Annotated in this window: 52 protein-coding genes (2 of these 52 cut by a window edge); 27 read left to right on the forward strand and 25 right to left on the reverse strand. The window is 66.7% G+C overall.

Annotation, left to right across the window (positions count from 1 at the left end):
• From OSH07_RS11385 to OSH07_RS11405, 5 genes are all read left to right on the forward strand, one after another.
• Positions 1 to 895, forward strand: partial view of a Gfo/Idh/MocA family protein gene (locus OSH07_RS11385; RefSeq protein WP_266338769.1) — the 3' portion only. Its footprint begins 176 nt before the window's first position; the window shows 895 of its 1071 coding nt (coding positions 177-1071); its start codon lies off the left edge, out of view; the stop codon is at positions 893 to 895.
• A 549-nt stretch (positions 896 to 1444) separates the two neighbouring features.
• Complete coding sequence (locus tag OSH07_RS11390; RefSeq protein WP_266338770.1) at positions 1445 to 2755, forward strand: ABC transporter substrate-binding protein; 1311 nt, start codon at positions 1445 to 1447, stop codon at positions 2753 to 2755.
• Positions 2756 to 2841: 86 nt separating this feature from the next.
• Positions 2842 to 3771 carry a carbohydrate ABC transporter permease gene (locus OSH07_RS11395; RefSeq protein WP_266338771.1) on the forward strand — a complete coding sequence of 310 codons (930 nt, stop codon included), beginning with the start codon at positions 2842 to 2844 and terminating at the stop codon, positions 3769 to 3771.
• Positions 3768 to 4631 carry an ABC transporter permease subunit gene (locus OSH07_RS11400; RefSeq protein WP_266338772.1) on the forward strand — a complete coding sequence of 288 codons (864 nt, stop codon included), beginning with the start codon at positions 3768 to 3770 and terminating at the stop codon, positions 4629 to 4631. Before OSH07_RS11395 ends, OSH07_RS11400 begins: the two co-directional genes overlap by 4 nt.
• A complete protein-coding gene (locus OSH07_RS11405; protein WP_266338773.1) occupies positions 4628 to 4984 on the forward strand; it encodes an L-rhamnose mutarotase in 357 nt (118 codons plus the stop codon). The genes OSH07_RS11400 and OSH07_RS11405 overlap by 4 nt, the downstream gene beginning before the upstream one ends.
• Positions 4985 to 4997: 13 nt before the next feature.
• Here the strand turns inward: OSH07_RS11405 and OSH07_RS11410 are convergent, their stop codons facing one another.
• Positions 4998 to 6008 (reverse strand): IclR family transcriptional regulator, encoded by a 1011-nt coding sequence (locus OSH07_RS11410; RefSeq protein ID WP_266338774.1) that lies wholly within the window; start codon positions 6006 to 6008, stop codon positions 4998 to 5000.
• Between the two features lie 197 nt (positions 6009 to 6205).
• Here OSH07_RS11410 and OSH07_RS11415 point away from each other — a divergent pair, with 197 nt between their 5' ends.
• The 7 genes from OSH07_RS11415 (at position 6206) to OSH07_RS11445 (ending at position 13147) form a co-directional block, all read left to right on the forward strand.
• Positions 6206 to 7228 (forward strand): succinylglutamate desuccinylase/aspartoacylase family protein, encoded by a 1023-nt coding sequence (locus OSH07_RS11415; protein WP_266338775.1) that lies wholly within the window; start codon positions 6206 to 6208, stop codon positions 7226 to 7228.
• Positions 7225 to 8163, forward strand: a complete 939-nt coding sequence (locus OSH07_RS11420; protein ID WP_266338776.1) for a threonine ammonia-lyase — start codon at positions 7225 to 7227, stop codon at positions 8161 to 8163. Before OSH07_RS11415 ends, OSH07_RS11420 begins: the two co-directional genes overlap by 4 nt.
• Positions 8164 to 8335: 172 nt before the next feature.
• Positions 8336 to 9259 (forward strand): AraC family transcriptional regulator, encoded by a 924-nt coding sequence (locus OSH07_RS11425; protein ID WP_266338777.1) that lies wholly within the window; start codon positions 8336 to 8338, stop codon positions 9257 to 9259.
• Positions 9260 to 9581: 322 nt separating this feature from the next.
• Positions 9582 to 11015 carry an extracellular solute-binding protein gene (locus OSH07_RS11430; protein ID WP_266338778.1) on the forward strand — a complete coding sequence of 478 codons (1434 nt, stop codon included), beginning with the start codon at positions 9582 to 9584 and terminating at the stop codon, positions 11013 to 11015.
• A gap of 166 nt (positions 11016 to 11181) precedes the next feature.
• A complete protein-coding gene (locus OSH07_RS11435) occupies positions 11182 to 12063 on the forward strand; it encodes a carbohydrate ABC transporter permease (RefSeq protein WP_266338779.1) in 882 nt (293 codons plus the stop codon).
• A complete protein-coding gene (locus OSH07_RS11440) occupies positions 12060 to 12896 on the forward strand; it encodes a carbohydrate ABC transporter permease (protein ID WP_266338780.1) in 837 nt (278 codons plus the stop codon). Before OSH07_RS11435 ends, OSH07_RS11440 begins: the two co-directional genes overlap by 4 nt.
• A gap of 5 nt (positions 12897 to 12901) precedes the next feature.
• On the forward strand, positions 12902 to 13147 hold the full coding sequence (locus OSH07_RS11445) for a DUF2160 family membrane protein (protein WP_266338781.1): 246 nt from the start codon (positions 12902 to 12904) through the stop codon (positions 13145 to 13147).
• Between the two features lie 81 nt (positions 13148 to 13228).
• Here the strand turns inward: OSH07_RS11445 and OSH07_RS11450 are convergent, their stop codons facing one another.
• The 4 genes from OSH07_RS11450 to OSH07_RS11465 all read right to left on the reverse strand — a co-directional run bounded on the left by OSH07_RS11450 (position 13229) and on the right by OSH07_RS11465 (position 17604).
• Entirely contained in the window at positions 13229 to 14512 is a 1284-nt protein-coding gene (locus OSH07_RS11450; protein WP_266338782.1) for a TRAP transporter large permease, read from the reverse strand.
• Entirely contained in the window at positions 14509 to 15051 is a 543-nt protein-coding gene (locus tag OSH07_RS11455; RefSeq protein WP_266338783.1) for a TRAP transporter small permease, read from the reverse strand. Before OSH07_RS11455 ends, OSH07_RS11450 begins: the two co-directional genes overlap by 4 nt.
• A gap of 47 nt (positions 15052 to 15098) precedes the next feature.
• Complete coding sequence (locus tag OSH07_RS11460; RefSeq protein WP_266338784.1) at positions 15099 to 16055, reverse strand: TRAP transporter substrate-binding protein; 957 nt, start codon at positions 16053 to 16055, stop codon at positions 15099 to 15101.
• A gap of 229 nt (positions 16056 to 16284) precedes the next feature.
• Positions 16285 to 17604, reverse strand: a complete 1320-nt coding sequence (locus OSH07_RS11465; protein WP_266338785.1) for an aminotransferase family protein — start codon at positions 17602 to 17604, stop codon at positions 16285 to 16287.
• A gap of 445 nt (positions 17605 to 18049) precedes the next feature.
• On the opposite strand from OSH07_RS11465, the gene OSH07_RS11470 reads away from it, so the two are divergent.
• The 8 genes from OSH07_RS11470 to OSH07_RS11505 all read left to right on the forward strand — a co-directional run bounded on the left by OSH07_RS11470 (position 18050) and on the right by OSH07_RS11505 (position 26282).
• The gene (locus OSH07_RS11470) at positions 18050 to 18724 is read left to right on the forward strand and encodes a GntR family transcriptional regulator (protein WP_266338786.1); all 675 of its coding nucleotides are present in this window, start codon (positions 18050 to 18052) and stop codon (positions 18722 to 18724) included.
• 196 nt (positions 18725 to 18920) lie between these two features.
• Positions 18921 to 19934, forward strand: coding sequence for a substrate-binding domain-containing protein (locus OSH07_RS11475; protein WP_266338787.1), 1014 nt, complete (start codon positions 18921 to 18923; stop codon positions 19932 to 19934).
• Positions 19935 to 19978: 44 nt separating this feature from the next.
• Positions 19979 to 21469: a sugar ABC transporter ATP-binding protein gene (locus OSH07_RS11480; RefSeq protein WP_266338788.1), complete on the forward strand. Its 1491-nt coding sequence runs from the start codon at positions 19979 to 19981 to the stop codon at positions 21467 to 21469.
• Positions 21466 to 22452 carry an ABC transporter permease gene (locus tag OSH07_RS11485; protein ID WP_266338789.1) on the forward strand — a complete coding sequence of 329 codons (987 nt, stop codon included), beginning with the start codon at positions 21466 to 21468 and terminating at the stop codon, positions 22450 to 22452. Before OSH07_RS11480 ends, OSH07_RS11485 begins: the two co-directional genes overlap by 4 nt.
• On the forward strand, positions 22449 to 23396 hold the full coding sequence (locus tag OSH07_RS11490; RefSeq protein WP_266338790.1) for an ABC transporter permease: 948 nt from the start codon (positions 22449 to 22451) through the stop codon (positions 23394 to 23396). The genes OSH07_RS11485 and OSH07_RS11490 overlap by 4 nt, the downstream gene beginning before the upstream one ends.
• A 124-nt stretch (positions 23397 to 23520) precedes the next feature.
• Positions 23521 to 24474 carry an ABC transporter substrate-binding protein gene (locus OSH07_RS11495; protein WP_266338791.1) on the forward strand — a complete coding sequence of 318 codons (954 nt, stop codon included), beginning with the start codon at positions 23521 to 23523 and terminating at the stop codon, positions 24472 to 24474.
• A gap of 132 nt (positions 24475 to 24606) precedes the next feature.
• Entirely contained in the window at positions 24607 to 25488 is an 882-nt protein-coding gene (locus OSH07_RS11500; RefSeq protein WP_266338792.1) for an ABC transporter permease, read from the forward strand.
• On the forward strand, positions 25485 to 26282 hold the full coding sequence (locus OSH07_RS11505; protein ID WP_266338793.1) for an ABC transporter ATP-binding protein: 798 nt from the start codon (positions 25485 to 25487) through the stop codon (positions 26280 to 26282). The genes OSH07_RS11500 and OSH07_RS11505 overlap by 4 nt, the downstream gene beginning before the upstream one ends.
• A gap of 279 nt (positions 26283 to 26561) precedes the next feature.
• Here OSH07_RS11505 and OSH07_RS11510 read toward each other — a convergent pair whose 3' ends face one another.
• The 3 genes from OSH07_RS11510 to OSH07_RS11520 all read right to left on the reverse strand — a co-directional run bounded on the left by OSH07_RS11510 (position 26562) and on the right by OSH07_RS11520 (position 28863).
• Positions 26562 to 26708 (reverse strand): hypothetical protein, encoded by a 147-nt coding sequence (locus OSH07_RS11510; protein ID WP_266338794.1) that lies wholly within the window; start codon positions 26706 to 26708, stop codon positions 26562 to 26564.
• 124 nt (positions 26709 to 26832) lie between these two features.
• A complete protein-coding gene (locus OSH07_RS11515) occupies positions 26833 to 27879 on the reverse strand; it encodes a Gfo/Idh/MocA family protein (RefSeq protein WP_266338795.1) in 1047 nt (348 codons plus the stop codon).
• Between the two features lie 168 nt (positions 27880 to 28047).
• Positions 28048 to 28863: a MipA/OmpV family protein gene (locus OSH07_RS11520; RefSeq protein WP_266338796.1), complete on the reverse strand. Its 816-nt coding sequence runs from the start codon at positions 28861 to 28863 to the stop codon at positions 28048 to 28050.
• Between the two features lie 219 nt (positions 28864 to 29082).
• Here OSH07_RS11520 and OSH07_RS11525 point away from each other — a divergent pair, with 219 nt between their 5' ends.
• The 3 genes from OSH07_RS11525 (at position 29083) to OSH07_RS11535 (ending at position 33051) form a co-directional block, all read left to right on the forward strand.
• Positions 29083 to 30531, forward strand: a complete 1449-nt coding sequence (locus OSH07_RS11525; protein WP_266338797.1) for an aspartate ammonia-lyase — start codon at positions 29083 to 29085, stop codon at positions 30529 to 30531.
• 442 nt (positions 30532 to 30973) lie between these two features.
• Positions 30974 to 32128 carry a DUF3300 domain-containing protein gene (locus OSH07_RS11530; protein ID WP_266338798.1) on the forward strand — a complete coding sequence of 385 codons (1155 nt, stop codon included), beginning with the start codon at positions 30974 to 30976 and terminating at the stop codon, positions 32126 to 32128.
• An 11-nt stretch (positions 32129 to 32139) separates the two neighbouring features.
• Positions 32140 to 33051 carry a DUF2950 domain-containing protein gene (locus OSH07_RS11535; protein WP_266338799.1) on the forward strand — a complete coding sequence of 304 codons (912 nt, stop codon included), beginning with the start codon at positions 32140 to 32142 and terminating at the stop codon, positions 33049 to 33051.
• Positions 33052 to 33115: 64 nt separating this feature from the next.
• On the opposite strand, the gene OSH07_RS11540 is transcribed toward OSH07_RS11535, so the two are convergent.
• From OSH07_RS11540 to OSH07_RS11585, 10 genes are all read right to left on the reverse strand, one after another.
• On the reverse strand, positions 33116 to 36259 hold the full coding sequence (locus OSH07_RS11540) for an efflux RND transporter permease subunit (RefSeq protein ID WP_266338800.1): 3144 nt from the start codon (positions 36257 to 36259) through the stop codon (positions 33116 to 33118).
• Between the two features lie 4 nt (positions 36260 to 36263).
• Positions 36264 to 37487, reverse strand: coding sequence for an efflux RND transporter periplasmic adaptor subunit (locus tag OSH07_RS11545; protein WP_266338801.1), 1224 nt, complete (start codon positions 37485 to 37487; stop codon positions 36264 to 36266).
• A gap of 219 nt (positions 37488 to 37706) precedes the next feature.
• On the reverse strand, positions 37707 to 38138 hold the full coding sequence (locus OSH07_RS11550) for an RbsD/FucU family protein (RefSeq protein ID WP_266338802.1): 432 nt from the start codon (positions 38136 to 38138) through the stop codon (positions 37707 to 37709).
• Positions 38139 to 38257: 119 nt separating this feature from the next.
• Entirely contained in the window at positions 38258 to 39811 is a 1554-nt protein-coding gene (locus tag OSH07_RS11555) for a UxaA family hydrolase (RefSeq protein WP_266338803.1), read from the reverse strand.
• Positions 39812 to 39859: 48 nt separating this feature from the next.
• Positions 39860 to 40708, reverse strand: coding sequence for a sugar phosphate isomerase/epimerase family protein (locus OSH07_RS11560; protein WP_266338804.1), 849 nt, complete (start codon positions 40706 to 40708; stop codon positions 39860 to 39862).
• Between the two features lie 92 nt (positions 40709 to 40800).
• A complete protein-coding gene (locus OSH07_RS11565; protein ID WP_266338805.1) occupies positions 40801 to 41811 on the reverse strand; it encodes a sugar ABC transporter substrate-binding protein in 1011 nt (336 codons plus the stop codon).
• Positions 41812 to 41854: 43 nt separating this feature from the next.
• Entirely contained in the window at positions 41855 to 42826 is a 972-nt protein-coding gene (locus OSH07_RS11570; protein ID WP_266338806.1) for an ABC transporter permease, read from the reverse strand.
• Positions 42826 to 44346: a sugar ABC transporter ATP-binding protein gene (locus OSH07_RS11575; RefSeq protein ID WP_266338807.1), complete on the reverse strand. Its 1521-nt coding sequence runs from the start codon at positions 44344 to 44346 to the stop codon at positions 42826 to 42828. The genes OSH07_RS11570 and OSH07_RS11575 overlap by 1 nt, the downstream gene beginning before the upstream one ends.
• Positions 44347 to 44360: 14 nt before the next feature.
• A complete protein-coding gene (locus OSH07_RS11580; RefSeq protein WP_266338808.1) occupies positions 44361 to 45503 on the reverse strand; it encodes a Gfo/Idh/MocA family protein in 1143 nt (380 codons plus the stop codon).
• A gap of 19 nt (positions 45504 to 45522) precedes the next feature.
• The gene (locus tag OSH07_RS11585) at positions 45523 to 46575 is read right to left on the reverse strand and encodes a sugar phosphate isomerase/epimerase family protein (protein ID WP_266338809.1); all 1053 of its coding nucleotides are present in this window, start codon (positions 46573 to 46575) and stop codon (positions 45523 to 45525) included.
• Between the two features lie 528 nt (positions 46576 to 47103).
• Between OSH07_RS11585 and OSH07_RS11590 the strand changes: the two genes are divergently transcribed.
• Positions 47104 to 47790 carry a GntR family transcriptional regulator gene (locus tag OSH07_RS11590; protein WP_420909627.1) on the forward strand — a complete coding sequence of 229 codons (687 nt, stop codon included), beginning with the start codon at positions 47104 to 47106 and terminating at the stop codon, positions 47788 to 47790.
• Between the two features lie 43 nt (positions 47791 to 47833).
• Here the strand turns inward: OSH07_RS11590 and OSH07_RS11595 are convergent, their stop codons facing one another.
• From OSH07_RS11595 to dsbD, 3 genes are read right to left on the reverse strand one after another with little or no spacing between them, the layout of a single operon-like run.
• Entirely contained in the window at positions 47834 to 48499 is a 666-nt protein-coding gene (locus tag OSH07_RS11595) for a L,D-transpeptidase (protein WP_336800958.1), read from the reverse strand.
• 53 nt (positions 48500 to 48552) lie between these two features.
• Positions 48553 to 49182, reverse strand: a complete 630-nt coding sequence (locus tag OSH07_RS11600) for a DsbA family protein (protein ID WP_266338811.1) — start codon at positions 49180 to 49182, stop codon at positions 48553 to 48555.
• On the reverse strand, positions 49179 to 51065 hold the full coding sequence (dsbD, locus tag OSH07_RS11605; RefSeq protein WP_266338812.1) for a protein-disulfide reductase DsbD: 1887 nt from the start codon (positions 51063 to 51065) through the stop codon (positions 49179 to 49181). Before dsbD ends, OSH07_RS11600 begins: the two co-directional genes overlap by 4 nt.
• Before the next feature lie 128 nt (positions 51066 to 51193).
• On the opposite strand from dsbD, the gene OSH07_RS11610 reads away from it, so the two are divergent.
• The 3 genes from OSH07_RS11610 (at position 51194) to OSH07_RS11620 (ending at position 53861) form a co-directional block, all read left to right on the forward strand.
• Positions 51194 to 51856 (forward strand): response regulator, encoded by a 663-nt coding sequence (locus OSH07_RS11610; RefSeq protein WP_266338813.1) that lies wholly within the window; start codon positions 51194 to 51196, stop codon positions 51854 to 51856.
• Entirely contained in the window at positions 51853 to 53187 is a 1335-nt protein-coding gene (locus tag OSH07_RS11615) for an ATP-binding protein (RefSeq protein ID WP_266338814.1), read from the forward strand. Before OSH07_RS11610 ends, OSH07_RS11615 begins: the two co-directional genes overlap by 4 nt.
• Before the next feature lie 86 nt (positions 53188 to 53273).
• Positions 53274 to 53861 (forward strand): IMPACT family protein, encoded by a 588-nt coding sequence (locus tag OSH07_RS11620; RefSeq protein ID WP_266339078.1) that lies wholly within the window; start codon positions 53274 to 53276, stop codon positions 53859 to 53861.
• A gap of 60 nt (positions 53862 to 53921) precedes the next feature.
• Here OSH07_RS11620 and OSH07_RS11625 read toward each other — a convergent pair whose 3' ends face one another.
• The 4 genes in view from OSH07_RS11625 to OSH07_RS11640 are tightly spaced (at most 27 nt apart) and all read right to left on the reverse strand, a layout consistent with a single transcriptional unit that may run on beyond the window.
• Positions 53922 to 54764, reverse strand: a complete 843-nt coding sequence (locus OSH07_RS11625; RefSeq protein ID WP_266338815.1) for a carbohydrate ABC transporter permease — start codon at positions 54762 to 54764, stop codon at positions 53922 to 53924.
• Complete coding sequence (locus tag OSH07_RS11630; RefSeq protein ID WP_266338816.1) at positions 54764 to 55648, reverse strand: carbohydrate ABC transporter permease; 885 nt, start codon at positions 55646 to 55648, stop codon at positions 54764 to 54766. Before OSH07_RS11630 ends, OSH07_RS11625 begins: the two co-directional genes overlap by 1 nt.
• Before the next feature lie 10 nt (positions 55649 to 55658).
• The gene (locus OSH07_RS11635) at positions 55659 to 56654 is read right to left on the reverse strand and encodes a LacI family DNA-binding transcriptional regulator (RefSeq protein ID WP_266338817.1); all 996 of its coding nucleotides are present in this window, start codon (positions 56652 to 56654) and stop codon (positions 55659 to 55661) included.
• A gap of 27 nt (positions 56655 to 56681) precedes the next feature.
• Positions 56682 to 56729, reverse strand: partial view of a sugar ABC transporter substrate-binding protein gene (locus OSH07_RS11640; RefSeq protein WP_266338818.1) — the end only. Its footprint extends 1233 nt past the window's final position; the window shows 48 of its 1281 coding nt (coding positions 1234-1281); its start codon lies off the right edge, out of view — the gene reads right to left on this strand; its stop codon occupies positions 56682 to 56684.

Genomic DNA, 56729 nt, shown 5'->3' on the forward strand with positions numbered 1-56729 from the left:
GGCGCAGTTCGACATTCCGGTCGTCCATGAAAGCATGGCGGCGGCGATCGCCGCGCGGACAGACGACACGGTGTTCGACCTCGCCTTGCCGCCGGTCGCGATCCTCGGCGCCGTCGAGCAATTGACGGTCGGCAGCGTCGCGCTGATCCAGAAGCCGCTCGGCGCCAATCTCGCCGCCGCGCGCCAGATCCTCGCCGCGATCGACGCGCGAAAAATCACCGCCGCCACCAATTTCCAGCTCCGCTTCACGCCGTCGATGCTGGCGATCCGCGACGCGGTCCGGCGCGGCCTGCTCGGCGACATCGTCGAACTGGAAGTGCGGCTCGCCGTCTACATGCCGTGGGAGATGTGGTCGTTCATCCCGCATCTCGACGCCGTCGAGATCCCGCTGCATTCGATCCACTATCTCGACTGGATCCGCTCGATCCTCGGCGAGCCGGACAGCGTCTATGCCAAGGCGGTGCCGCATCCGCGCTATCCCGACCTGAAGGATGCGCGCTCCAGCATCATCCTCGACTACGGCCCGAAGGCGCGCTGCTGCCTGTCGCTCAACCACACCTACAATTACGGCCCCAAGCACATCGACGCGACCATCCGCGTCGAGGGCACCAAGGGCTGCGCCCATCTCGATCTCGGCTATCTGCACGACTATCTGAAGCCGGTGCCGGAGAAGCTGGAAGTGATCGTCGAGGGCGGCGAGTGGACCGGCATCCCGCTGGTCGGCGAGCGCGTGCCGGACGCTTTTGGCGCGGTGATGTCGAACCTGCAGCGCTATGCGGCCGGCGAGGACAGCGTGCTCGACACCGACGTGCACGACTCGATCCGCACCATGGCCCTGGTCGACGCCTGCCTCGCCTCCAGCCGCCTCGGCGGCATCGTCCCGCAGGCGGTGTAGCTGGCACCCCAAGTCATAGCGTCTTGCTTTCACCTCTCCCATGGGGAGAGGTCGACGGCCGCAGGCCGGCGGGTGAGGGGTTCAGGCCTCACCGGCGAAATCGCATCCCCTCACCCGGAGCTTCGCTCCGACCTCTCCCCATGGGAGAGGTGAGAGGCGTCGCCGGCGGATATTTCTTTATATTTTTAAATGCTTTACCCCGCCGCACCCCGCGCGGCGGGCCGCTTTTTGCTGTCCGGTCGCCGGCCACGGCAGAGTGATTTCTTATAAGAAATTACTATTTCAATAGAAAAACCGCTGTGCTAGCGTTGCCGCATGGCCGCGCAAAAATCCCGCTTGAAGGGAAGCGGCCATGGCGGGGTGACAGGGATGCTGACCGCTTCAATCGCGCCTTCTTCCGGCTGCCTCGCGCAAGCGACGGCGGCGGCGGGAGCGCGCCGTTCGGCGACCCGACTGAAGGCCGGACCGGACCGGCGGCAAAGCCGCCGGCGGGAACCGGGCTCGATTCCAGAACAGCAGCGCGACCAAACCTGACGGAAGGGACACACCATGCATTCGACCTCTTTGGCGGCCGGCAAGAAAAGCCGATCCGTCCGCACCATGCTCGCCGGCCTCGCCTTCGCCTCGATGACGGCGCTCGCCGGCCCGGCCTTCGCCGCCGACGCCACGACGATCCGCGTGCTGAACTGGGAGCCGGGCGGCGCCGACTACTGGAAGGCGCTGGTCGCCGAATTCGAGAAGCAGAACCCCGACATCAAGGTCGAGCTTGAGACGGTGCCGTTCGACCGCTATCCGGAAGTCCAGGGCCCCTACATCACGACCAAGAGCGGCCCGGACGTGATGGAGAACAATGCCGGCCTCGAATTGTTCGACCGTCGCCGCGCCTATGCCGAGCTGCCGCCGGAAGTGCTGGAAGCCGGCAAGGACCTGATCACCTATAGCGGCGGCTGCCTGAACTTCGACACCAGCAAGTCCTGCTACGGCCTGCCCTTCGGCTATCAGGGCAACGTCATGTACTACAACAAGAAGGTGCTGACCGAGGCGGGCCTCGACGCCGCCAACCCGCCCAGGACCTGGGACGAGATGGGCGCCGCCTGCGAGAAGGTGAAGGCGATCGGCAAGACCTGCATCGCCATCGGCCTCTCCGGCATCTTCCCAGCCTACTGGAACTTTCCGGAGATCGCGCGCAACTACCTGACCGAAGACGACATGCGCGCCATGCTCGCCGGCAAGATGCCCTGGACCGACCCGAAGATGGTCAACGTCCTGAAGGGCCTCGCCTCGATCACCGAGAAGGGCTGGACCAATTCCAGCGCCCCCTCGATCACCATGCTGCCCGACGGCGCCGATATCTTCCAGAGCGGCAACGCCGCCTTCGCCGGCACCATCATCTCCGACGCCGTCAACTGGGCCGCCTTCGGCAAGGTGCTGGGCGACGAGAACCTCGGCGCCATGCGCTGGCCGACCATCGTCGCCGACGCGCCGCTGGCGAACAGCTTCTCGGGCATCGAGAGCTCCGTCTTCGGCGTCACCGACTGGAGCGACAAGAAGGACGCCGCCTTCAAGTTCGTGAAGTTCATCGCCGGCAAGGAGAACGCCGAACTGCTGACCAAGATCGCCGGCGGCATCTCGCTCAACAAGAACGTCGATCCCTCGGTGCTGCCGAAGTCGCAGGCGCTCAGCCAGATCCTCGAGATCATCAAGACGCCGACGCTGCATGCCGGCGTGCTGCTCTCGGGCCAGGAAGCGGATGCCCTCGCTCGCGGCTGGCAGGAGGTCGCCCTCGGCCGCCTGTCGATCGAGGACTGGACGGCGCGGATGCAGAAGGCGCTCGAGCAGAGCCCGAGCAAGCGCCAGTAACAGGGCGCTGACAGGCGGTTAACAAAATGGGGGTGGCGGACCCGGTTCCGCCTCCCCGTCTCCCCCAGCAACAGGCAGGAATTTCGATGGCTGAAGCGGCCAATCTGGCGACCGCGCCAAACCGGGCGGCGCAGCGGGTGCTCGTCCGCAAGGAGACATTGATCGCGCTCCTGTTCGTGCTGCCGGGCCTGGCGCTGGCGATCCTGTTCAAGCTGGTGCCACTCTTGCGCGGCATCTGGCTGAGCTTCCTGGAAACGCGCGGCTTCGAGGATCCGACCTTCGCCGGCCTCGCCAACTACCGCACCATGCTGGCCGACCCCTCGGTGCACGATTCCTTCCGCAACGCGCTGATCGCCTTCGCGACGCTGCCGGTCTGGATCGTGCTGCCGCTGGTCATCGCCTTCCTCCTGTTCCAGAAGACGCCCGGCTGGAAGTTCTTCCGCGCCGCGTTCTTCCTGCCCTACATGATCGCGCCGATCGTCGTCGGCATCATGTTCCGCCAGATCCTGGCCCCGGACGGCCCGCTCAACGCGGTGCTACGCGCCATCGGCCTGGCGCCGCTCGCCATCGAATGGCTGAACGGGCCGACCAGCGCGCTGCTGTCGCTGACCGCCGTCGCGCTCTGGAGCTTCTTCGGCCTCGGCGTGCTGACCTATCTCTCCGGCCTTTCGACCGTCTCGGAAGAGGTCGTCGAGGCGGCCAAGCTCGACGGCGCCGGCTTCTGGCGGCTGCTCGCCTACATCATCATGCCGCTGATGAAGCCGGTGATCGGCTACTGGGCGGTGCTGTGCACCTCCGGCATCCTGATCTGGATGTTCCCGCTGATCTACGCGCTGACTAAGGGCGGCCCGGGCACAGCGACGGTGCTGCCGGAATTCCTCGTCTTCACCACGACGTTCCAGTTCCTCGACCGCGGTCTCGGCGCCGCCATCGGCATGGCGCTGTTCCTCTTCGTCGCCCTCGTCTCCGCCTTCGTGGTCCGCCGCATGTATGTCGAAGGAGCCCAGAAGAAGTGACCCAACCGGCCCCTTCCCCCGCCATGACGATCTCGTCGATGCGCCTTGTGCTGACCCGCTGGGTGGTGACCGCCCTCCTCGTCATCCTCGCCGTGGTGACGCTCTATCCGCTGCTCTTCACGGTGATCAACTCGCTGAAGACGCGCGCCGCCTATTCCTCGGATCCGCTCGGCCTGATCCCGGACATCACGCTCGAGAACTATCTCGAGACCTTCGAGCGCATGAAGGTCTGGCGGCTGCTGCTGAACAGCCTCGTCACCACTGTCGGCGGCCTGCTGCTATCGACCATCGCGGCGCTGTTCATCGCCTATGCCGTCACCAAGCTGAAGATCCGCGGCGGCAACTATCTGTTCCTGTTCATCATCGCCATGCTCGTCATTCCGAGCCAGGTGATCATCTACCCGCTCTACGAGACAATCCTCGATCTCGGCTTCGGCGGCACCTATCAGGGCCTGATCTTCGCCTATGCCGCCTTCGGCCTGCCGCTCGGCACCTACCTGCTGTCGGCCTATTTCCGCGCCATTCCCGACGAACTGATCGAGGCGGCCCGCCTCGACGGTGCCGGCGACATCCGCATCCTGTTCTCGATCCTGCTGCCGATCTCGACGCCGGCGATCGCCGCGCTCTCGATCCTCAACTTCGTCTGGATGTGGAACGATTTGCTGCTGCCGCTCGTCATCCTGGGCGGCTCCGACAAGAAGACGCTGATGGTCGGCGTCGCCCTGCTCTCCGGACAGTACGACGTCTCGATCCCGCTGATCAGCGCCGGCCTGATCGTCGCGCTGGCGCCAGTCATCCTCGTCTACATCCTTTTCCAGCGCCAGATCCTGTCCGGCGCCATCGCGGGAGCCGTCCGATGAAACGCGATCCGAAGCCGGGCGAGCCGGTGCTGTTCCTCTATCGCCTGAAGCCGGGCGCCGGGCCCGAATACGACCGCTGGCATGCCGCCGTCTGGCCGGAACTGCTGGCCGAGATCGAGGCGGCCGGCTTCGAGGATTACCAGATCTGGCGCCACGAGGAGATCGTCGTCTCGCGCCTGCGCGGCCGCGACGGCTACCGCGCCGCCGAAGCGATCATGCGGGCGAGCGCGATCCAGAAGCGCTGGACCGCGACGCTCTCGCATCTCTTCGAGAGCTACGAGACGGCCGATGGCGAGCCGCTCTGGCTCGACGAGGTCTTCCGTCTGGCCGTGCGGCCCGATCGTGAAGCCTGACGGAGCCCGCGCCCTAGCCGCCGACCGGGCCGCCGGTATTGGCCAGCGGGAAGCGCGGCTCGGCCAGATGGCCGCCGAAAAGGGTGGTGATGCTGGCGGCGGCCTCGTAGAGGATGCGGGAAGCATCTTCCATCGGCACCTTCTCGGTCGCCGAGGCCAGGAACGGCATGGTCAGCACCGCCGGCGCATGCCCCTCGGCGTCGAGGATCGGAAAGCTGATGTCGGTGATGCCCTTGAGCGCCTCGCCGACGATCATCTCGTAGCCGACCGATCGCACCACCTCGACGCGCTTCTTGAGCCAGTCGACCTCGCTCTTCGGCGCGTTCTGGCCGATCGCCTCGAACAGCCATTCCTGCATCGACGGCGACTGGTAGGCGATCAGCAGGCGGCCGGACGCGGTGCGGATGGCCGGGTTCTGCGTGCCGACGCGCAGGCGGAAGCCGAGCGGCGCCGGGCTGTCGACCTGGGCGACGACGCGGATCGACAGGCCGTCGAGCACGGCCAGATGGAAAGCCTGGTAGGCCTCGATCGAGGCGCGGTTGATCACGGGCCGCGCCACGTCGATCAGCCGCCGCATCGGCGGATAGCGATAGGAGAGGTCGTGCAGCTTGGTGGAGAGCACCAGGCTTTCCTCGCCCGGCGGCCGCTGGATGTACCCGCGCCGTTCCAGCGCGACGACGACGCGATAGACCTCCTGCAGCGACCGGCCGAGCTGCTGTGCGATCTGGCTCGGCGTCACGCCCTCGGAAAGGCTGGCGAGCAGTTCGAGCACGTCGAGCCCCTTCTCCAGCGCCGGCGCGCTGTAAGCCGGCTTTTCCTGCTTGCCGGCCGTCGCCTTGGCAGCGCGCCCGGTCGCCGGCTTGGCCGACTTGACGGCAGCGACCGCCTTGCCGGCATCGGCGGCCTTGGACGATTTCGACGGCTTCGCGAGCCTGGCCGGCTCGGCATTCTCAATACTGGCCGAGACGGCCTTCTTGGCGTTGTCGGCACCCTTCCCGCCGGATGGCCGCTTGGCACTGGTCATGGCGTTTCTCCTTTGGTGAAGGTCATCGCCGGGCGCGCGCCGGCGCGCAAGATGGCAATGCGTCCAGCATGCCCACGCATTGTATCACATATCAACTCTTGATATCATCAGTGATAGAATCTACGGTCGCTTCATCATCCTCCGTCCCGACCGCGCATCCCTAGAGATCCCTTGGTCGTCCCCGCACAGAGCAGAAAATGGGCCTGAAAGCGAAACAACTGGCACAATGCACCGTCGACTTCGACAAGGACGGCAAGCAGAGCGGCTATTTCAATCTGCCTCTCTCCGTCCATGACGACGCCTGGGGCGTGATCCGCATTCCGATCGCCGTCATCAAGAATGGCAGCGGCCCCACCGTCATCCTGGAGGGCGGCAATCACGGCGACGAGTATGAGGGCCCGATCGCCCTCGGCGAGCTGATCCGCGACCTCGACCCCGGCAAGGTCGCCGGCCGGCTGATCTTCATCCCGGCGATCAACCTGCCGGCCGTGCTGCAGGCGCGCCGCACCTCGCCGATCGACGACCTCAACATGAACCGGACCTTCCCGGGCGACGCCAACGGCACCTCGACCCAGCAGATCTCGGCCTTCGTCAACGACGCGCTGTTCCCGCTCGGCGACGCCTTCCTCGACCTGCATTCCGGCGGCTCGTCGCTCGACCTGATGCCGAGCGCGGTGATCGAGCCGGTCGCCGATCCCGTCCAGCACGCGAAGAACGTCGCCGCCGTCACCGCCTTCGACGCGCCGCTCGTCGTCGTCATCGACAATCGCGGCGACCATCGCACCGCCACCGCCTCGGCCGCCCGCGCCGGGCTGACCGTGGTCGGCACCGAGATGGCCGGCGGCGGCACGGTCTCGCTCGACGCCCTCGACATCTGCCGCCGCGGCGTCCGCAACGTGCTGTCGCATCTCGGCGTCCTGCCGCCGGAGATGGCGACGCCGCCGCGCCACGAGCAGCGCCTGTTCGAACTGCCGGGATCGGACGCCTTCGTGCTCGCCGACGACGACGGCGTGTTCGAACCTTTCCACAGGAACGGCACCATGGTTTCGCGCGGCCAGCCGGCCGGCCGCATCCATTTCCTGTCGCACCCCGACCGCAAGCCGGCGGAACTCGCTTACGCCGCCGACGGCATCCTCTATGGTCGTCGCCAGCCCGGCCGGGTCCGTCCCGGCAATTGCTGCCTCGTCGTCGCCTCGCCCTATGGGGGTTCGCTGAAATGATCCAACTCGCCGATATCCAGGCCGCCGCCGGCCGGATCGCGCCCTATATCCGCCGCACGCCCAACATCCGCGCCGAGGCCCTGGCCGAGCCGGTCACCGCGGCCGACCTGTCGCTGAAGCTCGAATGCCTGCAGCCGACCGGCTCGTTCAAGGCGCGCGGCGCCAGCAACAAGCTGCTAACCACGCCGAAGGAAGAACTGGCCGGCGGCGTCGTCACCGCGTCGGGCGGCAATCACGGCCTCGCCACCGCCCGCGCGGCCAAGCTCGCCGGCGTGCCGGCGACGATCTTCGTGCCGAAGAGCATCACGCCGGCCAAGGTCGACAAGCTGAAGCGCTGGGGCGCCACCGTCGAGATCATCGGCGACATCTGGAACGAGACCAACCTGCACGCGCTCGCCTTCGCCAAGGAAAACGGCGCCGCCTATTTCCACCCCTTCGCCGATCGCAACGTCATCGCCGGCCAGGGCACGACGGCGCTGGAGCTGCTCGAAGAGATCCCCGACGTCGACACCGTGCTGGTGGCGATCGGCGGCGGCGGCCTGATCTCCGGCATGGGCGTGGCCATCAAGGCGCTGAAGCCTTCAGTCAGGATCATCGGCATCGAGCCGGAGGGCTCGCCGACGCTGAAGGCGTCGCTCGACGCCGGCCGCGTCGTCCGCCTGCCGGCGGTGACCAGCCGCGTCGCCACCATGTCCTGCGCCGAGACCGACCCGGGCGTGTTCGAGCTGGTGCGCGACCATGTCGACGACATCGTCCTCGTCTCCGACGAGGCGATGCTGGAGGCGAGCCGCTGGCTCTGGTTCGAGATGGGCATCGCCGCCGACCTCTCCGGCGCCGCCGCGATCGCGGCGCTGCGCGAGAAGGTGCTGACCTTCCCAGCCGGTCACAAGGTCGGCGCGCTGGTCTGCGGCGCCGGTCCCGACGCTCTGGTCTGATCGAGCGCGGACAAAGGGCCATCGCCGCGTGCGATGGCCGCCTTCGGCGAGGGATTAATTTCGTGTCGAAGAATATAGCCGATCCGGTACCATGCCTTTCGAGGAACAGGGACCGGACTGCTCAGGCGTGGCAACAACGTCGGGCCCGGTCCCCCGAGAAGGAGGGGCCGCCATGGGTTTCGAGCGCCGTTTCGCTCCGGATTTCGAGGTCATCGTCTGCGCGCCGTCGGAATCGTTTCGATGGAACGTCCACGATTACCCGCACCATCTCGCCAAGTGGCATCATCATCCCGAGTATGAACTGCACCTGATCCAGTCGAGTTCCGGCAAAATGATGATCGGCGACCATGTCGGCGACTTCCAGGCCGGCTGCCTGGTGCTCACCGGCCCCGACCTGCCACACAACTGGGTCAGCGCCAGCCAGCCGGGCGAGACCATTCCCGATCGCGACATGCTGATCCAGTTCAGCCCGGCTTTCGCCGAGAAGGTGGCGGACCTCTGCCCGGAATTCGGCGATGTCGCCACCCTGTTCGCCGACGCCGCGCGCGGCGTCGAGTTCAGCGGCGAAACGGCGGAGGAAGGCCGCAGGCTGCTACGCGAGATCGGCGGCACGCACGGGCCGCAGCGTCTGGTGCTGTTCCTCGAACTGATGACCATCCTGGCGCAGACGCCGCGCGAGCGCCGCGTCCTGTCCCGCGCCGCGCCCAGCTTCGTCGCGCAGACGCGCTCCTCGGAAAAGCTGGAGATCGCGATCAGCCACATCCTGGCGAACTTCGCCAGCGAGATCCGCCTGTCGAAGGTGGCGGGACTTTGCGGCATGGAGGCGAGCGCCTTCTCGCGCTTCTTCAAGAAGCAGACCGGCCACACCTTCGCCCGCTACGTGAACTGCTCGCGCGTTCACGCCGCCTGCAACCTATTGAGCCAGACGGAGAAGCCGATCACCGACATCTGCTTCGAGGTCGGCTTCAACAACGTCGCCAACTTCAACCGCCAGTTCGTCAAGATCTGCGGGCAGTCGCCCTCGGCCTACCGGCGCGAATCCCGCCGCATCGGCACGATCACGCGGTTCGAACAATTGAGCGCCATACCGGCCTGAGCGGCGCATCGACGCCGCCGGGCCGCCTCCCGCGCGCCGACAAAATTGTACAGAAGCGACGGCAAACGCGCGTGGTGACACCGAACAGCCTCTTCTAGAGTCTACCCTGAAGCACGCGGTTGATCGGCAGAACGGACCCTTGGTCCGGCCCGAGGCTCGGAGGAGAGCCCCGCTCGCTTCGGAAGACTGAACATGCGGCGCGCGCCACGACGGTGGCGCGTTGGAAGGTCCGGCTCGCGCAGCAGCGCGCGAACACTCATGCCTGCTTCGCAGGAAGCGGCTGGGAGCCGGTTGCCGTCGACAATCCGAGGGAGGACGAGGAATGTCTGGTTTGAAGCGAATGATGCTCGGCGCAGTTGCGGCGGGCCTGATGGCAGGCGTGACGCCCGCCAAGGCGGATTTCTGGTCCGATGCCGGCAAGGAATTCTCCGGCGTCACCATCCGCGGCATCTCCGAGAGCACGCCGCCGTCGAACTACGTCAAGAACGTGCTGGGCCCGGCCTTCACCAAGGCGACCGGCATCAATGTCGAGTTCGAGGCGACGTCCTGGGATCAGATGTACGACAAGGCGATCAAGGACATGGAGGCCAATACCGGCATCTATGACTTCGTCTACATCGAGCAGGACGCGGTCTACGGCTATCTGTCCCGTGACTTTCTGGTCGACATCACCAAGTTCCTTGCCGAAAATCCGAAGCTGAAGGCGCCCGACTACGATCCGGCCAACTTCACCACCTTCGCCAACTACTTCAAGGGCAAGGACGGCGACCTGTTCGGCGTGCCGATGGAGGCCTTCATCAAGGTCTACCTGTACCGCAAGGACCTGTTCGAGGATCCGGACGTCAAGGCGGCGTTCAAGGCCAAGTACAATCGCGACCTGGCGCCGGCCAAGAACCACGCCGAATACACCGAGGTCGCCGACTTCTTTACCCAGTGGGGCAAGGACAAGGGCATCGAGCTCTGGGGTTCGACGGTGCAGGCCAATACCGGCCACCCGGCGTCCTGGTATGAATATGTCGAGAGCGTCGCCCCGACCTTCGGCGTCTACAACTGGGGCATCGACGCGGCCAACAATTATGCCGCGACGGTCGAGCACGGCGGCAAGATGAACAGCCCCGAGGCCAAGGCCGCGCTCGAGTTCTGGATCAACCTGCTGAAGAACGCCCCGCCGGAGTCGACCGCGTCGACCTGGGACGAGGTCGCCGCCACCTTCGCGGCCGGCCGCGCCGCCCAGGGCCTCGTCTATGGCGAGAACGCGGCCTGGATCGCCACGGACGACTCCAAGTCGAAGGTCGTCGGCAAGGTCGGCGTCTCGCTGCCGCCGGTCGAGCCGGGCGTGATGGAGGCCGCGGAAGCCGGCACCGGCTATATCGGCTACTATGACGGCGGCGCCTTCGGCGTCCCGCATTCGTCGAAGAACAAGGCGGCCGCCGCCCTGTTCCTGCAGTATATCGCGCAGCCGTCGGTGCAGGCGGACTGGGCGGTCGCGGGCTCCCGTATCACCCTGCAGTCGACCTATGACGATCCGAAAGTCCAGGCCCAGGACGCCAAGACGGACGGCTACTACACGCTGATGCGCGACCAGGGCAAGCTGTTCGCCGGCGCCCCGCCCTACCCGTTCCACAACCAGCTGCGCGAGACCGTCGCCCCGATCTTCTGGCAGGCGATCTCGGGCGAGCTCTCCGCCTCGGATGCCCTCGACCAGATGGCCGAGGCCTCGGAAGCGGAACTGACCAAGCTCGGCTACCGCAAGTAAGCCGCCACGCGAAAGCGCCCCGCCGGAGGCGGGGCGCAGGGCGGGCCCTCTCCGGGCCCGCCCATTCCGCGATCGAGGGCCACGGCCCACCCCTGCCCGCCCGACCGTCGCCACGAGCGAGCGGGCGACGCGGCGATCCGCACGCGTTTCAACGAGGAACGGCTTCATGCGCTCCCAAACACTCGGCTGGCTGTTTCTGGCGCCGACCCTTCTGATCCTGGCCGTCTTCGGCCTGACCCCGTTCCTCTACGTGCTGGTGGTAAGCTTCTTCGACTGGAACAGCTTCGCCGCCGACCCGACCATGCGCTTCAGCGGCCTGTCGAACTACCGCCACCTGGTGTTCGACAAGGGCTTCCTGATGGCGCTCTGGAACACGCTCAAGTTCGGCGTCTTCGCCGTCGTCAGCCAGATCGTGCTCGGCTATTTCCTGGCGCAGCTCTTCATGAAGGATTTTCCGCTGAAGGGCTTCTTCCGCACCATCCACACGCTGCCGCTGATGATCGCGCCGGTCGCCGTCGGCGCCACCTGGCGCCTGATGACGGTGCCGGGCCTCGGCCCGATCCCGTATTATCTGAACCAGTGGTTCGGCTACGAATTCCTGATCAGCCGCTTCGCCGGCCAGGCCTTCCTGACCGCCGTGATCATGGACGTCTGGCACTGGACGCCGCTGGTGACGCTGACCCTGCTCGCGGCGCTCTCCTCCATGCCGAAGGAGCCGTTCGAACAGGCGCAGATCGACGGCGCCAACCGCTACCAGACCTTCTGGTACGTGACTCTGCCCATGCTGAAGCCGGCCATCCTCTCGGCGCTCTTCATCCGCCTGATGGATGCGATGCGCACGGTCGACGAGATCTGGATGCTCACCGGCGGCGGCCCCGGCTCGGCGACGCGCTTCATCGGCCTCTACATCTGGCGCATCGTCTTCCCCAAGACGGACTATGGCTACGGCTCGGCCATGTCGCTGATCACGCTCTATCTCACCATCGTCCTGTGCTGGCTGCTCTATGCCGGCCTGGTCGCCCGCCGCGATCTGAGGAAGCCCGAATGACACGCAACCGCCCTGGCCTGTCGCTGCTGTTCTGGCTGGCCGCCAGCCTGGTGACGCTGTTCCCGATCTACTGGATGTTCGTCGTCTCGGCGCGCAGCCGCGTCGAGCTGTTCAGCGCGCCGAGCTTCCTGATCCGGTCGTTCTTCTCCGAGAACTACCTGAACACGATCCACGACCCGACCTACCAGAAGTACATGCTGAACTCGATCGTCATCGCCAGCTCGAACGCGATCCTGGTGACGGTCCTCGCCCTCTTCGCCTGCTATGCGCTGTCGCGCTACAAGCTCACCGGCAAGGAGAACATCTTCTTCTGGACGATCACCAACCGCATGGCACCGCCGGCCGCGTTCCTGCTGCCGCTGTTCCTGCTCTACACGCAGGTCTTCGTCGTCGGCGACTGGAAGATGTTCGACACGCGGATCGGCCTGATCCTGCTCTATTGCGTGTTCAACCTGCCGTTCGCGATCTGGACGCTGCGCGGCGTCATCGACGCCATCCCGCGCGAGCTCGACGAGGCGGCCTATGTCGACGGCGCCAGCACGCTGCAGGTGATGTTCCACGTCATCCTGCCGCTGGCGCGGCCGGGCCTCGCGGTGACGGCGATCCTCTGCTGGGTCTTCGCCTGGAACGAATATCTGTTCGCCGCGACCCTCACCAGCGTCAACGCCCGCACGATCACCACGGGCCTGGCCGAGTTCGTCACCGTCACCGGCACCAATTGGGGCCAGATGGCCGCGACCGCCATGCTGACCCTGATCCCGGCCGTGGTGTTCCTGGCCCTGGTGCAGAAGCACATCGTCGCCGGCCTCACCTTCGGCGCCGTGAAGGGATGAACGAGATGGCGAGCGACTCCATCAAGACCCCCGTGCCCCGCCAGAATGGCAACGGCGCGCCGAAGCGCGCCGTCCGCCCCGACGGCTTCCTGCCGATCGACACCAACCTGTTCGACCGCATCTTCATCGCCGTGGTCGTCTTCGTCGCGATCCACCTGTTCTGGATGCGCTTCGTCGAACCGGCGCTGTCGATCTATGTCGCGACCGCGATCTCGGTGGTCGTCGGCGCGATCATCATCAAGCGCGGCTGAACCCAGCGCCGGCTCGACAAACAAAAAGGGCCGCTCTCCACGCCGGAGAGCGGCCCTTTATCTGTCCGGATGTCGGAGCGGCTATTTCATTCCCATGACGTGCGGCAGCCAGAGCACCGTCTGCGGCACGAAAGTGATGACTAGCAGCACGCAGAGCACGATGCCGACGATCGGCAGGCTGGCCCACAGCACCTCGCGCATCGGCACCTTGGCGATCGACTGGGTGATCAGCAGGTTGAGGCCGAGCGGCGGATGGATCAGTCCGACCATCAGGTTCAGCACGATGACCAGGCCGAAATGGGTCGGGTCGATGCCGAAGCTGGTGGCGGCCGGCAGGAAGATCGGCACCAGGATGATCGTCGCCGGCGTCGAGTCGAGGAACATGCCGGCGACCAGGAAGACGACGTTGACGATCAGCAGGAATTCCCAGGGCGACAGGTCGGCGCCATGCAGCAGGTTCTGGATGTCGCGCGGGATGCCGTGGACGACGACCAGATAGGCGATGAAGGACGAGACGGCGACGACCAGCATGATGTTGGCGGTCTGCAGCCCGGCATCGGTCAGCATGCCCGGGAACTGGCTCCACTTGAACTCGCGGTGGATCACCCAGCCGACGAAGATCGCGTAGAGCACGAGCACCGCGCCGAGCTCGGTGACGGTAAAGAGTCCGCCCTTGGCGCCGACGATCAGCAGCAGCGGCATGGAGAGCGCCCAGGCGCTGCCCTTGAACTGCTTGCCGATCACGCCCCACGGCTTGCGGCCGCGCGCCGGCAGATCGTGCTTCTTGGCGTACAGGATGACATAGGCGATCAGCGCCGAGGCGATGAGCAGGCCGGGAACATAGGCGCCGACGAACAGCTTGGTGATCGAGACCTGGGCGATGACGCCATAGATGACGAGCGGGATGCTGGGCGGGATGATCGGGCCGATGACGGCGGCGCCGGCCGTCAGGGCCGCGGCGAAGCCACCTGAATAGCCCTCCTTGCGCATTTCCGGGATGATCAGCGCGCCAGAAGCGGAAGCATCCGCCACCGACGATCCGGAAATGCCGGCCAGGAAGACGTTGGTGCCGACATTGACGATGCCGGACGAGCCGCGAATGCGGCCGAGCGCCGAAGAGAAAAGGTCGACGACGCGGGTGGTGATGCCGCCCGAATTCATCACCGAGGCGGCGAGGATGAAGAACGGCACGGCCAGCAGCGGGAAAGAGTCGATGCCGTTGACCATCTTCTGCGCCAGGATGAAGCCCGGCATGCCCCAGATCGCGATGATGATCAGCGCGGAGACGCCGAGCGCGATGGCGATCGGAACCGCCAGCAGGGCGAGCACCAGGAAGGTGACGGAGAGAACGCCGAGCATGATCATGATGCGGAGCTTTCGGTCGATGCGCCGTGGCCCTGGGATTGGGCCCGGAAGGCGGCTTCGCGCAACGCCGACTGGCGCGGCGTCAGGATGCGCTCGATAACGAAGAACAGGCCGAGCCCTGCAAAGGCGATCAGCGAGCCGTAGAACCAGGCGAAGGGCAGCCCTGTCGCGGGCGCGATCTTCTGGCCGACGACGATCATCAGATGGCGCGCATAGACGATCAGCATGACGAGGAAGGCGGCGGTGGCGAGATCGATCACGACGCCGAGCCGCTTGAACAGGTCGGCGTTCAGCCGGTCGTGCAGGAAGTCGATGACGATCAGTTCGCGACGGCTGATCAGCAGGGCGGCGCCGAGGAAGGTGAGCCAGATGAAGAGAAGACGGGAGATTTCCGCCATCCCCGGCGTCGCCGCGCCGATAAAGTAACGCGAGAAGACCTGCACGCAGACGAGAAGCACGATCGCGAGCAGCATGGCCCCGACCAGAAAGCTGAGAAGCCGGCGCAGAACATCGCCGATCCGGACGAGGACGTTGGTCATCTTACCCCCAGGGAGAAGCCCGCCGCCGTGGCGGCGGGCCTGGTGCTTTACTGCGAGGCGCGAATCTTGGCGATGATCGGCTGCAGGGCCGGATCGTAGTTCGCGGTCGCGGCCTTGGCGATGAACGGCGCCAGGTCGGGCTTGTGGACGATCACGCCCTCGGCAACGAGCGAGGCCAGCACGTCGGCCTGCGACTTGTCCGTGTAGTCGCGATACCAGTCGGCGCTGGATTCAGCCGCCTTCTGGAAGGCGGCGCGAACGCGCTCGTCCTGCTTCTGGTACCAGTCCTCGTTGCACATGAAGCCCATGGTCTCGGCCATGTGGTTGGTCATGACGAGATGCTTGGCAACTTCGTAGAAGCGCTTGTCCTTGATGGCGACCAGCGGCTGCTCGACGCCGTCGACGACGCCCTGCTGGATCGCCGTGTAGACTTCCTCGAACGGAACGGTCGCCGGATTGGCGCCAAGTGCGCGGATCGACTCGATATAGGCCGGGATGCCGGGGGCGCGGATCTTGCGGCCCTGCAGGTCGTCGAGGCTGTCGGCGGGCTTGGTCACCAGGAACTGGCGGAAGCCGTGGAAGGCCGGACCGATGACGCGGAAGCCGGCGTCCTTGGCGATCGACTCGATGATCTCCTGGCCGATCGGGCCGCGCCAGATGCGGAAGAAATCGTCCTCGTCGCGATAGAGATAGGCGACGCCCTCTGCATTGGCGGCCGGATGGAACGAGCCGAGGTCGCCGACGCTCTCATACATGCACTCGAGCACGCCGCCCTTCACCTGCTCCACCATCTCGTCGACCGTGCCGAGATGCGAGCCGGGGAACAGCTCGATCGAGACATCGCTGCCGAGATCGGCCTCGATCTTCTCCTTGAACACCTGCATGGCCTTGGTGTCCGGGCTGTCGTCGGAACCGGCGCCGCCGATGCGGACCGAGACGCCGGCCTGGGCCGACACCGTGGAGATCGCCGCGACACAGACGGCGGCAAGAAGCGTCTTCAACATTCGCTATTCCCTCAGTGGTTTTTCTTGTTCCGGGCACGCCGCGTCATGCGCACGCGCCCGCCTGCGCAGTCCGATCCAGTCTCGTTGCTTGAGCATGTGACAAGAAACGATACTCGATTATTGATAGTCTGCAAGCCAATCTCCGCCGCATGCCTTGCCCGATACGCAGGCATGTATGCCGCGAAGGCCACGCTTGGGAAGACGGAAGCGATCGCAGACCCCGACGCCATCACGCGATATCGCCGATGGTCTCGTCGAGAGCGTCGACGATGACGTCGATTTCCGCCTCGCTGACGATGAAGGGCGGGGTGATCTGGATATGGTCGCCGCCCTGGCCGAAATTGGCGCCGGGAACGCCGCCGCCGACGATGACGCCACGATCCTTCATGCCCGCGACAAGCCGCGAGGTGAAGTTCTTCTCGGCCGGGAACGGCGCGCGGGTCGCACGGTCGGCGACGAATTCGACGCCGCCGTAGAGGCCGCGACCGCGCACCTCGCCGATGCAGGCATGGCGCTGCTGCAGCGCGTCCAGCCGGTCGTGCAGATACTTGCCGATCGTGCCGGCGCGCGTGAACAGGCCCTCCTTCGACATGATGTCGAACACCTGCTGGCCGATGAAGCACGAGGTCGGATGACCACTATAGGTGAAGCCGTGCACGAAGCGCTTACGGCTGTCGCGGAAGAAGTCGGTGATCTTGTCGTTGATCAGCACGGCGCCGAGCGGCGCGTAGCCGCTGCCGATCGCCTTGCCGCAGGTGATCATGTCGGGAACGACGTCCCAGTCCTCGATCGCGAACGGCCGGCCGGTGCGGCCATAGCCGGCCAGAACCTCGTCGGCGACGAACAGGATGCCGTAGCGGTCGCAAATCTCGCGGATGCGCTTGTAGTAGTCGGGACGCGGAACCAGGCCCGAAGCGGTGGTGCCGACGATGGTCTCGGCGAAGAAGGCAGAAACGGTCTCCGGTCCCTCGAGGTTGATCGCGCGCTCCAGTTCGTCGGCGCAGTCGAGCGTGCAGCCGCCCTTGTCCTTGCAATAGGCGCAGCGATATTCGTAGGGCGGTGCGATGTGGATCACCGGCAGCATGTAAGGCGTGTAGGGCGCGCGCCAGCTGGTGCGGCCCGACAGCGACAACGTCGCGATCGTCACGCCGTGATAGCTCTGCCAGCGCGAGATGATCTTCTGGCGCTGCGTGTCACCGCGCTCCAGATGATACTGGCGGGCGAGCTTCAGCGCCGTCTCGTTGGCCTCGGAGCCGCCGGAGACGAAATAGACCGACTGCATCCCCTTCGGCGCGACGGAGAGGATCGACTTGCCGAACTCTTCCTGCCAGGGCGTCGTGAACTGGGCCGAATAGGCGAAGGTCACCTTGTCGCCGGCCGCCGCCAGCGCCTGGTAGATCTCGGTGCGGCCATGGCCGATACCGACCACGCCGGCGCTGCCCATGCCGTCGAGATAGGCCTTGCCGTCCGCGTCATAGAGATAGACGCCTTCGCCGCGGACGGCGGTCGGGAGCTCGGCTGCATAATCCCGGGAAAATATCGACGACACCTGGCTCTCCTGCTGGGCGTGCGCCACCCATGCGGCGGCGACTCTCCTGCCGTCCGTTTCGCCGTCTCACGACAGCCTGGCGGACGCCGCGCAAGATCCTGCGAGTTAGAACTAGTGTCAATATCGATTATTGATAAAATGGCAGCCGAAAAGGACAGGAAATTGCCTGCCACCCTGAGCCGCAGCCTGAGACAGGAATCGCGCACAGGATGCGGGACGACGGAACGCTCGGCCTAGTCGTGGTCGGAATATCGTTTATTGTTAGTTTTCAACACCCGACAGGCAAACGATCCGCTCGGAACTGGCTGGAGCGCATGAAGGCAAGCTACGCTTGGAGGCCGGCGTCGCGGGAAACGATTCCCGCCGCATGGCCAGCGACAGAACGACCGACGGACGGGCGCCGCCTCGGCGCCACCTCTCACCCGCCGCGTACAGGAACGATCCGATGATGGGCCGCCAGACCAAGAAGCCCGTATCCGGTGATACGCATGCCAGTCTCGAAGCCGAGATCGGCGACGCGTTGCGCAGCGCCATCCTGGATGGTGAATTCGCCCCAGGCGTGCGCCTGATCGAGCTGGAGCTCGCCACCCGCTTCAACGTCAGCCAGGGCACGATCCGCGCCGCGCTGAAGTTCCTGCAGGCCGAGGGCCTGGTCGAGTACCGGCCCCGGCGCGGCAATTTCGTCATCACCGTCGAGAAGAGCGACGTCTACGAGATCTCGATGCTGCGCGAGGCGCTGGAATCGCTCGGCGCGCGCCTCGCCGCCAAGCGGATCGACGACCAGGGCCGCGAGGCGCTGGAAGAACTGCTGCAGGCAATGCGGACGGCCGCGCGCACCGGCAACCGGGCGCGGCTGACCGAACTAGACTTCGACTTCCACCGCACCGTGATCGAGATCTCCGGCCACCGCCGCCTGATGGAGGTCTACAACCGGCTCGAGGGTCAGACGCGGATGTTCCTGCGTCTGACGGACAAGTTCTACCACGATCCGCTCGACATCATCGAGCTGCACGAGCCGCTGGTGAACGCCATCTGTAGCGGCGACGCCGAGGCCGCTTTCCAGCTCGCCAACCGGCACGCAGACGCCGATGCCGAGGAACTGATCGAGAGCATGCGCTGATCCGCCTGCCGAAGCGGAACCTTCCGCTGCGGCATATGCAATCTAAGGCATTGACTGAAAAGACGTTATTCCGACGCGTCGGGTCAGCCGGCCCCGAGCCGGCCAATCCGATTGACCGGCCATTCCGCCTATGAGAGCCTGCGTTGCGAGCCGCAAAGAGACGCGCTGAAGCGACTGGCTCCGGGAGGAATGCGCCATGAGAAAATTGCCCATTCTGGCTACCCTTGCCCTGGTTCTGATGGCCGGGGCCGCCCATGCCGACACGTCCGGCAAGAAGATCGCCTTCTCCAACAACTACGCCGGCAATTCCTGGCGTCAGGCGATGCTGAAGAGCTACGACATCATTACCAAGAAGGCGGTCGCCGACGGCATCGTCGCCGCGTCCGACGTCTTCACCACCGCCGATCAGGAAGTGCCGACCCAGGCGGCGCAGATCCAGAACCTGATCCTGCAGGGCTATGACGCCATCGTCATCAACGCCGGCTCGCCCGACGCCCTCAACGGCGCCGTCAAGCAGGCCTGCGACGCCGGCATCGTCGTCGTTTCCTTCGACGGCATCGTCACCGAACCCTGCGCCTACCGGGTCGTCGTCGACTTCAAGGCGATGGGCAAGGAACAGGTCGCCCAGATGGCGAAGTTCCAGCCCAAGGGCGGCAATCTCCTCGAGATCCGCGGCCTCGCCGGCACCTCGATCGACGAGGAGATCCACGCCGGCATCCTCGAAGGAATCGCCGCCAACCCGCAGTTCAAGATCGTCAATTCGGTCACCGGCAACTGGGACCAGACGACGGCACAGAAGGCCGTCGCCACCGTGCTGCCCTCGCTGCCCGAGATCGTCGGAATCGTCGACCAGGGCGGCGACGGCTATGGCGCGGCCCAGGCCTTTGCCGCCGCCGGCAAGCCGCGCCCGACCATCATTCTCGGCAACCGCCAGGACGAGTTGGCCTGGTGGAAGGAGCAGAAGGCCAAGGACGGCTACCAGACGTGGTCCTCGTCGATCGCGCCGGGCGTCTCCTCGCTCGCCTTCTGGGTCGCCCAGCAGGTGCTCGACGGCCGCACCGACATCCCGCACGACCTGCTGGTGCCCTACCTCGCCTTCACGCAGGAAGACTTCGAGGCGGCCCTGCCGAACATCCCCGAGGGCGGCGTGGCCACGCATGAATACACGCAGGCCGACGCGATCGCGGCGATCAAGGCCAACATCAAGTAGGCCGGGATCTCGCCCTCCCTCTGTCTGGGTGAATGCGGGTTGGAATGTCCGAGGGTAGCTCTGCCATCGTGAGGCTGGACGGCGTCGAAAGACATTTCGGCGCCGTCCGCGCGCTCGACGGCGTCGACCTCACGGTCGATGCCGGCGCCTGCGTCGGGCTGGTCGGCCACAACGGCGCCGGCAAGTCGACGCTCATGCATATCCTGGCCGGCAGCGGCCGGGCCGATCGCGGCCGCATCACCATCGCCGGCCACGAGGAGACCGCCTATTCCGTGGCGCGGGCGCAGAAGCTCGGGATACGCTGCGTGTTCCAGGAACTGTCGCTCTGCCCCAACCTGACGGTGGCGGAGAATGCGCGCATCACGCATGCGTCGCTGCGTGGCATCGGCTGGCGCAGGCGGTCGGCCGCCCTCATCCGCGCCAAGCTCGACGAGATCTTCCCGGGTCACGGCATCGACCCGTCCGACGTCGTCGGCGACCTCGCCATCGGCCAGCGCCAGATGGTCGAGGTGGCGCGCGCCTTCACCGTCACCGACGACCCGCTCCATCTCGTCATCCTCGACGAGCCGACCTCGTCGCTCGACGCCCATACCGCGGGACAATTGCTCGCCTTCGTGCGCCGCGCCGTCGGCCAGGGCATCAGTTCGATCCTGATCTCGCACATGCTGGGCGAGATCCTCTCCACCTGCGATCAGGTCGTCGTCATGCGCGACGGCAAGGTGGTCGCGACCGACATGGCCGCCGCGTTCGACCGCGACCGCCTGGTGGCGACGATGGGCGGCGCCAAGCACCGCGACAAGGCCGGCGCCGCCGCCCGAGCCCGCGGCGAGACGCCGGTCATGGTGCAGGCCCGGCCGCGCGGCCAGGCCGCCGGCGCCGAACTGGTCGCGCATCAGGGCGAGGTCATCGGCCTTGCCGGCCTCGCCGGCCACGGCCAGACCCGGCTGCTGCTCGACATCTACCGCGCCTCGACCGCGCGCAGGGCCGGCGTCGCGGTCAGCGCCCCGGTTTCGCTCGTCGCCGGCGACCGCCAGACCGACGGCATCTTTCCGCTGTGGTCGATCGCCGAGAACATCGGCATCCGCTCGCTCGCCAGTCTCCGGCGCGGGCTGCTGCTTTCCCCCGAGCGCGAGGCGGCGCTGGCCCGCGCCTGGCAACAGAAGATCGGCATCCGCACGCCGGATCTAGACAACAACATCCTGTCGCTCTCAGGCGGCAACCAGCAGAAGGTGCTGTTCGCTCGCGCCCTCGGCTCGGACGCCGGCATCGTGCTGATGGACGATCCGATGCGCGGCGTCGACATCGGCACCAAGCTTGAGGTCTACGACCTCATCCGCGAAGAGGCCCGCAAGGGCCGCACCTTCCTCTGGTACACGACCGAGATGGACGAGCTGGAGAACTGCGATCACGTCTATGTCTTCCGCAATGGCCGCATCGTCGCCGACCTCGCGCAGAGCGAGCTGACCGAGGAGAAGGTGATCCAGTCCTCCTTCGAAGAAGACGGACCGGAAGCCGCGCGGGAGCATACCCGATGAGCGCCGCCGCCCCTCCTTCCGAGCCGCTCGCCCGCGCCGGCTGGCGCTCGCCGGCCTTCGCCCGCGCGCTCCGCGCCCTGCTGCCGGCGCTGTCGCTGGTGCTGATCCTGATCGCGATCGCCTATCTGAACCCGCGCGCGATCAGCTATTTCGGCTTCTCGCTGATGCTCAATCTGGCGATCCCGATCGCGCTCGCGACAATCGCGCAGATGTTCGTCATCACCGTCAACGAGCTCGACCTGTCGATCGGCACCTTTGTCGGCTTCGTCGGCTGCGTCACCGCCACCTGGCTTCGCGATGCGCCGCTCCTCGGCATCGTCGTCCTGCTCGGTTCGATCGGCGTCTATGCCGCCCTCGGCGCGCTGATCCACCTGCGCAACCTGCCGTCGATCGTCGTGACGCTCGGCATGAGCTTCGTCTGGCAGGGATTGGCCGTGCTCATGCTGCCGAAACCAGGCGGCAAGGCGCCGGACTGGCTGCAGGGCTTCATGAGCCTGAAGCCGCCCTTCGTGCCGTTCCCGATCATCGCGGCGGTCGTCATCGCGCTCGGCGTGCATGTCGCGCTGATGCGGACCTCCTACGGCGCCGTGCTGCGCGGCACCGGCGGCAACGCCCAGGCGATCCGCCGGGCCGGCTGGTCGATCCTGAAGACCAAGGTGACGATGTTCGCGTTGACGGGCCTGTTCGGCGTTCTGTCCGGCATGGCGCTGGTCGGCATCACCACATCCGCCGACGCCAATCTCGGCAACGGCTACACGCTGCTTGCGATCGCCGGCGTCATTCTCGGCGGCGGCGAGTTCGTCGGCGGCCGCGTCTCGCCGATCGGCGCCGTCATCGGCGCGCTGACGCTGGCGCTCGCCGCCTCGCCGCTGCTGACCTTCATGCATATTCCGCCCGACTGGCAGGTGGCGGCCAACGGCGCCATCCTGATCATCGTGCTGGCGGCGCGCGCCCTGATCAGCCGCCGGGAGGGCGACCGATGAACGGCATCAACACCCTTCTCGCCCGGCCCTGGATCTGGTCGTTCATCGGCGCGCTGGTGGTCTGGCTCGCGGCCATCACCTTCACCGGCGGCTATGGCGCCGGCGGCATGATCACGGCGGCGCTGTCGCTCGCCGTCTTCATGGTCATCGTCGGCATCGGCCAGATGTTCGTCATCACGCTCGGCCCCGGCAATGTCGACCTGTCGCTGCCGGCCAATATCGGCCTCGCCAGCGCCGTCGCCATGAAAGTGATGGGCGGCAGCAATGCGATGATCGCCGTCGGCTTGGTGGCGGCGCTGGCGAGCGGCACGGCGGTCGGCGCCGCCAACTACCTCCTCATCCGCGTGCTGCGCATCCCGCCGATCATCGCCACCCTGTCGTCAAGCTTCATCGTCCTGTCGATCGACATCGCCTATGGCCGCGGCCTGCAAATCAAGCCGCCGCCCGCCTTCGCCGATTTCACCAACATCCAGATCCTCGGCATCCCGATCCTCGCCATCGGCGGCGTCCTCTTCGCCTTCCTCGCCGGCATCGCCCTGCAGCGCATGATCTATGGCCGCTCGGTGCTGGCGATCGGCCAGAACATGCGCGCCGCCTGGCTCGCCGGCATTCCGGTCGAGCGCATCCGCTTCCTGACCTACACGCTGTCCGGCGCGCTCGGCGGCATCAACGGCGCCCTGCTCGCCGGCTATTTCCGCGGCGCCAGCGTCGATATCGGCAACGAATATCTGCTGAGCTCGATCGCCGTCGTCGTCATCGGCGGCACCTCGGTCGCCGGCGGCAAGGCCAACGTGCCGGGGATCTGGGGCGCCTCGCTGTTCCTGGTCCTGCTGCTCACCATGCTCAACACCTTCGGCGTCAGCGCCGGCGTGCGCCTGCTTCTGACCGGCCTCATCATCGTCGGCGTCATCACCGCCGCTGGAGGCCAGGCCGCGCAGCGCTGAACAGCCCTCGCCGCGACCCGCGTTCGGCGGAAACCGGCATCGATGTTGACTTATGGTCCGGGGGCTGGTTTCACCTTTTGACCGAACAAACAAATTCCAATGAGCCACCAAGGGGGGCCTACTGATGAAGTTCCTGACTGCCGCCGCGATCGCGACCCTCGCCTTCGTCCAGCCCGCCCTCGCGCGCGACGTCACCGTCGATGTCACTGCCATCGTCGAGCATCCCGCGCTGGACGCGGTGCGCGACGGCGTCAAGGACGCACTCGGCGAGGCCGGCTTCAAGGTCGGCGAGAACCTGACCTTCAATTACGAGTCGGCCCAGGGCAATCCCGGCACCGCCGCGCAGATCGCCCGTCAGTTCATCGGCAACGGCCCGGACGTGATCGTCCCGATCTCGACTCCGTCGGCGCAGGCCGTGGTTTCCGCCACGCGCGACATCCCGATCGTCTTCTCCGCCGTCACCGATCCGGTCGGCGCGCAGCTCGTCAAGCAGCTGCAGAAGCCGGGCGGCAACGTCACCGGCCTCTCCGACCTGTCGCCGGTCGCCGACCACGTCGCGCTGATCAAGGAAATCATCCCCTCGGTGAAGACCATCGGCGTGCTGTTCAACCCGGGCGAGACCAACTCGGTTACGCTGGTCGAGCTGCTGAAGAAGTATGGCGCCGAGCAGGGCATCGCCGTCGTCGAGTCGCCCGCCACCCGTTCGTCGGAAGTGCAGAACGCCGCCCGCGCGCTTTCCGGCCGCGTCGACGCGATCTACGTGCCGACCGACAACACCATCGTCTCGGCGCTGGAATCGGCTGTCGCCGTCGCCGTCGAAAGCAAGCTGCCGCTCTTCACCGCCGACACAGAATCGGTCTCGCGCGGCGCCGTCGCGGCGCTCGGCTTCAACTACTATGACGTCGGCAAGCAGACCGGCGCCATCGTCGTGCGCATCCTGAACGGCGAAAAGGCCGGCGACATCGACATCAACGTCGCCGCCGGCACCGATCTGGTGATCAACCCGGCCGCCGCCGAGAAGATCGGCCTGACGCTGCCCAAGTCGATCATCGACCGCGCCACCAAGGTCATCAAGTAATCAAATGGAAGGCCCGGCCCCGCGCCGGGCCTTCCCTTTGCGTTCACGCGGCGGTACATGCCGCGTCCAGCATCGACACAAGACCAGGCCGCTCGTCGACGATCGGTCTGCCTCAGCGGAAGGGCCGCATTCGTGAGCCTCATTGCCTTTCTCGGCGCGGTTGAACTCGGCCTCGTCTTCGCCTTCGTGGCGCTCGGCGTCTACCTGGCGTTCCGCATCCTCGACTTCCCGGACCTGACGGTCGACGGCTCGTTCCCGCTCGGCGCAGCGGTTGCGGCCGTGCTGATCATCGCCGGCTGGAACCCGTGGCTCGCCACCGCCGTCGCCATGGCGGCGGGCGCCGCCGCCGGCCTCGTCACGGCAACGCTCAACGTCAAGTTCCGCATCCTGAACCTGCTCGCCTCGATCCTCACGATGATCGCGCTGTTCTCGGTCAATCTGCGCGTGATGGGCAAGCCGAACGTCGCGCTGATCAACCAGGACACGATGCTGACGCCGTTCTTCGGCCACGGCCTTTCCGAATTCTATGTCCGCCCGCTCTTCGTCGGCGTGCTGGTCGTCATCGCCGTCTTCCTGGTCTGGCGTTTCCTCGCCAGCGACCTCGGCCTCGCCATGCGGGCGACGGGCGCCAATCCGCGCATGGCGCGGGCGCAGGGCGTCAACACCAGCCTGCACATCTATCTCGGCATGGCGCTTTCCAACGCGCTCGTCGCGCTCGGCGGCTCGCTGTTCGCCCAGACCAACGGCTTCGCCGACGTGACGTCGGGCGTCGGCACCATCGTCGTCGGCCTCGCCGCGGTGATCATCGGCGAGACGCTGTTCCATTCGCGCCTGATCATCTGGGCGCTGATCGGCTGCGTCATCGGCTCGGTGCTCTACCGCATCGCCATCCAGTTGGCGCTTTCGAGCGACATCCTCGGCCTCAAGGCCTCGGATCTCAACCTCGTCACCGCCGTGCTCGTCGCCGCCGCGCTCGTCCTGCCACGCCTTCGCCGCGGGAGGGCCACGGCATGATCGAGCTTTCCAACCTCTCCGTCGTCTTCGGACGCGGCACGCCGCTCGAAAAGCAGGCGCTGTCCGGCCTCGACCTCGCCATCGAGGCGGGTTCCTTCGTCACCGTCATCGGCTCGAACGGCGCCGGCAAGTCGACCATGCTCGGCGTGCTGGCCGGCGACGTCATCCCGACCTCGGGCCGCGTCGCCATCGGCGGCCGCGACGTCACCCGCATCGCCACCGCCCAGCGCGCCAAATATGTCGCCCGCGTCTTCCAGGACCCGCTGACCGGCAGCTGCGGCGCGCTGACGATCCAGGAAAACCTGGCGCTCGCCGCCGCGCGCGGCAGCCGTCGCGGCTTCGGCCTCGCCATCGGCAGCAACCGGCGCGACGAATTCCGCTCGCGCGTCTCGGAGCTGAAGCTCGGCCTCGAGAACCGCATGGACGACCGGATGGACCTGCTCTCCGGCGGCCAGCGCCAGGCGCTGTCGCTGGTGATGGCGACGCTCGCTGGCAGCGAGGTGCTGCTGCTCGACGAGCATACCGCCGCGCTCGACCCCGGCATGGCCGAGTTCGTGATGGAGCTGACCCAGTCCCTGGTCGAGAAGCACAAGCTCACGACGATGATGGTCACGCATTCGATGCGCCAGGCGCTCGATTACGGCACCCGCACCGTCATGCTGCATGGCGGCAAGGTCATTCTCGACGTGGTCGGCGACAACCGCAAAAACCTGACGATCGAGGACCTGATCGAGATGTTCCGCAGGGCCCGCGGCGGCCAGACGCTCGACGACGATGCGCTGCTGGTGAGCTGAGGCGTCGAACATTCGTCCGACGACCCTGCCCGCACCATTCCGAATGCCCGCCTGAAGACCCTCACCCCCGCCATCTCCCGCAAGCGGGAGAGGGGGCGCCCCCCCTGCGGCCTCGAAGTCGATGACGGACGCCGGCCAAAAGGCCCTCGCCCGCTCGCGGGAGAGGGTTGGGTGAGGGGCTTGCTTTTCCCGCCTCTCGGGGCGCGTGAAGTTCGCTGAACCGGCGTCATCCTCCCCTTCGCGAGGAGGACGGCGGAGTTGGACGCGGTGCGTCCGCCTTCAGCGAACCGCCCTGCCCTTGCCGGCCTCGCCGACGCAGCGAAGTCCGCTGGCCGCGCCGATGCCCCAGAACAGCGAGCTGCAGTTCCGGCACGTGCCGCAGCCGCTCGGCGCGGCGGAAGCCGGGCTGGTCGTCGGGCTGGCCATGTCGAAAATCTCCGCTCGTTGCATGAGCGCAATCATCGCCGGACCGGGCGCGACTTCCAAGAAACGGAATTGCCGGCGCCGCCCGGTTCCTTGGAACAGGCGACGCCGGATCGGGCGAAAGGCGTTATGCCGGCACTGCCTCGAACGTTTCCGGCTGGACCGGCCCGCCCGTCTCGATGGACTTGTAGGCTGCCTCGACCAGCGCGAAGGTGTTGAGATTGTCGTGGCCGGAGGTCGCCGGAACGCTGCCCGCGTCGAGGCTGTCGAGCCAGTGGCGCTGGGTCGAGACGACGCTATCCTGGATCAGCAGCCAGGGCTCGCCGCCCCAGGAGAGCGGCTTCGGCTTGGCGATCTCGGTGAAATTGCCTTCCGGCGAGGTGACGACCAGCCGGCAATCGGCCTCGACCCGGATCGAACCCTTGGTGCCTTCGAAGTGGATCAGCGTCTGCGGGAACAGGTCCGGCTCCTGCCGGCTCGCATAGCTGCATTCGGAAACGCTGACGGCGCCGTTGGCATGGCGCATCATCACCGTCGCCTGGTCCTCGCCATTGATGCCCTGCTTGATCGCCTGGCCAAGGCAATAGACGCTCGTCGCCTCGCCCATGAAGACGCGCGCGACGTCGAGCACATGCACGCCGATATCGAGCAGCACGAAGCGATCGACCTCGGCCAGATAGGGCTGGCCCTTGTAGATGTCATAGCCGGTGCGGAAGGCGAAACGGCCCCAGGTCGGTTCGCCCAGCGCGCCCGAGCGGGCGATCTCGGCGGCGCGCAGCAGCGGTGCCTGGAAGCGGAAGTTCTCATGCACCATCAGCGGCCGGCCGGCCTTGTCCATGGCGTCGACCAGCGCGCAGCAATCGGCCCAGTCGGGCGCCAGCGGCTTCTGCACGACCGCGGCCACGCCATGTCGGGCGCAGGCCTCGACCAGCGCCCGGTGCGACGGCGCCGTGGTGACGATGTCGACGAAATCGGGCTTCTCCGTCGCCAGCATCTTCTCGAAATCGGTATAGAAGGCCGGAATGTTGAAATCGGCCGCGGCGGCTGCCGCCTTCTCGCCGTCGACGTCGCAGACCGCCACGATTTCAGCGCGGTCGGCGAGTTCGCCCCAGGCGTTCAGATGGTTGCGCGCGAAAAAACCGCACCCGACAAGGGCGCCCCTCCGAAGTGTCATCGTCTCTCTCCCTCGTCTTGTCAGGCTGCGCCGGCGGCATCCCAGGATGCGCCACGACCGGTCCCGTTGGCGCGTCGGACCGGCCCGCAGTTTTCCCGTCAAGTCGAGCAGTCGGCCGCGCCAACGTCAAGCGGACACGGCCGGAATTCGAGGGGGAGAACCGATGGTTCAGTCGCGAAAGAGGTCGACGGAAAAGCGTTTCGAGATGCCGAGGCCGACGGTGAACTGGTTCTCGCTGCCGGCGGTCGCCACGATCGGCGAGTCCTTGGCGTCGCCGACGAAGCGGTCATAGCCGGCATCCGCGTTCAGGAACCAGTCCGGCTTGAACTCGTAGCGCGCCGACGCCTTGAGGCCGACCGAATAGATGCCGCCGCCGGCGTCATAGGCGGCGAGGTTACCGCCGCTGGCGATGCTCTCGGCCTCCGAGACGTTGAAATAGGTGCCGGTGAAGCCGCTGGAGCCGAAATTCGCGCGTGGTCCGATCTTGAGTTCGACCTGCTTGGTCGGGCGGACGATGGCGTCGGCGCCGAAGCTGCCGACGACGCCGCTCGCCTCGCCGAAGGCGCCGCGGATCTCGCCCAGCACTTCCGCGCCATAGACGGGATCGAAATTGAACTCATAGCCGGCCTTGACGCCGAGCTCATAGGTCGCGTCGAGTTTTCGCGTGCCGGCGAGGCCCGGCTCGTCGCTGGGGTCGCGCTCGCCGATGATGCGGAAGGACGGCCCGAAATTCAGCGCCGTCTTCGGGCCGCCGCCGAGCTCGAACACGCCGGGCAGGCGGAAATAGGACATCGAAACGATCGGATAGGGCGAGAACAGCAGGTCCTTCGAGCCGAGGAAGCGGGGCTCGACCTTGCCGCCGGCGCCGAGCTCGATGACGAGGTCGACATCGCCATAGGGACGCCGCTCGGCGGCATGGGCGGAAACAATGACGGCGAGGGAAAGAAGAGAGGCAGCCAGCGCGCTGGCGGTCTGACGTCGCATCAAGGCAGGATTACTCCGGAACGCATACTCGACTGGCAAGGCGCCCCGGACTGCAATCGCCGCCCGAACGTCTTGGTTAATCTCGTATGGCCAAAGCTGCTGAAGATTGTGTTACGACGCCGTCACTACCACGAGGCGCAATGGCGTCGCCGGACCGCTTGCCGCCGCATGAACTTGCGTATCCAATGGAGCCCTCGCAGCTGATCGATCGGATCCAGCATGCCCTCGATAGCCCCGACCGCGCCGCTCCATCGCATCGAGCAGGATTCGCTCGGTCCGGTCTCCGTCCCCGCCGACGCCTATTACGGCGCGCAAACCGCCCGCGCGATGGAGAATTTCCAGATCTCCGGCACGCCGATCCGCCATTTTCCGGAGCTGATCCGCGCGCTCGCCATGGTCAAGCTCGCTGCCGCGCGCGCCAACCGGCAGCTGGGCGATCTCCCGGACGAGAAATTCGCGGCGATAGAGCAGGCCTGCCTTGAGATCATCGCCGGCCGGTTCGACGACCAGTTCTTGCTCGACGTCTTCCAGGGTGGCGCCGGCACCTCGACCAACATGAACGCCAACGAGGTGATCGCCAATCGGGGGCTGGAGATCCTCGGCGAGCCGCGCGGCCACTACGCGACGCTGCACCCCAACAACGACGTCAACCTGTCGCAATCGACCAACGACGTCTATCCAACCGCGATCCGGCTGGCGCTGCTGATGAGCTATGGCCGCCTCTCCGAGGCGCTCGAGCGGCTCGCCCTTGCCTTCGACGCCAAGGGGAGTGAGTTCGCCAGCATCATCAAGCTCGGCCGCACCCAGCTGCAGGACGCCGTTCCGATGACGCTCGGCCAGGAGTTCCAGGCCTTCGCGGTCACGCTGCGCGAGGACGAACAGCGGATCGAGGAGGCGTCGCGACTGCTGCTCGAGGTCAATCTGGGCGGCACCGCCGTCGGCACCGGGATCACCGCCGACCCCGCCTATGCAGCGATCGTCGTGCGCGAACTCGGCATGCTGACGAACCGGCCCTTCGTCGTGTCGCAGAACCTGATCGAGGCCTGCTGGGACACCGGCGCCTTCGTCCTGTTCTCCGCCACGCTGAAGCGGACGGCAGTGAAGCTGTCGAAGATCGCCAATGATCTACGCCTGCTGTCGAGCGGCCCGCGCGGCGGCATCGGCGAGATCAACCTGCCGCCCGAGCAGCCGGGCTCCTCGATCATGCCGGGCAAGGTCAATCCGGTCATCCCGGAGGTGGTGAACCAGGTGGCGTTCCATGTCATCGGCGCCGACCTGACGGTGACGCTGGCCGCCGAGGCGGGCCAGCTGCAGCTCAACGCCATGGAGCCGGTGATCGTCTTCAGCCTGCTGCAATCGCTGTCGCTGATGACCAACGCAATCGACACGCTAACGACGAAATGCGTCACCGGCATCACCGCCAATCCGGAGACCTGCCGCAAGAACCTCGAGGCGAGCACGGCGCTCGCCACCGGACTGGTCTCGCTGATCGGCTACGAGCGGGCCGCCCAGCTCGCCAAGGAGATCCTGGCCACCGGCAAGACCTTGCGCGAACTCCTCGCCGAGGACCCGCTGCTGCCGGACGAACTGATCGACCAGGTCTTCGATCTCGACGCGCTGACGCGGCCATCGCGATTGCGGCGGCGGCCGCCTGTCGCGAGGTCCTGACGAAGCCGTGGTCGGCGGCACGCACCCGCATCCAGCCTGCTCCGGCGGAGCCTCTACCAGAGGAAGGAAGAGGGAGACGCCAGGATTGTGAAGTCCCCCTGATTGACTGGAACCAGTTCAAAGGAATTTCCTAAATAAGTATTTTCCATCCTTAAACATTGGATTTGGCAATTACCATGTCGTAAGGCAATATTGCCGTTCTGGTGACACTGGACCCCTGGGGGAAATGCAGATGCTTGCTAGGTCAAGCGGCGCCGGCTTGCGGGCGATCGGGTTCATCTTGCTCGCGGCAACCTCTCTCGCCACGACGACGATATCGGTTCGAGCGGCGGAAACGCCGACGACGCAGGCGCCGGCTCCGGAGAGCCCAGCGCCGGCCCAGCCCGCTCCAGCCGCGGCCGCGCCCGCCGAGGCGCCCTCTGACGAGGCCGCCCCGAGCGACGTGTTCACGCAGGACGAACTGCGCAAGCTCCTGGCGCCCATCGCGCTCTACCCGGATGCGTTGCTGGCGCAACTGCTTCCCGCCTGCGCCTATCCGGTTGATATCGTGCAGGCTTCCCGCTGGATCGGCAAGAACAAGGCCGCCGTCGCCAAGGGCGACTTCTCCGGCGCCGATACGCAGGGCTGGGACCCGACCGTCAAGGCGCTGGTCCGCTTCCCTGATATCATCGCCAAGCTGAACGACGACCTCGACATGACGACGGATCTCGGCGACGCCTTCGTGAACCAGCCGGACGACGTCGCCGCCATGATCCAGACGCTGCGCCTGGAAGCGCAGAAGGCCGGATCGCTCAAGACCACCAAGGAACAGAAGGTCACCGTCCAGGAACAGGGTGGCAACCAGTATGTCGCCATCGAGCCGGCCGATCCGGGCGTCATCTATGTGCCGACCTATGATCCGGCAACGGTCTATTACGACAATGGCGGCGCGCTCGCGGCGGGGGTCATCGGTTTCGGCACCGCCGTCGCCGTCGGCATCGCCATCGACAATGCCTGGGACTGGGGGCATGGCTGGGTCTACCCGCCGCGCTGGCCGGGCTATCCGGGCTATCGCCCGGGCGGCGGCAACAACATCAACATCGGCAACGACATCAACATCGGCGGTGGCATGCGCCCCTGGCGTCCCGACGGCGACCGCTACCGGCCCGGCCAAGGCAGCAAGCCCGGCCTCGCCAATCGCCCGCACGGACCGGGCGGCGGCAGCCACCCCGGGGTGGGCAATCGTCCGGGCCTCGATCGCCCGAATGCCGGCAACCGCCCGGATATCGGCAATCGCCCGAACGCGGGCAATCGTCCGGATCGTCCGGATCGCCCGGCTGTCGCCAACAAGGGGCAGCGCCCCGCCGGCGGCGCCAACAAGGCGGTGAAAAAGCCCGCCAAGGACACCGCCTTCAGCAACGCCAAGGTGGGCGGCAAGGGATCCAAGGCGATCTCCAACCGCGGCGCCTCCAGCCGGAAGTCACCGCCCAGGCCGCAGGCCCATTCCGGCGGCGGGCGACCGCAGCAGATGCACCGCGGCGGAGGCGGACGGCCCCAGATGCATCGCGGCGGCGGCGGTGGTCGTCAGATGCATCGTGGCGGACGCGGTCGGCACTGAGGAGAACGGTCATGCAGAAGAAAGCCCTGTCCACGCTTGGCGCCCTGCTTGCCGGCGTCGTCCTCTTCAGCCATCAGGCCCGCGCGCAGGAAGTCTTTCCCTCGCCGGAGGCCGCTTCCACCGCCCTCGTCGCCGCCGCCAAGGCGCCGGAAAGGGGCATGCTCGACAAGATCTTCGGTGACGGCGCCAGGGAACTGATCGCGTCCGGCGACGAGGCGGTCGACAAGCAGCGTCTGTCCGATTTTCTGGTGCTCGCGGGCGACGGCAGCGCGGTCACCGACGGCGACGGAGGAGCCAAGGTGCTGACCTACGGCGCCGATCATTGGCCGTTCCCGATTCCGCTGAAGCAGGTCGCGGGCGGCTGGGCCTTCGACCTCGACGCCGGCAAGGAACGGATCGCCGACATGACGATCGGACAGAACGAGTTGGTGGCGATCGGCGCCTGCGCGGACTACGTCGCCGCGCAGAACGAATATTTCCGCACGCTGCACGACAACCAGCCGGTCCAGCAGTTCGCCCGCCGTCTGGTCAGCTCGGATGGCCGGCATGACGGCCTCTACTGGGCGCCCGAGACCGCGACCGACCGCAGCCCGCTTGGAGACCGGATCGTCGCCGCTGCCGTGCGGACCAGCAGCGATCCCTCCGTTCCCGGCTCCTACCACGGCTATCGCTATCGCATCCTGACGCGGCAGGGCCCCGCCGCGCCGGGCGGTGCCTACAATTATCTGGTCAAGGACAGGATGCTGGCCGGATTCGCGCTCGTCGCCTATCCCGAGACCTGGGGCGAGACGGGCATCATGACGTTCCTGTGCGACCAGCGCGGCGACGTCTACCAGCGCAACCTCGGCGCCACGACCAGCCGCGTCGCGCCGCAGATCCGCAGCTTCAATCCTGGCCCCGATTGGGAGCGCGTCGAGCGCTAGGCCGAAACGAAGCGACGGCGCGGGCTCGAAAGAGCCTGCGCCGTCGCCTTGCATTCCTTGGCCGTCAGACCGGCTTTCCGGTCGCCGCCGGCGTGTCCTTCGTCTTCCGCGCCGAGCGCCAGTCCGCCAGCCGGCGGACCGCGACATAGAACAGCGGCACGAAGAAGATGCCGATCGTCGTCGCCGCCAGCATGCCGCCCATCACGCCGGTGCCGACAGCGTTCTGCGCGCCGGAGCCTGCGCCGGTGGCGATCGCCAGCGGCAGGATGCCGAAGATGAAGGCGAGCGAGGTCATCAGGATCGGCCGCAGGCGCAGCCGCGCGGCACTGAGCGTCGCCTCGACCAGTTCCTTGCCCGCCGCCTGCTGGTCCTTGGCGAATTCGACGATCAGGATCGCGTTCTTGGCAGCGAGGCCTATCGTCGTGAGCAGGCCGACCTTGAAGTAGACGTCGTTCGCCTGTCCGAACAGCTTGGCGGCGACCAGCGCGCCGAGCACGCCGATCGGCACCGACAGCATGACCGAGAACGGGATCGACCAGCTCTCATAGAGCGCCGCCAGGCAAAGGAAGACGACCAGGATCGAGATCGCATAGAGCGCCGGCGCCTGGTTGCCGGAAAGCTGCTCCTGATAGGAAAGGCCCGTCCAGGAGGCGGTGAAGCCGCTCGGCAGCTTCTCGACCATGGCCAGCATCTCGTTCATCGCCGTGCCGGAGCTGACGCCGCTGCCGGCGGAGCCCTGGATGCTGACGGCCGAAACGCCGTTGTAGCGGTCGAGCTTGGGCGAGCCATAGGTCCAGTCCGTCGACACGAAGCTCGAGAACGGCACCATCTCGCCGCTGGCATTGCGGACGAACCAGTCGTTCAGATTGTCGGGCTGCATGCGGAAGGGCGCGTCGGCCTGCAGGTAGACCGGCTTGACCTTGCCGCGGTCGATGAAGTCGTTGACATAGCTGCCGGCGAACCCGACCGAGATCGTGTCGTTGATGTCGCCGAGATCGATGCCGAGGGCGCGCGCCTTGGCCTGGTCGATGTCGATCTTGAATTCGGCCTGATCCTCCTGCCCGCCCTGGCGGACGCCGCTCACCTTCGGGTTCTCGCGCGCCAGCGCCAGCAACTGGTCCCGCGCCGCCGCGAGCTGCTGCTGGCCGGCGCCGGCCGAATCCTGCAGATACATCTCGAAACCGTTCGAATTGCCGAGATTGGGCAGGGCCGGTGGCGACAGCGCGAAGACCTGCGCATCGCGGATCCCCGAGAACGCCGCCATCGCCCGGCCGGCGATCGCCGACGCGGACTGGTCCTTGGCCTTGCGCTCCTCGAAATCCTTCAGCTTGACGAAGGCCATGGCCGAGTTCTGGCCGCTGCCGTTGAAGCCGAAGCCGAGGGCGACGAAGACGCTGTCGACGGAGTCCTTTTCCTGGGTGAGGAAATGGTTCTCGACCTGCTTCACCACCTCCAGCGTCCGCGCGCTCGTCGCGCCGACCGGCAGCTGGATCGACGTCATCAGCACGCCCTGGTCCTCTTCCGGCAGGAAGGAGGTCGGCAGCTTGCTGAAGAGCACGGCGACGCCCGCGCACATCAGGAGATAGACGACGAAGGAACGCAGCGGCCGGCGGATGATGCCGTGCACGCCGCGCTGGTAGCGGTCAGCGCCGCGATCGAAGGTGCGGTTGAACCAGCCGAAGAAGCCCTTGCGCTCCATGTGTCCGCTCGACGGCTTCAACATGGTGGCGCAGAGCGCCGGCGTCAGCACCAGGGCGACGAAGACGGACAGCACCATGGCCGCGACGATCGTCACCGCGAACTGGCGGTAGATGACGCCGACCGAGCCGGAGAAGAAGGCCATCGGCACGAACACGGCCGACAGCACCAGGGCGATGCCGATCAGCGCGCCGGTGATCTCGCCCATCGACTTCTTCGTCGCCTCGCGCGGCGACAACCCCTCTTCCGCCATCACGCGCTCGACGTTCTCGACCACCACGATGGCGTCGTCGACGAGCAGGCCGATCGCCAGCACCATGGCGAACATGGTCAGCGTGTTGATCGAATAGCCCGCGAAGGAGAGCACGGCGAAGGTGCCGAGCAGCACGACCGGCACGGCGATCGTCGGGATCAGCGTGGCGCGGAAGCTCTGCAGGAAGATGAACATGACGATGAAGACGAGGACGACGGCCTCGATCAGCGTCTCGATCACCTTCTCGATCGAAAGCTTGACGAACGGGGTGGTGTCATAGGCCGTGACGACCTTGATGTTGGACGGCAGGCTCGCCGACAGCTTGGTGAGCACTTCCTCGACGCCAGCGGCCGTGTCGATGGCATTGGCGCCGGTGGCGAGGTTTATGCCAAAGCCGGCAGCGGGCAGGCCGTTGAAGCGCGAACTGCTGGTGTAGCTTTCCGAACCGATCTCGACGCGCGCGACATCGCTCAAATGGACGATCGAGCCGTCAGTGCTGGTCTTCAGGATGATGTTGCGGAACTGGTCCGGCGTCTGCAACTGGCTCTGCGCCGTGATCGTGACGTTGAGCTGCTGGCCCTCAATGCTGGGCAGCGCGCCGAGCTGGCCGGCCGAGATCTGCTTGTTCTGGGCCGCGATCGCCGTTGCGACGTCGCTCGGGATCAGCTGGTACTTGGCGAGCTTGTTCGGATCGAGCCATATGCGCATCGCGTATCCGGATCCGAAGACATTGACGTCGCCGACTCCGCTGACGCGCTTGATCGTGTCCTCGAAACGGCTGGAGAAATAGTCGCCGAGATCTTCTGACGACAGGCTGCCATCGGTCGAGACCAGCGCGCCAACCATCAGGATGCTGGAGGTCGACTTAGTCACCGTGATGCCCTGCGCCACAACCGCATCGGGCAGCTGCGACTGCACCAGCTGCAGCTTGTTCTGCACCTGCACCTGAGCGATGTCGGAATCGACGCCACTGGCGAAGGTGAGCTGCACCGAGGCCTGGCCGGAAGACGAGCTGGAAGCCGACATGTAGTCGAGATTCTCGAGCCCGGTCATGCCCTGCTCGATGATCTTGGTCACCGAATTCTCGATCGTCTCGGCGCTGGCGCCGGGATAGGTGGCGGAGATGCGCACCGTCGTCGGCGCGATCTCGGGATACTGGGCGATCGGCAGGTTGTAGATGCCGAGCAGGCCGCCCAGCATGACGACAATGGCGAGAACCCAGGCAAAGATCGGGCGGTCGATGAAGAAGCTGGCCATCGGATCAGCCTCCCGTCGCCGGGGCGGTCGCCGGCGCCGGCGTCTTGTCGTTCGTCTTGGCATCGGCCGGATGGGCGACGCCGGCGGCATCGAGCGTGACCTCGATCGGCGTCACGGCCTGGCCGTCGCCGATCTTCTGCAGGCCGTCGACGATCAGCCGGTCGCCGTCCGAGATGCCGTCCTCGATCAGCCAGTTCGAGCCGACCGATTGCAGCGTCTGCAGCACCCGGGTCTCGACCTTGCCATCCTTCGACACCAGCATCGCGGTGGCATCGCCCTTGGCGTTGCGGTTGACGGCGCGCTGCGGCACCAGGAAGGCGCCCTCGTCGGTGCCGAGATTGACCACGGCGCGGACATACATGCCGGGCAGCAGCATCCGCGTCGGATTATCGAAGCTGGCGCGCATCGAGAAGGTGCCGGTCGTCTCGTTGACGATCGCCTCGGTCGAGCGCAGCACGCCGGGCTGGTCATAGACGGCCGTGTCATTGAGCTTGAGCTGGACGCTCGGCGGGCCCTCGCCACGCTTCAGCCGCCCGCTGTCGATCAGGTTGCGGATACGGAACAGGTTGGTGCTGGAGTCGGTCAGGTCGACGTTGATCGGGTCGATCTCGCGGATGGTGGCGAGCGCGGTCGACTGGTTGGCGGTCACCAGCGCGCCCTCGGTCACGGCCGAGGTGCTGATCAGTCCGGAAATCGGCGCCACGACCTTGGTGTAGTCGAGGTTGATCTGGGCGGTGGCGAGCGCCGCTTCGGCGGCGGCGACGTCGGCCTTGGCCTGCGCCAGCGCCGCCTTGGCCTCGTCCAGGCTCTGCGCCGTCACCGTGTTCACGCCGACCAACTGGTTGTAGCGGTCGACCTTGGCCTGGGCGCTGGGCACGGCGGCCTGCGCCTTCTCCAGCGCGGCGGCGGCCGCGTCATAGGCGGCCTGATAGGGGCGCGGATCGATCTGATAGAGCAGGTCGCCGGCCTTGACCTGGCCGCCCTCGGTGAACACCCGCTTCTGGATCAACCCGTCGACCTGCGGCCGGATCTCGGCGACCTTGGTGGCGCTGACACGGCCGGGAAGCTCGATGGTAATCGGCACGTTCTGCGGCCGCAGGGTGATCACGCCGACTTCGACCGGCCCCGTCGGCGGCCCGCCTGCCTGTCCGCTGCCGGACTGGCCGGAACAGGCGGCCAGAAGCAGAGCACTGATCAGACTCGCCAATGCGAGGGCCTTGGATTTCATGCGAGAGTCTCCCGAAGGGTCGTCACCCGGCAATCATCGAGTGACCATATAGATCCTCTCTTTCACGCGGCTCCAAGCCCGGCAACTATTTTCGGGCGTCAAAACATTGCTTGTATTTCAGAATATTGCAGGCCATCCGCCTTTGTTTCCGGACCGTGAAACGGCGCCGGAGCGGCCTCTTGCGCCCCGACGGATCCCGGTCCGGATGGCCTTCCGGACTCAGCTCGGACGGACAATGCCCTTCTTGAGGATCAGATTGCCATACTGGCGGGTCTCGCCGGTCTGGACGATGGCGTAACCGGCATTGGCGCGCTCATAGAAGGTGAAGCGCTCCAGCGAATGCACCCTGTGCTCGGGCTCGTGCTTCCGGACGATCGCCTCGAACTCGTCGACGATCGGCTCGCGCTTGTCGGGATCGCCCACCACCTGCATCGAGATCGCGGCGACGTCGTCATACTGGTCGAGCGGCAACAGCGACAGGATCGCCTCGAGCACCTGCGGCGCGGTCGCGGCGTCGATGCGGATCAGTTCCGGCCCGGCGCTGGTGGCGGGATAGTTGGCGTCGACGATGGTGATCTCGTCGCCATGGCCCATGGCGCGCAGGGTCCACAGCAGGTCGGGGCTGAGAATGGGCGAAAGTCCCTTCAGCATGTCGTTCTCCTTGGATGTTGGAAGGCGCCCGCCGCGAAGGTCACCCGGCCCGCTCCAGACGGTGCGGCGTTCTGGAACGGACCGGGCTTCCCTTCAGCCCCCAGGGGCCAAAGGCGGTGTCAGAAGGTCGCGCCGATCTGCCACGGCACGAATTCGTTGTCACCGTAGCCGAGCAGCTCCGACTTGCTCTTGTCGCCGGAAGCGACCTCGAGAATGCGGTCGAAGATCTCCTGCCCCTTGGCCTCCAGCGACTTGCCGTCGAGCACGTCGCCGCCATTGATGTCCATGTCGTCGATCATCTTGGCGTAGATCTCGGAATTGGTGGCGATCTTGATCGACGGCGTCGGCTTGCAGCCATAGGCGGAGCCACGGCCGGTGGTGAAGCAGAGGATGTTGGCGCCGCCCGCCACCTGCCCGGTCGCCGAGACGGGATCGTAGCCAGGCGTGTCCATGAAGACGAAGCCCTTCTCGGTCACCGGCTCGGCATAGCCATAGACGGCGGTCAGCGGCGAGGTGCCGCCCTTGGCGGCGGCGCCGAGCGACTTCTCGAGAATGGTGGTGAGGCCGCCCTGCTTGTTGCCGGGGGACGGATTATTGTTCATCTCCATGAGGTTACGCTCTGCGTAATCCTCCCACCAATGGATGATGCCGACCAGCTTCTCCCCGACCTCGCGCGACACGGCGCGGCGGGTCAGAAGGTGCTCGGCGCCATAGATTTCCGGCGTTTCGGAGAGGATGGCGGTGCCGCCATTGCGGACGAGGATGTCGGCGGCGACGCCCAATGCCGGGTTGGCGGTGATGCCAGAATAGCCGTCGGAACCGCCGCATTGCAGCGCCAGCATCAGTTCGCTAGCCGGCACCGTCTCGCGCTTCACGCTGTTTACGATCGGCAGCATCGCCTTCACCGCCTCGACGCCGGCATCGACCGTCTTCCGGGTGCCGCCGACTTCCTGAATCGTCATAGTGCGGAAAGTCTCGCTTTCCTCGACCTTGTAGGCATCCTTGAAGCGCGGAATCTGAAAACCCTCGCAGCCGAGGCCGACCATGACGACACCGCCCATGTTCGGGTTGGTTGCATAGCCCCAGGTGGTGCGCTTCAGCGTGTCGAAGATCACGCCGCGATAGTCGATGACGCAGCCATTGGCCTGCTTCAGCGCGACGATGCCGTCGATGTTCGGATAGTCGTTCAGGATGCCGGAGCGCTCGATCTCGGTGGCGATGAAGCCGGCGACCGTCGTCGAGCAGTTCACCGAGGTGAGGATGCCGACATAATTGCGCGTGCCGACCTTTCCGTTAGCACGCCGGTAACCCTGGAACGTCGCCTGGAACTCCTTCGGCACATATTGCGTCGGCACCACGCCCTCGCTGAAGGCATAGTCGCGCGCGAAGGCGCCATGCTCCTCGCCGATGCCGCAATTGTGCTCGTGCACCCAGTCGCCGACGGCGATGTCGGTCTTGGCGAAGCCAATAATCTGGCCGAACTTGCGGATCGCCTCGCCGGCGGCGATCGGCCGGATCGCGAACTTGTGCCCGCGCGGCACGCGCCGGATGATGGTGGCGTCCTGCGCCGTCGTCATGCCGACTTCGAGATTGCCGAGCGCGACGGCGATATTGTCCTCGCCATTGAGGAGAAGCGTGCGCGGCTGGGCCGGAATGGGGGCTGCCTCGTTCATGGTATCGATCCTATCGCGGCCGCAAGCAAAGCCGCCGTTGCGCGGGCCTCAGGCTGAACGCCAGCCGTCGCGGATGAGCGTGAAGCCGTCGCTGTAGACTTCGGCATTTGATGGGAAGAGATCGCGCCAGATCCGCGTCGCGGCTGCCAGCAGCGGCATCGACCGTCCGAATGCCTCGATGGTGATCCAGCCGTCATAGTCGGCCTGCTTCAGCGCCTTGAAGGTACTGGCGAAATCGACATGGCCCTTGCCGGGCGTGCCGCGATCGTTCTCCGAGACATGCACATGCGCCAGATGCGGGGCGATGGCGGCCACGGCGGCGATCGGATCCTTCTCCTCGATATTGGCGTGGAAGGTATCGTACATGCCAGCAACGTTCGGGTGAGCGACGGCGGCCAGGTAATCGTTCAGGTCGTGCATGGTGTTGACGAAATAGCATTCGAAGCGGTTGACCGCCTCCAGCACCAGCGTGATGCCGCGCTCGCGCGCCATCTCGCCGGCTTCGCGATGGAAGGCGATGGCGCGCTCGCGCTCCTCCGCCGACGGCGCGGCGCCGGAAAAATGACCAAGCGTCGAATGCAGCGGCCCGCCGACGACCCTGGCGCCGAGCGCCGCCGAACAATCGAGGATCCAGCGCATGTGGGCGCGCGCCGCTTCCTGCTGCGCCGGTTCGGCGCCGATCGGATTCATCTCGGTCGCCGGGAAAAGCGCGATCACGGTGCGGTCGAGGCCGAGACGGTCGAGCTCGCGGCCGAGTTCGGCATAGTGCTCCGGCGTCCCCTCGAAGATCGGGATCTCGACGCCGTCATAGCCGCAGCGTTTCAGGTCTTTGAGAACGGGCCAGTGCTGCGGTTCGACATGCGCCGTCCAGAGCAGGAGATTGAAGCCGATCTTCATCGCGGTCGTCCTGGTTCAACATGCAGACCGGCCGCGACGATGCCGCGTGCCGGAGAGGCCGGCGGGCCCGAAGGTCCACCGGCCGCAACGCATCAGTTGGTCGGCGGGACCGGCGGCGCCGCGCCCTGCGGCAGCGGCTCTTCCAGCCACTTGGTGACCATTTCCGGCTTTGCATCCCAAGGGGCTGCATCGGCCAGATTGTCCTTGGTGATCACCTGGCTCGGCGCATAGTAGAACTGGCCCGGCTTGACCGAACCGTCGATGACGCCGAGCAGCAGGCGCAGCGCATGGACGGAGGCGATCGAGGGCGGGTTGCTGCCGGTCAGGGTCATCTGGCCCTTCTCGATCAACTCGACGCCGTAGGGCGCGCCATTATTGCCGCCGATCAGGATCTGGCCGGTCTTGCCAGCGCGCTCGATGGCAATCGCGACGCCAACGGCCATGTCGTCATTGGCGGCATAGATCGCCTTGACGTTCGGATGCGCCGCCAGGATCTGCGAGGCGGCGTCCATGGCCTTCTGGCGGTCCCAGTCGGCCGCGAGGTCGGCAACGCTGACCGCCTTGGAGCCGGACTTCGCGATGCCGTTCTTGAACGACTGCACGAAGGCTTCCGCGTCGCCGCGGCCGAGCTTGCCGGTGATGGTGGCGTATTCGCCCTCCGGCAGCAGCTTGCCGATCGCCTCGCCGACGGGTTCGCCGAACCGGTAAAGATCGATCTGCATGATCCCAGCCGAATCCGCCAGGATCGACTCGTCATAGCCATACTGGAAGAAGATCGGCACGCCGGCCTTCTTGGCCTGGGCGATGGCGGCCTTTTCCGACGACAGCGACACCGCATAGATCAGGATGCCGTCGACGCCCTTGGTGATCGCGTCCTGGACGTTGGCGAGTTCCTGGGTCGGGTCGTTGTTCGCCGAATAGGTGATCAGCTTGACGCCGAGCTTGTCGGCGGCGGCCTGGGCGGCGTTCATGCCGAACTGGTAGTAGGGATCCGGACCGCCGCGCATGAAGGCGATGGTCTTCTCGGCCGCCTGCGACAGGCTCGGCGCCATCAGCGCCGTTCCGAGCGCCAGAACCGCAAGGGCTCTCCTCGTGATAGTCATGGGTCGTCTCCTCCTTTGACGTCCTTGTGAAGCGGCGTGCCGGTTAGGCTTTTTTCTGCAGCAGGACCGCCGCGGTTATGATCAATCCCAGCACGGCGCTCTGGAAATTCGCGCCGACACCGAGAAGGTTCATGCTGTTGCTCACCAGCCCGAGCAGCAGGACGCCGCCCAGCGTGCCGATGACCGAGCCGCGGCCGCCGATCAGCGGCGTGCCGCCGATGACCACGGCCGCGATGGCGCGCAGCTCGTAGCCCGTGCCCATGCTGGGCAGGCCCGAGTCGAGGACGCCGGTGAGGATGACGCCGGCGACGCCAACGAAGAGGCCGCTCAGCGCATAGAGCGCGATCTTGATGCGCCGGACCGGAATGCCGGAAAGCCGCGCCGCTTCCTCGTTGCCGCCGATCGCGAAGGCGTAGCGGCCGAGCGTGGTGAAGCGCAGGATCAGGAACATCACGGCGATGGCGAGGATCATGGCGTAGACGGGCCACGGCACGCGCAGGAAATCGCCAAGGCCGAACACGTCGAACAGCGCGCCGGTGCCGTTGATCGGGCTGCCGCCCGACATCAGGATGGCGACGCCCTGCAGGAAGGTCATCGTGCCGAGCGTGATGATGAAGGGCGTGGCGCGGTTGGTCGAGACCAGCATGCCGTTGATCGCGCCGATGAGCGTGCCGGCGGCGACGCCGGCGAGGATGCCGAGCACGGCGGAGCCGGTGTGCATGATCGTCAGCGCCGTGGCGAGGCCGGCAACCGAAAGCGCTGCGCCGACCGAAAGGTCGAGTCCGCCGGCGATCAACAGGATGGTCTGGCCGGCGGCGACGATGCCGAGCGCCGAAACCTGGAACAGGATGTTGAGCAGGTTGTTGACCGACAGGAAGCGCGGATTGCCGATGGCCGTGATCACCACGATCAGCAGCAGCACGATCAGCAGCGTGTAGCGGCCGATATCGACCTTGCGGGAAGCCCCGGACTTGCGGCCCGCCGGCTGGGCGGCGGTAGCGGCGGAAGAGGTCATCAGTTCACGCTCCGGGCGCTTTGGGTTTGGATGGCCGCGAGCAATTGCTGCGGATCGAGGCCCGCGGGCGACAGCTCCTGCTCGATCCGGCCGGCGCGCAGGACCAGGATGCGGTCGGCAAGCGCGATCAGCTCCTCGAGGTCGGTCGAGACGAACACGACGGTCGCGCCCTTGTCGGCGAGGCTGCGCAGGTGATCATGGATCTGGCGCTGCGATTCGACGTCGACGCCCTGCGTCGGCTCCTCCAGCACGAACAGCCGGCCATCGGCGAAGATGGCGCGGCCGAGCAGCGCCTTGCGCTGGTTGCCGCCGCTCAGGAAACGCACCTCGCGGCTGGGCACGCGCGGATTGAGATCGAGCCGCTCCGACATTTCGGTGGCGACGCCGGTTTCTTTCGCGAGCTTGAGCCAGCCCAGCTTCGACAGCGAGCGGAGCGCGGCGAGCGAGATGTTCTTGGCGATCGACAGCCCCATGACCAGGCCGCGCCCCCGCATGTCCTCGGGAATGAACAGCACGCCGCGGGCGATCGCCTCGCGCACGGCGCGGGGCGCATAGGGTTCGCCACCCAGCGTCATCCGCCCGGAGAGGTCGCGATGGTCGAGCCCGCCGATCACGGCCGCGAGCGCATTGGCGCCGCCGCCGATCAAACCCGTCACGCCGACGATCTCGCCCTTGGCGACCTCGAGCGAGACATTGTCGAGCCCGCCCGGGCTGGAAACGCTCTCCATGATCAGGAACGGATCCGTCCGCGACCGCGGGGTGCGATGCGTCTCGACCGCGTCGAGCGTGCGCCCGACGATCATCGAGATCAGCCCGTCCTTGTCGGCGCTCTTGCCCTCGACCACCGCGACCTTGCGGCCGTTGCGCAGAACCGTGATGCGGTCCGAGATCGCCAGGACCTCGTCGAGATGATGCGAGACATAGACGATCGCCATGCCCTGCCTGGCGAGATCGCGGATCAGCCGGAACAGGAATTCCGCCTGCGCCTTGTTGAGCGCCGCCGTCGGTTCGTCGAGCAGCAGCACATGCGCCTTCTCGCGCACGGCCTTGGCGATCGCGACCTGCTGACGGTCGGCGATGTCGAGATCGCCGAGGCGCTTGTTGACGGGAAGATCGAGCCCGAGCCGGGCCAGCAGCTCGGTCGCCCGCGCCGCCATCGCCTTGTCGTCGAGGACGCCGAAGCCCTTGCGAGGCTCGGCGCCGAGGAAGATGTTGGCCGCGACCGAGAGATCGAGATGCAGCTCGGGATTCTGGTAGACGATGGCGATGCCCGCCGCGCGTCCCTCGGCCGGATTGAGCGCCTTGAAGGCTGTGCCGCCGACGATGATCTGACCACTGTCGGGCGGCTGGGCGCCCGACAGGATCTTCATGAAGGTGGACTTGCCGGCGCCGTTCTTGCCGACCAGGCCATGCACCTCGCCGCGAGCAACCTCGAAGTCGATGTCGTCCAGCGCACGCTGACCGAGAAAGCTCTTGGTCACCGACTGCACCTGGATCGCGAGGGGGGTTGCGGAGTTCATCGCCGTGATGCCGCTCAGCCCTTGACCGCTTCCCAGCGACCGGACCTGGCCGATGCCAGCACGGCGTCGGTGACGTAGTCGGTGCGGAGCGCATCGCGGAAGGTCGGCGCCGCCGGCGTGCCGGAGGCGAGACCGCCGAGGAAATCGGCCGCCTGGTGGATGAAGCTGTGCTCGTAGCCGATCTGCAGGCCAGGCACCCACCAGTGGCTCATATAGGGATGGTCGCCATCGGTGATGTGGATCGAACGCCAGCCGCGCAGATGGCCGTCGTCGCCGTGATCGAAAAACTGCAGCCGGTGCAGGTCGTGCAGATCCCAGGCGATCGAGCCCTTCTCGCCGTTGATCTCGAGCGTGTAGAGCGCCTTGTGGCCGCGGGCGTAGCGGGTCGCCTCGAAGGTCGCCAGCGAGCCGTTCTCGAAGCGGGCTAGGAACGCGCTGGCGTCGTCGATCTTGACCTCCTCGACCTTGCCGCTGACGGCATGCGAGCGCTGCTTGACGAAGGTCTCCGTCGCCGCCGTGACGCTGTCGATGCCGCCGTTCAGCCAGAGCGCTGTGTCGATGCAGTGCGCGAGCAGGTCGCCGGTGACGCCCGAGCCGGCGACGCTGGCGTCGAGACGCCAGGTGCCCATGCCGCCCTGCGGCACGTCGGCCGAGATCGTCCAGTCCTGCAGGAACTTGGCGCGATAGTGGAAGATGCGGCCGAGCCGGCCCTCGTCGATCATCTGCTTGGCGAGCGTCACCGCCGGCACGCGGCGGTAATTGTACCAGACCATGTTGGCGACGCCGGCCGCCTCGACGGCCGCGACCATCTTCTCGGCCTCGGCGGCGTTGCGGCCGAGTGGCTTCTCGCACATCACCATCTTGCCGGCCTCGGCCGCGGCAATGGCGATCTCGGCATGGGTGTCGTTCGGGCTGGCGATATCGATCAGGTCGATATCCTTGCGCTCGATCAGCTTGCGCCAGTCGCTCTCCGAGCTTTCATAGCCCCAGTTGGCGGCGAAATCGGCGGCGCCCTTGGCGTTGCGCGTGGCGATCGCCTTCAGCACGGGCTCGTATTCGCCGCCGAAGAACTGGCCGACCTGGCGGAAGGCGTTGGAATGGGTGCGGCCCATGAAGCCGGCACCGACCAGACCGATATTGAGCTTCTTCTTGGTCATCCTTAAATCCCCCGGAGCCTTATTCGCGCCAGCCATGGGCGTCGCGCACCTTGATCATCGCCCCCAGAACGTCGTTCCAGGTCTGCTGCGCGGTCATCACCGAATTGGGGAACATGCAGCCGTCCCAGGCGATGTGGCGCATCTTCTTGGTCAGGTTGCCCGCGTCGTCGCGCAGCCAGTAGCCGGCATGCTTGGTGACATCGAGCTTGCCGTTCGGGTCGGTGACCTGGACGTGGCGGCCGGTCTTCTCGTGGTCGCCGGAGCCGAACACGGTGCCGTCGTTCTGGGCGACGTGGAAATCGTAGGTCCAGGGGCGGAGCGCGTCGGCGACCGTCTTGTAGGCCGCGTCGAGGACCGAGCGGTCCTGCCAGTCATAGCCCTCGGGAAGCAGGCGATCCTTCTCGGCGTTGTAACCGAGGGTGAAGAGCATCGAATGCGCCATGTCGGCCTGGTAGCCGACGATCCCGGGCATGCCGACTTCCTCGAGCAGGCGGACATTCTCGCGCCAGGACTGCATGCCGCCCCAGCAGATCTCGCCCTCGGCGACGACGAACTCGCCATGGTCCTGCGCCGCCTTGCCGGCCTCGCGGAACGTCTCGGCGATCAGCTTGGTGTTGCCGACGGGATCCTTGTCCCAGTCGCCGACGCCGGTGGAGGAATCGATGCGGATGCCGCCGGTCGGCCGGATGCCGAGTTCGCGCATCTGTTCGCCGATTTGCGCGGCCTTGCGAACCTGCGAGACGAAGCGCTTGCGGTCATCGGCCGAGCCCATGGCCGAGCCACCGCCGGCGCCCGCCCAGATCGGCGCCACGAACGAGCCGACCTTGAGGCCGTAGCTCGCGATATGGTCGACCATGCGCTTGACCTGGTCGCGGTCGCTGTCGATCGAGAGATGCGGATCGGCCAGCCAGAGATCGATGCCGTCGAATTTCTGTCCGTCGACTTCCGCCTTGGCGGTCAGCTCCAACAGGGTGTCGAGCGGGATGACGGGCTCGCCGCCCTCCCCGCCCTTGCCGACGACGCCCGGCCACGCGGCGTTGTGCAGCTTCGGATAGTTGTTTGGATCCGCCATCTCGCTCTTCCTCCCTCTCGAACCCGCCGGTCTCGCGGCAGGCCCCATCTGCATGCCGGGGAAGCGAACGGTCGCCGTTCGGGCGCGATCCTCCGCCGGCAGTCCTGGCGGACTCCGGGTGAATGGCGCGACGTTGCGAGGTCTCCTCCCCTGCGCGCATCGACCGCCTCCTCAGTCGGCCGAAGCACGACGGCACTGTCTGTTATATTAGTGTAACGTGTCAAGCAGCCTTCAACGCCAAGTTGGAGGCGAGGCTGTGGATTCAATTCATGAATGTTGCGGTATGGTTTTGTCTGGCATATCGTTGAAAACGATCAACTTCTTCCAGATTCCAACAAAAGGGAGCGGATTGCCGGCTTCCCCGATCCGAGGCGGCTATGCTTGCGACCATGCGCCAGACTAATATAACAGTAATACGAAACAGGTCGTGCGGCCGCGAAAGCCGAGCGATGCTGCTGGATGCCCGGACCGGCTTGGCCGGCACCGGCGATTTGAGAAAGGTCTGAACGGGTGGCCGAAGCGGCATTGCTGCAATTGCAGCTCGTCAACCTCGATCGCAAATCGCCGCTGCGCGACCAGATCTACCAACTCGTCCGCACGCTGATCATCATCGGCCAGCTGCGTCCCGGCCAGTCCGTCAACGAGGTCGAGATCGCCGAGCAGCTCGGCGTGTCGCGCACGCCGGTGCGCGAGGCGGTGAAGCGGCTGAGCGACGAGGGCCTGATCAACGTCTATGCCCAGACAGGCACCTTCGTCGCCGGCATCTCGCGCGACGCCCTCGAGGAAGCCTATGTGATCCGCAACGCGCTCGAGGTCGAGAGCGTGCGTCGCGCGGCGGCGAAGATCCGCAAGGAGCATCTCGAGGAGCTGGAAGACATCATCGGCCAGCACCAGACCGCGATCGGCCGCAAGCGCTACACCGACGCGATCCGCCTCGACGACCAATTCCACCGCACCATCGCCGAGATCAACAATCTCTCCATGCTGTGGCGGGCGGTCGATATCTCCAAGGCGCAGATGGATCGCGGCCGCTATCTGGCGCTGCCCCGCCCCGGTTCGGGCGAGACGACCATCGCCCAGCACCAGGCGATCCTCGCCGCTCTCGCCGCGCGGGACGGGGATCGCGCCATGGAAGCGATGCGCGTGCATCTCGACACGTCGCTGCGCAACACGCTGAGCCTCATCGGCGACATATTGGAGCCAGCCGAGCGATAAGCGGAAAGACGGGGCTCTCCGGCCGGAGAGCCCCGCGATCGCTTCAGAGCACCACGACCTTGGAGCCGTCGGGAACGCGGCCATAGAGGTCGATGACGTCCTGGTTCATCATGCGGATGCAGCCGGAGGAAACCGCCTCGCCGATCGACCAGGGCTGGTTGGTGCCATGGATGCGGTAGAGCGTGTCCTTGCCATCCTTGAACAGGTAGAGCGCGCGGGCGCCGAGCGGGTTTTCAGGCCCACCCTCCATGCCGCCCGCCCATTGCTGGTTGATCTCCGGCGAGCGGGCGATCATATCCTGCGTCGGCGTCCAGCGCGGCCACTGGCGCTTGTACTGGACATTGGCGGTGCCGGCGAATTCGAGCCCCGCCTTGCCGACGCCGACGCCGTAGCGCATCGCCGTGCCGCCCTCCTGCACGAGATAGAGATAGCGCTCATGCGGGTCGACGACGATCGTACCCGGCGGCTGGTCGGTCGGATACTCGACCTGGGTGCGGATGTTGCGCGGCTTCAGCTTGTCGAGCGCAACCGCAGGAACCGGGAACTTCTCCGTGTCGATCGCCGCGTAGTGGCTGGCGACCTGCGGGTCGACGACCAGGGTGGCGGTGGCGTCGGGACGCGGGCCCGTCGAGGCGCAGGCGGCGAGCGCGATGGGAAGCAGAAGCGCGACGGCCGCTTGCCGGGCAGCGCGCATCGGGACGAAGGACATCGGGGGGAGATTTCCGGTTCGGGGAGATGGGAGTGGTGGTTCGGCGGGCAGGATCAATTGACCGCCTGCCGGCGCCGCGCCTCGGCGACCGCCTGCTTAAAGCCGTTATAGTCGAGAGTCGAGGTGCGGAAATCGCCGATCAGGTAGGTCGGCGTGCCGTTCATGCCGAGCCCGAGCGCCTGGGCGTGGTTGCGCTTCATCAGCGCCGAGATCTGCGGGCCATGCGCCGAGAGATCCGCCTGCAGGCGGTTCACGTCGACGCCGGAGGCCTTGATCGCCTGCAGCATCTCCGCGCCGGACCGATGCCCGCCCGAAAGGCGCATCAGCGCATTGTGGGCCGCGACATACTTGCCCTGGTACTTGGCCGCGAGCGCGTATTGCGCGCCCTGGACGGAGGCGGCCGAAAGAATGGCCCAGTCCTTGTAGACGAGCCGGATGCGGCCATCCTCTTTGACAACGCGGGCCAGGTCGACGGCCGAAAGCTTGCAGTAGGGGCAGTTGTAATCGAAGAAGGCGACGATCGTGACATCGCCGCGCGGATTGCCGCCGACCGGCGCTTCGGGGTCCCGCAGCACCGAACTCACGTCGACGCTCTTCGCCAAAGCGGCGTTGCCGCCCAGCATCAGGGCGGAGGAGCCGGCGAGGCCGGCGGCGGCGAGACCGAGGAAGAAACGGCGGTTCATGAGGGGCTCCATTCTGGAAAAGCGGTCGGCTCGGGGGCAACGCGACCAGGCTGCTCGATACGCTCGAGACGTTGGGTGAGGTCGGCGAGGGAAACCGCCCCGATCAGGCGCGAGCCGGCGATCTCCGCCCCGGCCGGGCCAAGCAGAAACATCGTCGGCGGCCCGACGACACCGAAGCGCCGCATCAGCCGTCGGCTGTCCTCGCCGTCCCGGGTGACATCGGCCTTGATGAAGGCGACGTTCGACAGCGGCGTCGCAAGGCCGGGCTCGGCCAGGACGCGGTCATTCGACTTGCACACGGTGCACCAGTCGGCGGTAAAGGCGACGAGAATGGGGCGGCCATCCGCCTCGGCCGCCGACACCGCCTGGTCGAAGGCGGCTTCCGAGTGCACGACCAGCGCCGGCGATGCCGCTACGGGGGCGGCTCCCGCCCCGGCGAGAAAGGCGAGCGGGCGCATGGGATCGGTCGCTCCGCCGGCGAAGCCGACGATCAGCGCCGCGCCATAGACGGCGGCTGCCAGGCCGGCCGATTTCCGCAGTCGCCGCCAGGATCCGGTCGTCGCGTCGAGCGCATCGAACGCGCCCAGGAACACGGCGGCGCCGAGCGCGCCGACGCCCCAGACGGGCAAGGCAAAGGCCCCGGGCAGGACGCGCAGCACCATGGCGGCGGCAAGCCCGAGGAAGATGATGCCGAAGGCCTGCTTGACCCGCACCAGCCAGGCGCCGGATTTCGGCAGGAAGCGGCCGCCAAAGGTGCCGAACACGATCAGGGGCAGGCCCATGCCGAGGCCGAGCGCGAAAAGCGCCGCCGCGCCGCGCGCGCCATCGCCGGTCTGGGCGACATAGAGAAGCGCCGCGGCGAGCGGCGGCGTGACGCAGGGCCCGACGATCAGCGCCGAGCCGAAGCCGAGCGCGGCCGCCCCGGCGACCGATCCGGCGCGGCCCTGCGTGCGGCCGGCGATCCATCCGCTCCAGCGCGCCGGCGCCTGCAGTTCAAACAGACCGAACATGGACAAGGCGAGCAGCACGAAGACCGCCGCCATCAGGCCGAGCGCCCAAGGCGCCTGCAGCACGACCTGCAGGTTCTCTCCCGACCAAGCGGCGACGAGGCCGAGCGCGCCATAGGCCAGCGCCATGGCGACGACATAGACGGAAGAAAGCGCGAAACCGCGCCGCGCCGACAGGCTTTCTCCGGAGCGCGCCAGCATGCCGGAGAGGATCGGGATCATCGGGAAGACGCAGGGCGTAAGAGACAAGAGCAGCCCGAAGCCGAGGAAGGCGACCAGCGTCCAGGCCAGATTGCCGGACATCAGCGAGGCGGAATCGGACGCCACCGGGATTCCAGGGACCTGGGCCGGAGCGCCGGCATCCGCGAAGGAGGCCTGCGTCACGGCGGTCGTCGCGGGAGCCGTCTCCGGGGCCCCGCCCTCCGGAGCGCCAAAGCCGAATCCGGTTTCGACGTCGCTCAGCGCGAGCGACGCGAGATCGAGCGCCTTTGTCACCGGCGGATAGCAGATGCCGTCCTCGGCGCAGCCCTGGTAGGTGATGCGGAGCGAGCCCGAAGACTGCGTCTCGCCGAGCCGCACCGTGATCTGGTTGTGGTAGATTTCGGTCGATCCGAAGTTCGGATCGTCCTTCATCTCGCCCGGCGGCGTGGTCACGACAAGCGCCTTGTCGCCGGCGACGAGGATCTTTTCGCGATAGAGGTAGTGGCCCGGCGCGATCTGCCATTCGAGCTGGAGGCCGGCCTTGGCATCGCGCTCGACCTGCAGGCGGAACGCGTCGTCGACCGGCAGCGGAACCTTGGCGACGGCCGCGCCGCCAAGCAGCGCAACGAGACAGACGATCGCGAGGATCGTACGGTGAATCAGCTTTTGCGGCATCGCGACCCCGTGTGATTGCGAGGAGCGACATGAGATCGCCACCTTAAGCCAGCCTTAAGGCGCGGACGGAATACCGGACGCGATCTGGCAACAGCCTCGCAAAGGCAAGCAGGCAAAGGGAAACGAGAATGCGCGTTCTCGTCGTCGAAGACGACCCGATCCTTCTCGACGGCATCAAGGTCGGCCTGGCGCTCGGCGGCGTGACCGTCGATGGCGTCGCGACCTGCGCCGATGCGCGCGCGGCGCTCGCCACCTCGCGCTTCGACGCGATCGTGCTCGACCGGATGCTGCCGGACGGCTCCGGCCTCGACGTGCTCGGCGAGATGCGCGGCGCGGGCGACACGACGCCGGTCGTGCTCCTGACCGCGCTGGATGAAACCGCCGACCGGATCCTCGGGCTCGACAGCGGCGCCGACGACCATATCGGCAAGCCCTTCGATCTGGACGAGCTGGCGGCAAGGGTGCGGGCGGTGGCGCGCCGCAACGCCGGCCGCGCCGCTCCGCTGATGCAGGCCGGCGCCATCGCGCTCGACCCGTCGACGCTCTCGGTCACCGTCGCCGGCGAGCCCGTCTCGCTGTCGCGACGGGAGTTCTCCGTGCTGGCCGCGCTGATGGAGCGACCGGGAACGGTCCGCTCGAAGAGCGAAATCGAGGACCGGCTCTATGGCTGGCAGGAAGAGGTCGAAAGCAACGCGGTCGAGGTTCACATCCACAATCTGCGCAACAAGATTGGCCGAACTGCGGTCGAAACCGTGCGCGGCCTCGGCTATCGCATCCGGTCGGCGACATGAACTCGCTGAAGCGGCGCCTTTTCGCCATTCTGGTCGCGGCGACCGGCATCATCTGGCTGGTCGCCGGGGCGTGGATCTATGTCAGCAGCCGTTCGGAACTCGAGCATGTGCTCGACACGAGGCTGCAGGAAGCGGCGCGAATGGTGCATTCGCTCGTCGACGGCCACAACCTGCCGGCCTCCGGCGGTGCAGGCGGCCAGGCCCTGCTCCTGCCCGAGACTTCCAGCTACGAGCGCCAGCTCTCCTGCCAGATCTGGTCGCTGGACGGCCGGCTCGTCGCCCGCTCGACCGGCGCGCCAGCCGTGCAACTGGCCGACAATGTGGACGGATATTCGGACCGGGTCGTCGCCGGCGAATCCTGGCGGGTCTATTCGATCGAAGATCCGGTCAAGCGCGTGCGCGTCATGGTGGGCGACCGCATCGGCCTGCGCCAGAAGCTCGTCACCGACCTGATCATCGGCCTGCTGGCGCCGGCGCTGCTGATGCTGCCGGTGCTCGGCCTGCTGATCTGGGCGAGCCTCGGACGCGGGCTGCGGCCGCTACGCGACATGGCCGAAGACCTCGAGCAGCGCGACGCCGAGGACATGCGCCCGCTCGACGCCGGCAAGCTGCCGACGGAACTGCAGCCGCTCGCCAGAGCGCTCAACGCGCTGTTCGACAAGGTCGAGGCGGCGCGCCGGCACGAGCGCGAGATCACCGCCTTCGCGGCGCATGAACTGCGCACGCCGCTCGCCGGGCTGAAGACCCAGACCCAGATCGCGCGCGCCGCCTCCGACCCGGCGGTGCGCGACCACGCGCTGTCGCAGATCCTCGTCTCCGTCGACCGCACGACGCGGCTGGTCCGCCAGCTGCTGGCCCTGACCAAGCTCGAGGCGGAAAGCCCGGTCGCACGGACGCTGTCGCACCGGGCCTCCGACCTGCTGGCGGAAATCGTCTCGACCAGCCCGCCGGCGGCGAACATCCGTGTCGACATTGACCCGGCGCTCGCCGAGATCCGCCTGCCCGGCCCGCGCGAGACCTGGATGCTGGCGCTCCGCAACGTGCACGAAAACGCCATCCAGCACATGCCGGAGGAGGGCGTCGTGTCGTGGCGGCCCATGCCGGGCGCGACCGGCATCCTGATCGCCGACCAGGGGCCCGGCATTCCGGACGAGGAACTCGATCTCGTCACGCAGCGCTTCTATCGCGGCCGCAACCGGAGCCCCTCCGGAACCGGGCTGGGCCTCACCATCGTCGCGATCGCCGCCCAGCGCCTGGGCGTCGGGCTCGAACTCAGCAACCGGACGGACGGAACCGGCCTGCAGGTCGCCTTCATCCTTCCCCGTTCCTGACGCGAAGCGGGCGGCAGCAGCTTGATCGCCGGCGCCACACCGCGCATGGAAGAGCGCGCGCGGCTGGAAAGACGACCATGACGACGATGTTCACCCTGGAAGGGACGGAAACCTTCCGGCAGGAAATCCGCAAGAGCCGCTTCATCGCGGCGGCCGGCCCCGTCTCGTCGGAGGCCGCGGCGAAGGAATTCATCGCCGCTCATTCCGACCCGGCCGCGAACCATAATTGCTGGGCGTGGAAGATCGGCCAGAGTTATCGCTTCAGCGATGACGGCGAGCCGAGCAGCACCGCCGGGAAACCGATCCTGCAGGCGATCGAGGGACAGTCGCTCGACGGCGTCGCGGTCGTCGTCACCCGCTGGTTCGGCGGCATCCTGCTCGGCGGCGGCGGCCTGATCCGCGCCTATGGCGGCACAGCGGCAACCTGCCTGCGCGCCGCGGCGAAGGTGCCGATCATCCGCACCCGCGAGGCGACGATTGCCTGCGGCTTCGGCGATCTGGCGCTGCTGCAGACGCGGCTTGCTGCCCATCCGGCGGCGCAGGTGCTGACGCAGGCCTACACGGCTACAGGCTGCGAACTCGTCGCAGCGATCCACGAGGACAGGGTCGAGGAGATCCGCCAGATGGTCGCCGACTTGACCAGCGGCCGGGCAACGATGTCCCGCGCCGTCTGAACCGGCCCCAAAACACAGAGAAAGGGGATGCCGACCGCCCCCCGCTCCATGTGATCGGCGCTATTCCTTGCTGCCGCTCGAGGCGACCGAGGCCGTGAAATAGCGCTGGAAGACCAGCAGGATCACCAGCGGCACGACGGAGACGACCACGGCGGCCGCGAACATCGAGCCGAAATCGGTTGAAAACTGGCCGGCGAAATCGGCGATGGCGACGGCGGCGACCTTGTAGTCGGGATCCGGAGCGATCAGCAGCGGCCAGAGGAAGGCCTGCCACTGGAACACGAACAGGATCAGGCCGGCCGAGATAAGCGCCGGCTTGGAAAGCGGCAGGTAGATGCGGGTGAAGATGCCCCACCAGCCGAGTCCGTCGACCCGCGCCGCGTCGGAAAGCTCCTTCGGGATGCCGAGGAAGAACTGCCGCAGCATGAACACGGCGAAGCCGTTGCCGATGCCGGGCAGGATGATGCCGAGATAGGTGTTCTGCATGCCGAAGCTGCGGAACAGGCTGAGCAGCGGCACCGCGATTGCGTCGAACGGCACCAGGAAACTGACGATGACGATCGAGAAGATCGCCCGCTTGCCGGGAATTTCGAGCCGCGCCAGCGCGAAGGCCGCCATCGAGCACATGACGAGCCCGAGCACGATCGTCGCCAGCGTGACGATGACGGAATTCATCATCGCCCGGGCGAAGGGGCCGCTCCAGACATTGATGAGGTTGTCGAAGGTGATCCGGTTCGGCACGAACATCCAGAGGCTGACCTCAGAGATGTAGCGGAAGATGTCCTCGCTCGGCCGGAGCGACGAGATCAGCGCCCAGTAGAGCGGCGCCATCGACAGCGCCGCCACCAGCACGGCGCCGAAAAGCGCGAAACGCGACGACTTCACGGTATCGGCCTGGGTCATCACGCGCCCCTCCCCCGCATCATTCGGAACTGGATCAGCACGACGACGAGCACCACCGCGACGAGGATGACCGTCGCGGCGGCGCCACCCTTGTCGTCGCCATAGACGAAGGTTCGCGTGTAGATCTCGGACATGATCAGATTGGTGGTTTCCTCCGGCCCGCCGCCGGTCAGGATCTGCACCGGCGCGAAGACGAGAAAGTTCGCGACGGTGTCGGCGACGAGCACGAACAGGAGCGGCCGGCGCAGCATCGGCAGCGTGATGTTCCAGAGCTGCTGCCGGCGATTGGCGCCGTCGAGCCGGGCGGCCTCGTAGAGCGAGACCGGAATGTCCTTCAGACCGGCGAGCAGGAACGTCATCCAGTAGCCGCAGCCGACCCAGCTCACCACCACCATCAGGCTCGGCATCGCCTGGGTCGTCGAGGTGAGGAAGCCCTGCTCCGGCAGGCCGAGCGACACCAGCACGGCGTTGATCGGCCCGTCGGGCCGGAGCGCGACGCCCCAGATGATCGCCGAGATGCTCTGCGGGATGACGACCGGCAGCAGGATCAGCGTCCGCCAGACGCCGTCGAGTTTCATCTTCTGGTTCATCAGCAGCGCCATCGCCAGGGCGAGCAGGATCTGCAGCGGGTTGATGACAATCGAGAAGATGGCCGTACGGAACAGCGAGTTCAGGAAGGTCGGGTCCTGGAACAGATAGGAGTAGGTGGCGAGGTCAAAACCGCCACCCGGCTCGTCGGAGGTCAGCGAATGGACCAGCGCGATCCCGGCCGGCCAGAGCCGCAGCACGATCAGCGCGATGAAGACCGGACACAGCATGAGCAGGCCTACCAGGGCCTCGTTGTGACCGATCCATGCAAACCGGCTTTGTCGAACGCGCGTCATCCAATCGTCCTCAGAAGGGGCGCGCTTCGCTGAACGAAGCGCGGAAAACCACATCCGCTGCGAGGCGGGCCGACGAGACCCGCTCGCCGGCAATGCGTCTCAGCAGCATGTCGACCGCCATCTCGCCCATCCGGCGAGTCGGCTGGACGATCGCCGTGATCGGCGGGTTGTAGAGCTGAAACAGCGGCACATCGTCGAAGGTCGCGATGGCGATCTCCCGGCCGACGCCGGTGCCCGCCTCGGCAGCGGCCAGCAGAAAACCCTGCGTCATCAGGTTGTTGGTAAGAAAGATCGCATCGGGCATGTCCTGGCTCAGGGCGGCGAAGGCAGCCTTGCCGCCGTCGACCGTGAAATTGCCGGCGAACTGGTGCCGCGGCTCGAAGACAAGCCCGCTCGCCTCGCCGGCCCGCACCATCCGCGCCGTGCGCTCCCGCGCCACGCCAACGCCGTCCGGCCCGCGCACGATGCCGACGCGGCGAAAGCCGAGTGCCGCCATCCGCCGGGCCAGCGCGCGGATCGCCGGCTCGGGATCGACGTCGACGGTCGGCACGTCGAGCCCCGGAACCTTGCGGTCCAGGAAGATCATCGGCGTTCCACCCTCATGCAGCTCTGTCAGCATCGCGTTGCGATCGCGGCTGGGCGCGACCAGCAACCCGTCCACGCCGCGCTCGATCATGATCCGCAGATATTCGGTCTCGTGGCTCGGCTCCTCGTCGGAATTGCCGACGATGACGCTGAAGCCCCTGGCGCGCGCCGCCAGTTCGACCGCGTAGGCCAGGTCGGTGAAGAAGGGATTGAGGATGCTCGGAACGATCAGGCCGATCGTCCGGGTCGTCTTGCTGCGCAGCGCGCGCGCGATCCCGCTGGGGCGGTAACCGACGCGCGCCGCCGTCTCGACGATCCTCTGCCGGACCTCCTCCGACAGTCCAGGCTGCCCGTTCAGGCCGCGCGAAACCGTCGAAGGCGCGATGCCGAGGGCGAGAGCGATGTCCTTGATGGTGGCCAAGGGCATCCCTCCCCCTCTGGCGCCGGCTTACTTCAGGCGGCCGAAGGTTGCCTTCAGCTGCTTCTCGGCCCGGTC

The organism is Kaistia nematophila (assembly GCF_026343855.1).
Classification (GTDB): domain Bacteria; phylum Pseudomonadota; class Alphaproteobacteria; order Rhizobiales; family Kaistiaceae; genus Kaistia; species Kaistia nematophila.

Bases quoted from the DNA above. Each gene is read 5' to 3' on its own strand.
- OSH07_RS11390 (WP_266338770.1), top strand. From the start codon at position 1,445: ATGCATTCGACCTCTTTGGCGGCCGGCAAGAAAAGCCGATCCGTCCGC.
- OSH07_RS11395 (WP_266338771.1), top strand. From the start codon at position 2,842: ATGGCTGAAGCGGCCAATCTGGCGACCGCGCCAAACCGGGCGGCGCAG.
- OSH07_RS11405 (WP_266338773.1), top strand. From the start codon at position 4,628: ATGAAACGCGATCCGAAGCCGGGCGAGCCGGTGCTGTTCCTCTATCGC.
- OSH07_RS11410 (WP_266338774.1), bottom strand. From the start codon at position 6,008: ATGACCAGTGCCAAGCGGCCATCCGGCGGGAAGGGTGCCGACAACGCC.
- OSH07_RS11415 (WP_266338775.1), top strand. From the start codon at position 6,206: ATGGGCCTGAAAGCGAAACAACTGGCACAATGCACCGTCGACTTCGAC.
- OSH07_RS11420 (WP_266338776.1), top strand. From the start codon at position 7,225: ATGATCCAACTCGCCGATATCCAGGCCGCCGCCGGCCGGATCGCGCCC.
- OSH07_RS11425 (WP_266338777.1), top strand. From the start codon at position 8,336: ATGGGTTTCGAGCGCCGTTTCGCTCCGGATTTCGAGGTCATCGTCTGC.
- OSH07_RS11430 (WP_266338778.1), top strand. From the start codon at position 9,582: ATGTCTGGTTTGAAGCGAATGATGCTCGGCGCAGTTGCGGCGGGCCTG.
- OSH07_RS11435 (WP_266338779.1), top strand. From the start codon at position 11,182: ATGCGCTCCCAAACACTCGGCTGGCTGTTTCTGGCGCCGACCCTTCTG.
- OSH07_RS11440 (WP_266338780.1), top strand. From the start codon at position 12,060: ATGACACGCAACCGCCCTGGCCTGTCGCTGCTGTTCTGGCTGGCCGCC.
- OSH07_RS11445 (WP_266338781.1), top strand. From the start codon at position 12,902: ATGGCGAGCGACTCCATCAAGACCCCCGTGCCCCGCCAGAATGGCAAC.
- OSH07_RS11450 (WP_266338782.1), bottom strand. From the start codon at position 14,512: ATGATCATGCTCGGCGTTCTCTCCGTCACCTTCCTGGTGCTCGCCCTG.
- OSH07_RS11455 (WP_266338783.1), bottom strand. From the start codon at position 15,051: ATGACCAACGTCCTCGTCCGGATCGGCGATGTTCTGCGCCGGCTTCTC.
- OSH07_RS11460 (WP_266338784.1), bottom strand. From the start codon at position 16,055: ATGTTGAAGACGCTTCTTGCCGCCGTCTGTGTCGCGGCGATCTCCACG.
- OSH07_RS11470 (WP_266338786.1), top strand. From the start codon at position 18,050: ATGATGGGCCGCCAGACCAAGAAGCCCGTATCCGGTGATACGCATGCC.
- OSH07_RS11475 (WP_266338787.1), top strand. From the start codon at position 18,921: ATGAGAAAATTGCCCATTCTGGCTACCCTTGCCCTGGTTCTGATGGCC.
- OSH07_RS11480 (WP_266338788.1), top strand. From the start codon at position 19,979: ATGTCCGAGGGTAGCTCTGCCATCGTGAGGCTGGACGGCGTCGAAAGA.
- OSH07_RS11485 (WP_266338789.1), top strand. From the start codon at position 21,466: ATGAGCGCCGCCGCCCCTCCTTCCGAGCCGCTCGCCCGCGCCGGCTGG.
- OSH07_RS11490 (WP_266338790.1), top strand. From the start codon at position 22,449: ATGAACGGCATCAACACCCTTCTCGCCCGGCCCTGGATCTGGTCGTTC.
- OSH07_RS11495 (WP_266338791.1), top strand. From the start codon at position 23,521: ATGAAGTTCCTGACTGCCGCCGCGATCGCGACCCTCGCCTTCGTCCAG.
- OSH07_RS11505 (WP_266338793.1), top strand. From the start codon at position 25,485: ATGATCGAGCTTTCCAACCTCTCCGTCGTCTTCGGACGCGGCACGCCG.
- OSH07_RS11510 (WP_266338794.1), bottom strand. From the start codon at position 26,708: ATGGCCAGCCCGACGACCAGCCCGGCTTCCGCCGCGCCGAGCGGCTGC.
- OSH07_RS11515 (WP_266338795.1), bottom strand. From the start codon at position 27,879: ATGACACTTCGGAGGGGCGCCCTTGTCGGGTGCGGTTTTTTCGCGCGC.
- OSH07_RS11520 (WP_266338796.1), bottom strand. From the start codon at position 28,863: ATGCGACGTCAGACCGCCAGCGCGCTGGCTGCCTCTCTTCTTTCCCTC.
- OSH07_RS11525 (WP_266338797.1), top strand. From the start codon at position 29,083: ATGCCCTCGATAGCCCCGACCGCGCCGCTCCATCGCATCGAGCAGGAT.
- OSH07_RS11535 (WP_266338799.1), top strand. From the start codon at position 32,140: ATGCAGAAGAAAGCCCTGTCCACGCTTGGCGCCCTGCTTGCCGGCGTC.
- OSH07_RS11540 (WP_266338800.1), bottom strand. From the start codon at position 36,259: ATGGCCAGCTTCTTCATCGACCGCCCGATCTTTGCCTGGGTTCTCGCC.
- OSH07_RS11545 (WP_266338801.1), bottom strand. From the start codon at position 37,487: ATGAAATCCAAGGCCCTCGCATTGGCGAGTCTGATCAGTGCTCTGCTT.
- OSH07_RS11550 (WP_266338802.1), bottom strand. From the start codon at position 38,138: ATGCTGAAGGGACTTTCGCCCATTCTCAGCCCCGACCTGCTGTGGACC.
- OSH07_RS11555 (WP_266338803.1), bottom strand. From the start codon at position 39,811: ATGAACGAGGCAGCCCCCATTCCGGCCCAGCCGCGCACGCTTCTCCTC.
- OSH07_RS11560 (WP_266338804.1), bottom strand. From the start codon at position 40,708: ATGAAGATCGGCTTCAATCTCCTGCTCTGGACGGCGCATGTCGAACCG.
- OSH07_RS11565 (WP_266338805.1), bottom strand. From the start codon at position 41,811: ATGACTATCACGAGGAGAGCCCTTGCGGTTCTGGCGCTCGGAACGGCG.
- OSH07_RS11570 (WP_266338806.1), bottom strand. From the start codon at position 42,826: ATGACCTCTTCCGCCGCTACCGCCGCCCAGCCGGCGGGCCGCAAGTCC.
- OSH07_RS11575 (WP_266338807.1), bottom strand. From the start codon at position 44,346: ATGAACTCCGCAACCCCCCTCGCGATCCAGGTGCAGTCGGTGACCAAG.
- OSH07_RS11580 (WP_266338808.1), bottom strand. From the start codon at position 45,503: ATGACCAAGAAGAAGCTCAATATCGGTCTGGTCGGTGCCGGCTTCATG.
- OSH07_RS11585 (WP_266338809.1), bottom strand. From the start codon at position 46,575: ATGGCGGATCCAAACAACTATCCGAAGCTGCACAACGCCGCGTGGCCG.
- OSH07_RS11595 (WP_336800958.1), bottom strand. From the start codon at position 48,499: ATGTCCTTCGTCCCGATGCGCGCTGCCCGGCAAGCGGCCGTCGCGCTT.
- OSH07_RS11600 (WP_266338811.1), bottom strand. From the start codon at position 49,182: ATGAACCGCCGTTTCTTCCTCGGTCTCGCCGCCGCCGGCCTCGCCGGC.
- dsbD (WP_266338812.1), bottom strand. From the start codon at position 51,065: ATGCCGCAAAAGCTGATTCACCGTACGATCCTCGCGATCGTCTGTCTC.
- OSH07_RS11610 (WP_266338813.1), top strand. From the start codon at position 51,194: ATGCGCGTTCTCGTCGTCGAAGACGACCCGATCCTTCTCGACGGCATC.
- OSH07_RS11615 (WP_266338814.1), top strand. From the start codon at position 51,853: ATGAACTCGCTGAAGCGGCGCCTTTTCGCCATTCTGGTCGCGGCGACC.
- OSH07_RS11620 (WP_266339078.1), top strand. From the start codon at position 53,274: ATGTTCACCCTGGAAGGGACGGAAACCTTCCGGCAGGAAATCCGCAAG.
- OSH07_RS11625 (WP_266338815.1), bottom strand. From the start codon at position 54,764: ATGACCCAGGCCGATACCGTGAAGTCGTCGCGTTTCGCGCTTTTCGGC.
- OSH07_RS11630 (WP_266338816.1), bottom strand. From the start codon at position 55,648: ATGACGCGCGTTCGACAAAGCCGGTTTGCATGGATCGGTCACAACGAG.